This window comes from Candidatus Ichthyocystis sparus (genome assembly GCF_900078745.1).
GTDB classification, from domain to species: domain Bacteria; phylum Pseudomonadota; class Gammaproteobacteria; order Burkholderiales; family 2013Ark19i; genus Ichthyocystis; species Ichthyocystis sparus.
In genome coordinates this window covers 57,672-115,342 of sequence record NZ_FKII01000043.1, presented here as the reverse complement: position 1 = coordinate 115,342, position 57,671 = coordinate 57,672, and the positions used below count along the sequence as shown (strand labels likewise).

The 57,671-nt window shown below is 33.9% G+C and carries 32 protein-coding genes and 1 pseudogene (1 of these 33 only partly in view); 5 read left to right on the top strand and 28 right to left on the bottom strand.

Annotated elements, in window-relative coordinates:
• The first annotated feature begins 430 nt into the window (after positions 1-430).
• Positions 431-1,357, top strand: a complete 927-nt coding sequence (locus A6733_RS01455) for a hypothetical protein (protein ID WP_092403514.1) — start codon at positions 431-433, stop codon at positions 1,355-1,357.
• A gap of 236 nt (positions 1,358-1,593) precedes the next feature.
• On the opposite strand, the gene A6733_RS01450 is transcribed toward A6733_RS01455, so the two are convergent.
• The 16 genes and pseudogenes from A6733_RS01450 to A6733_RS01385 all read right to left on the bottom strand — a co-directional run bounded on the left by A6733_RS01450 (position 1,594) and on the right by A6733_RS01385 (position 36,698).
• On the bottom strand, positions 1,594-2,379 hold the full coding sequence (locus A6733_RS01450) for a ZIP family metal transporter (RefSeq protein WP_242641583.1): 786 nt from the start codon (positions 2,377-2,379) through the stop codon (positions 1,594-1,596).
• 721 nt (positions 2,380-3,100) lie between these two features.
• Positions 3,101-6,676: a ShET2/EspL2 family type III secretion system effector toxin gene (locus A6733_RS01445; RefSeq protein ID WP_092460291.1), complete on the bottom strand. Its 3,576-nt coding sequence runs from the start codon at positions 6,674-6,676 to the stop codon at positions 3,101-3,103.
• Between the two features lie 1,360 nt (positions 6,677-8,036).
• Entirely contained in the window at positions 8,037-8,558 is a 522-nt protein-coding gene (locus A6733_RS01435) for a hypothetical protein (RefSeq protein ID WP_141663436.1), read from the bottom strand.
• A 248-nt stretch (positions 8,559-8,806) separates the two neighbouring features.
• Entirely contained in the window at positions 8,807-8,941 is a 135-nt protein-coding gene (locus tag A6733_RS09605) for a hypothetical protein (RefSeq protein ID WP_278183865.1), read from the bottom strand.
• Positions 8,942-9,079: 138 nt separating this feature from the next.
• Positions 9,080-12,157: a ShET2/EspL2 family type III secretion system effector toxin gene (locus A6733_RS01430; protein WP_092460285.1), complete on the bottom strand. Its 3,078-nt coding sequence runs from the start codon at positions 12,155-12,157 to the stop codon at positions 9,080-9,082.
• 727 nt (positions 12,158-12,884) lie between these two features.
• Positions 12,885-13,985: a hypothetical protein gene (locus tag A6733_RS01425; protein WP_092488033.1), complete on the bottom strand. Its 1,101-nt coding sequence runs from the start codon at positions 13,983-13,985 to the stop codon at positions 12,885-12,887.
• Positions 13,930-14,610 carry a hypothetical protein gene (locus tag A6733_RS01420; protein ID WP_092460281.1) on the bottom strand — a complete coding sequence of 227 codons (681 nt, stop codon included), beginning with the start codon at positions 14,608-14,610 and terminating at the stop codon, positions 13,930-13,932. The genes A6733_RS01425 and A6733_RS01420 overlap by 56 nt, the downstream gene beginning before the upstream one ends.
• Before the next feature lie 39 nt (positions 14,611-14,649).
• The gene (locus tag A6733_RS01415) at positions 14,650-16,203 is read right to left on the bottom strand and encodes a hypothetical protein (protein WP_092460279.1); all 1,554 of its coding nucleotides are present in this window, start codon (positions 16,201-16,203) and stop codon (positions 14,650-14,652) included.
• A gap of 24 nt (positions 16,204-16,227) precedes the next feature.
• Positions 16,228-16,959: pseudogene (locus A6733_RS01410) on the bottom strand (ShET2/EspL2 family type III secretion system effector toxin); the annotation flags it as partial.
• Positions 16,960-16,974: 15 nt separating this feature from the next.
• Positions 16,975-17,208: a hypothetical protein gene (locus A6733_RS01405; RefSeq protein WP_092411513.1), complete on the bottom strand. Its 234-nt coding sequence runs from the start codon at positions 17,206-17,208 to the stop codon at positions 16,975-16,977.
• A gap of 1,278 nt (positions 17,209-18,486) precedes the next feature.
• On the bottom strand, positions 18,487-22,566 hold the full coding sequence (locus A6733_RS01400; RefSeq protein ID WP_176696753.1) for a ShET2/EspL2 family type III secretion system effector toxin: 4,080 nt from the start codon (positions 22,564-22,566) through the stop codon (positions 18,487-18,489).
• 564 nt (positions 22,567-23,130) lie between these two features.
• Positions 23,131-23,280, bottom strand: a complete 150-nt coding sequence (locus A6733_RS08765; protein WP_175330715.1) for a hypothetical protein — start codon at positions 23,278-23,280, stop codon at positions 23,131-23,133.
• A 2,215-nt stretch (positions 23,281-25,495) separates the two neighbouring features.
• Complete coding sequence (locus A6733_RS01395) at positions 25,496-29,431, bottom strand: ShET2/EspL2 family type III secretion system effector toxin (RefSeq protein ID WP_092402888.1); 3,936 nt, start codon at positions 29,429-29,431, stop codon at positions 25,496-25,498.
• A 232-nt stretch (positions 29,432-29,663) separates the two neighbouring features.
• Complete coding sequence (locus A6733_RS09350) at positions 29,664-29,801, bottom strand: hypothetical protein (RefSeq protein WP_176696107.1); 138 nt, start codon at positions 29,799-29,801, stop codon at positions 29,664-29,666.
• A gap of 677 nt (positions 29,802-30,478) precedes the next feature.
• Entirely contained in the window at positions 30,479-33,703 is a 3,225-nt protein-coding gene (locus A6733_RS01390; RefSeq protein WP_092460275.1) for a ShET2/EspL2 family type III secretion system effector toxin, read from the bottom strand.
• A gap of 229 nt (positions 33,704-33,932) precedes the next feature.
• The gene (locus A6733_RS01385) at positions 33,933-36,698 is read right to left on the bottom strand and encodes a ShET2/EspL2 family type III secretion system effector toxin (RefSeq protein ID WP_092460273.1); all 2,766 of its coding nucleotides are present in this window, start codon (positions 36,696-36,698) and stop codon (positions 33,933-33,935) included.
• Between the two features lie 1,153 nt (positions 36,699-37,851).
• On the opposite strand from A6733_RS01385, the gene A6733_RS01380 reads away from it, so the two are divergent.
• Both A6733_RS01380 and A6733_RS01375 read left to right on the top strand, forming a co-directional pair.
• Positions 37,852-38,835, top strand: coding sequence for a site-specific integrase (locus tag A6733_RS01380; RefSeq protein WP_092403494.1), 984 nt, complete (start codon positions 37,852-37,854; stop codon positions 38,833-38,835).
• 208 nt (positions 38,836-39,043) lie between these two features.
• The gene (locus tag A6733_RS01375) at positions 39,044-41,548 is read left to right on the top strand and encodes a hypothetical protein (RefSeq protein WP_092411508.1); all 2,505 of its coding nucleotides are present in this window, start codon (positions 39,044-39,046) and stop codon (positions 41,546-41,548) included.
• A gap of 31 nt (positions 41,549-41,579) precedes the next feature.
• Here the strand turns inward: A6733_RS01375 and A6733_RS01370 are convergent, their stop codons facing one another.
• The 5 genes from A6733_RS01370 to A6733_RS01350 form a co-directional block, all read right to left on the bottom strand.
• Positions 41,580-44,810: a ShET2/EspL2 family type III secretion system effector toxin gene (locus A6733_RS01370; RefSeq protein WP_092460271.1), complete on the bottom strand. Its 3,231-nt coding sequence runs from the start codon at positions 44,808-44,810 to the stop codon at positions 41,580-41,582.
• A 480-nt stretch (positions 44,811-45,290) separates the two neighbouring features.
• Entirely contained in the window at positions 45,291-45,539 is a 249-nt protein-coding gene (locus A6733_RS01365) for a hypothetical protein (protein WP_092400913.1), read from the bottom strand.
• A gap of 748 nt (positions 45,540-46,287) precedes the next feature.
• Positions 46,288-46,629, bottom strand: coding sequence for a hypothetical protein (locus A6733_RS01360; RefSeq protein WP_141663434.1), 342 nt, complete (start codon positions 46,627-46,629; stop codon positions 46,288-46,290).
• A gap of 77 nt (positions 46,630-46,706) precedes the next feature.
• Positions 46,707-47,162: a hypothetical protein gene (locus A6733_RS01355; protein WP_092460268.1), complete on the bottom strand. Its 456-nt coding sequence runs from the start codon at positions 47,160-47,162 to the stop codon at positions 46,707-46,709.
• Between the two features lie 112 nt (positions 47,163-47,274).
• On the bottom strand, positions 47,275-47,880 hold the full coding sequence (locus tag A6733_RS01350) for a hypothetical protein (protein WP_141663388.1): 606 nt from the start codon (positions 47,878-47,880) through the stop codon (positions 47,275-47,277).
• Positions 47,881-48,793: 913 nt separating this feature from the next.
• Between A6733_RS01350 and A6733_RS01345 the strand changes: the two genes are divergently transcribed.
• A complete protein-coding gene (locus tag A6733_RS01345; protein ID WP_092460266.1) occupies positions 48,794-50,800 on the top strand; it encodes a hypothetical protein in 2,007 nt (668 codons plus the stop codon).
• Between the two features lie 278 nt (positions 50,801-51,078).
• Entirely contained in the window at positions 51,079-51,729 is a 651-nt protein-coding gene (locus tag A6733_RS01340) for a hypothetical protein (RefSeq protein WP_092400898.1), read from the top strand.
• A 3-nt stretch (positions 51,730-51,732) separates the two neighbouring features.
• Here A6733_RS01340 and A6733_RS01335 read toward each other — a convergent pair whose 3' ends face one another.
• From A6733_RS01335 to A6733_RS01305, 7 genes are all read right to left on the bottom strand, one after another.
• Complete coding sequence (locus A6733_RS01335; protein ID WP_092400894.1) at positions 51,733-52,374, bottom strand: BON domain-containing protein; 642 nt, start codon at positions 52,372-52,374, stop codon at positions 51,733-51,735.
• A 95-nt stretch (positions 52,375-52,469) separates the two neighbouring features.
• Positions 52,470-52,802: an HU family DNA-binding protein gene (locus A6733_RS01330; RefSeq protein ID WP_092400891.1), complete on the bottom strand. Its 333-nt coding sequence runs from the start codon at positions 52,800-52,802 to the stop codon at positions 52,470-52,472.
• Positions 52,795-54,516 carry a 30S ribosomal protein S1 gene (rpsA, locus tag A6733_RS01325; protein ID WP_092400888.1) on the bottom strand — a complete coding sequence of 574 codons (1,722 nt, stop codon included), beginning with the start codon at positions 54,514-54,516 and terminating at the stop codon, positions 52,795-52,797. The genes A6733_RS01330 and rpsA overlap by 8 nt, the downstream gene beginning before the upstream one ends.
• A gap of 68 nt (positions 54,517-54,584) precedes the next feature.
• The gene (gene cmk, locus A6733_RS01320; RefSeq protein WP_092411503.1) at positions 54,585-55,259 is read right to left on the bottom strand and encodes a (d)CMP kinase; all 675 of its coding nucleotides are present in this window, start codon (positions 55,257-55,259) and stop codon (positions 54,585-54,587) included.
• Positions 55,260-55,261: 2 nt separating this feature from the next.
• On the bottom strand, positions 55,262-56,401 hold the full coding sequence (locus tag A6733_RS01315; protein WP_092400881.1) for a hypothetical protein: 1,140 nt from the start codon (positions 56,399-56,401) through the stop codon (positions 55,262-55,264).
• Between the two features lie 30 nt (positions 56,402-56,431).
• Positions 56,432-57,319 carry a 4-hydroxy-tetrahydrodipicolinate synthase gene (gene dapA / locus A6733_RS01310; RefSeq protein WP_092400878.1) on the bottom strand — a complete coding sequence of 296 codons (888 nt, stop codon included), beginning with the start codon at positions 57,317-57,319 and terminating at the stop codon, positions 56,432-56,434.
• Between the two features lie 202 nt (positions 57,320-57,521).
• Positions 57,522-57,671, bottom strand: the end of a protein-coding gene (locus A6733_RS01305; RefSeq protein ID WP_092400875.1) for a M23 family metallopeptidase. 918 nt of this gene lie beyond the right edge of the window; only the last 150 of its 1,068 coding nucleotides appear in the window; its start codon lies beyond the right edge, outside the window; the stop codon is at positions 57,522-57,524.

Below are 57,671 nucleotides of genomic sequence, written 5' to 3'. Positions count from 1 at the left end.
CTTTCTCTTCCAGCAGATATAATACACAAACACAAATTAATAAGTAAGTTTAAAAATTACTCATGATAAATAACTATTTTATATGTATAGTAAACTTTGCAGTAGATTACATATAAATTTCCCACTATGAAAAATTCATGCAATTAAACAGACCATTACTGTAGTAATTTGTATGGATGTTAATCAACATATGAGCCAAAAGAGAGATATCTATATCTAACTAATATTTATTATATTGTATTTTAGTATATGACAAATACAAATAGTAAAATTAATAAAGTATAACCTTTGATAATTTAGGATATCGGAGGTCAATTCTTTAAAAATAAAAATTACAATTATGCTATACAACTATGCTAATTTATTCATAGAATTAGATAAGCAAGTACGTGTAAAAATAACTTCGATCGAATGATGAAAAAGAGATTATATGTTTAACAATAGAATACATGATGTTGTTAGCACCTCCTCTGATGAAGGTTCCGATAGTGAAGTAAATACTCAATCATCCATAAATTCTCAATCATCCATCCTCACTAGAGTATTCAGTCCATTTAGTTTTGCAAGTATTGGAGAAAGATCTTTATCTGAACCTTCAGTTAGTGCTGGTTCCTTAGTTTATCCCAAGATCTCCTCTTCACGTAATGCTGAAGATATAGAACAGCCATCAACATCATCAAAAAAAAGCAAAAAGGCCACGGTTAAGAATAAACACTCAGTGAAATTAGAAAAATCAAATGATCCATGGCATAATCCTATACGAAGAAGGGCAAAGGCTTTAAAAGGCATGGGTGGTTTAGGTAACAAGCATGATTCTAGCAAGGTGGAGGAACAGAATGTTGAAGTTTCTACTGTAGGAGTGTTACGTATTGAAGATTTACGTTGCTCTAAAGAGGGACCAAGACTCAAAACTGGAATAAATAGGCCTTTATGTAAAAAGAAAACAAAGAAGTCGAGCGATAATATTCGCGCACTGGAATCTCGGGAGCTAGTTACAAGAAAATCGGAACGTTGCCACCATCACACTGAATGCTGCCATCATATTAAAGATGTAAGTGATGGAGATGCTTATGCAAATTCTGTAAGGAGAGTTGGGTATTCTATCGCTTTTGCAATAGGCATTTATATGATAATAAAACCACTTTGGTACTATCTATTAGATGTTAATTATCGTTCTCAGTGCAGTAGATGTGCCACAAATGAAGAACAACAACGTTCGTGTGTTTCCCTGGGGCTATCTATCAGGTGGGTTGTAACTTCTGTGATATCTGCCCTACTTGTCGTTTTAATTATATTAAGAATTTTTAGCTTATCCAACAGAGCAGAAGAAAATAGAAGAAGACAGAGACGTGCCTAGACCATGCAGGAGAATGTATATCCATAATTACACGTCTTTGTATGTGAGTTAGAAATAAGCTACAAGGTACCCATCCCACATCAACAGGCATCACAGTACATGCTTCACAAAAATAACTAGCATGAAACTTCCAATACTTCTTTATTACATTAGATACCTTTTGTACATATACCATATATAATGTAACAATAGCTGCATGACAGTGTAGGCATTGAAAGTAGGCCCTCTATACCAAATCATGTCCATATAGCTACTATAGACATAATAAAGAATCCCAGTATTACAAAAGAAAAGTTTTTTAAATCACAACACTTCTTTACTAAGATGCCATGCTCCAGACCATGAAGAGTACCCATGTATAAAAAAGTTCCAGCAGCCAATGATGAGAATGTTGGGGCTAGTAGAGGATATGGAGTTGTAAAGTACTTTACCTCGCTACCAAACAATATTCCTATTGGAGCCATAATGGAAAAAATACCAAATAAAAACAATCTCGACTTTAATTCCAATGAAGTTTTGTTTATCTGCACAGATAATGCAAAGCTTGCTGCCCATTTGTGAGCTGTAATGGCCAAGAACACAAGAAGCATAACAGATGGAGATCTGCTTAATCCCAAAGCGGCACCTGCTAATAAGCTGTGAAATGAAAGCATAGCAACTGCAAGCACAGCTAAAGATCTACTAGTTACGCCCTCTTGTTCGTAAATTTCTCTACCAATATGCTCCAAAAAAAGCAGCAAAAGAAAAACCAATGATGCCATAAGAAATGGTATGGGATAGTCATAGTGTAGCTTGTAAAAGTTTCTGGATGCATCGGCTAGCATATGCATAAGAGCAGATCCCAAAAAAACACCAACGGCCAAAGACTCAGCTATAGAAAAATCAAAAGGACCTGAATGACCACATCCTTCACGTATTCTTACAAAAAAAGGGTAAGCTCCAGAAAAAATGGTGACAAAAAATATAACTAAAAGATAAATAAAGTGAAAAGAAGAACATCCAATCATACAAGCCAATCCCACAGCATGTAACAATGTTATGTTGCAACATTTTACATATATTTTATCATTAATTTACTAATAAACAGTATACAGATACCGTAGTTGATAGAACGGACTATGTTGCAGCAATCTGCATAGACTTCACTCAATAGCACCCTACAACATAATTTATACAATATAAATAAAGGAGCAACATTCCATGCAGACGCACATGATAGCACACACTTGCAGATAAGTATCGACCAGTACAGCACGCCAATTTAAGAGCCGGCATCCACGACGGAACTTATCAATATTATGAGGGTTTTGTATGCAAACCAAGAAACCTAAATATGTTATTTATTTTCACAAACAACGCTATTCTAAGTGAATATGAGGCCAAATGGTAACAAGTAATAATTTCCCTGTCAACTTTTACCTTACAATTTAAACTTAATAAACCTCTAACATTTTTTAGACGGTAAATTCTTTTGATCAGATGGTGCTAATCTTTGCAGAAGATCGTGCTATATCAAATCCCATACTGCTCCAGTTTACTTTATTATCAGTATTACCGCTATAGGATCTATATCTAGGATGATATAAAAAGATTGTATTATCAAACAATATACTGAGAGATACTACACATATTAATGTGACATCACCGGATTTTATACTGCCTGCCATTTGTATCATTTCATCTTTTGGTAGTAGTTTGCACTACCTAAGTAAAAATACCATTTCACAACCTTATTAACTCTTCTTATTGCAAACTATAATGGCTCTGTCTTGAGCTTCTGGCAAGCTCTTTGACCTTCTCCAATAAAAGTTTATATTTCCCATCAAGATTACTATCACCCACCAATATATGTTCAATTGACCTTCTTGTACTACTAAGTTGTGAATGTAAAGCATATATAGTCTTTGTAGTAAATTCAGATACCATCGCAAAATAGGCTTCCAAGGCATTACTACCAGCAAGCAATGCAGCAGGTCTACCAGAACTATCCGAAGCCACTAATACATTAACTAATTCATCTTTAGGTATTAATTTAAGTAGTGAAATATAAGATTTAACTACCTCAGGAAAATCATTCTCCAGTGCTACAAATAATCCAGATACACCATCTGATCGTCTAGATGCCACAAGATCTAACAACATATTATTAAAATATCCAGTAGAAATATCATCCTTAAACATCATCAATTTTTCCAATAATTTTCCAAAAGTATCTACAGCCACATGATGTCCATTTTTCATAGCTACAAATAATCCTGGAATACTATCATCACAACTTTTGCACATTAGCAAATCAAATACCATACCAACCAATGTGGTATCTTCTATGAATCCTTTTAGACTAAGAAGTCTATCTAACAATGAGATAAAAGAAAGTACAGCATTGCTATTTCCTTCTTGCAAAGCCATAAATAATCCATCAACGCCATTGCTAGCTCTAGCCTTTAACAATTTAAAAATCAATCTTGCAAATTTATCATCTGGTACAGTACCCTTTAGAGCTAATAAAACCTTGTCTAATAATTCTCCAAAAGTATCTACGGTTTTATGGTGTCCTTTATACATAGCCATAAACAAACCAGAAACATTATCACTATCCCTTTTACAGGTCAGTAAATCAAAAGTCATGTCGACCAACGCATCACTTTCTATGTGGCCTTTCATACCAATAAGTTTATCTAACAATGAGCCAAAAGCATTTACCGTATCAGTATATCCTTTTTGAAAAGCCATAAACAATCCATCAATATCCTTACTAGTCCTAGCTTTCAATAAGTTAAAAATCATGTTTGAAAGTTTGTCGTTGGATATACAATCTTTCATTAACATTAATCTATCAATTAATAAACCAAAAGCAAAAACGGAATGAGAATATCCTCTACGTAGAGCTATTAACAAAGGGCTTTCATCATAAGAAGGTGTGCAATATGAAATTAAATTATTAATAAATTCAGATAATTTATCGTCTGATACAGTACCTCTTAGTAGTACTAAAACTTTATCCAATAATATTGAGTAAGCTCTTATAGCACTAGCTCTATTCCTATACATTCCCATAAATAAAGCAGATATCCCATCACTTCTTTTAGCCAATGCAATACCAAAAATCATACCAGCAAAATCATCATTGGGCACTCTTTCTTTAATTTTCATTAATTGTTTTTCCATCAAAGTACTATATGCACCAATGCAACTATCACGTTCTTCTTGCATAGCTAAAAACAGGGCTGGATCACCATCCTTATTTTTAGAAGTTAACAACTCTGGAAGTAGCTCCATTTGCTCATCACAAGAAAGTGATTGTAGGAAATGATCGTACGCTATAAAGGATTCTGGTTCATCACATTCCATGAACCTATAAATGGCAGGTGATCCATCTCTATCTTTAATACAAAAAATTCTTCTTCTAATTACTTTAGATGCATGAATTAACAATGAAGCATATGCTTCTACAACATCGACATTATTATTCAATAATGATGCAAATATGCCAGGCATATTATTACTGTTCATAGCTGACAATATACGTAACATCATAAAACTAAAGCCTCTTTCAGACACACAACCACTCAGCAACATAAATTTGCTACTTATCATCTCACCCAAAGCAAGTACTGTATCAGAATGACCATTTGCCAAAGCAAAAAACAGACCGTGATCTCCATTATAAGAAGGATTAATCAGTCTATAAATCATATCAGCCATATCTTCATCAGGTATACATCCTCTCATAACGAGTAATCTATCCACCAATTCAGAAAAAGCACGCACTGAATCAGAATGACCATTTGCCAAAGCAAAAAATAAACCATGCATTGGTAGTCTGGAAGATTCATATTCAGAATCATAACTTAAAAGACTAAAAATCATTCTCACCATATCAGTATTAGGTATATGTCCCTTCATAAAAATCAACCTATCTAATAATGACCCAAAAGCACGTACTGCATTAGAACAACCATTTTTAAGACCATACAGTAGAGCAGTATTTTTTTTCATATCTTTATAATTCAATAAATTAAAAATTATATCAGCCAATTCTCTACTACCTATATCACCTTTGAGCATAAAAATTCTATCCAAAATACTACCATAAGACATAACAGCTTCCGCATTATTTCGACATAAGGCCGTAGAAAGAGCGGAAAAATTACCAAACACCTCTTTACGAGCGGCTAGCAAAATTTCAGATAACACTCTACAAAAATCATCAATACTCATTTTAGATCTTAGATTCATTAACCTATCTATTAACAAACCAAAAGCATTAATACTTTGAAAACTATTTTCTTGCATGGCTATAAACAAAGATGGTACTCCTTCAGGTGATTCAGACCTAATTATTCTAGGCAACAAACTTAATTGCTCATCACTAGAAAGTTCTTCCAAAAAATCACTATAAGATTTTATAGAATTATAGTTGTTTTCTGAACTTGCAAAGAAAAGCCCTGGAACACCTCCAGAGCTCTTAGCAAAAAACACATCTCTTCTGGCACTAGCACTTAATGTAGAAAAAGATTTAGATTTTACTATTTCTCTAATATTCAATGAACAAATATTATTAGACATTATATGAAACATCATGCACCCAGAAATACCATCTTGAGATAGAGTATCTAAAGTTGAAAAACTAGAAATTGCTTCTCTTGTATCAGAGTACTCATATACTGCGCACTCGGTTTCTACCCATCCTGGGTTAACTTCAAAATATATTCTATAGAAATTTTGATATATAAACATTCTTAAAGAGAATTTACTTTGATCCAAAAATTCTTCGCATCTTAAAACTTCACTGCGTGCTAGAACAATGGTTTTGTTAGGATCAAAAAAGTGTACTACCCATCTGTCTGATGATACTCCTTCTATTTCCTTAGCTTTGCGTACAATCTTAAAAGACATTACGTGATTGCAACTGTGTAAGGTAAATAATCTTTGCTCTCCACTAGTCATAGTAGATGCTGTTCTATGTAAAAAATCGCCAAACTTATCGCAAATTATAACATGCCTGCCACATGAATTTTTTATTACTATATTTTCATTAACTTCTTCAAACTTGCTAAGAACCGCTTCTTTTACTGAATCTTTATCTGAAAACAGATCACTGATTTTCAATTTCGTTTTATTTCTGTGGAAGTCTATACTATTGAGAACAAATAATGAAGATAACTCAGAACAAGTAACTACTTTTCCATTAACCTCAGCTTTATTATTTAAATTTAGTGATTCTTTAGGGTATTTTTTAGATATATAGGGAACATCTTTTTCACAAGATGGTGCTTCTGTCATTGAATGTGATAACAAATGCACACCAAGGCTCATCGCAACTTACCCCCACCTGTATATCCTGAATGTCAACCTAAACATTGATATGCCAGCACACTAGCTTTCATGCATTATAATATAGAATATATTGTTTTAAAATAACATTTTCTAAAACTATTGACTTATCTAATAAATTTTCTCTATTACTAATAGTAAGACACAGATAATTTACTATCAATATTTAATATCGAATAACCCTCTATGGGGCCTATGTTATACAGCACAAATATGTTAAATATGATCAATGTTAAGATGTAAATTAGACTTAATTTATTTGTATTTAGAAAGAATTTCTAAAGTTAAAAAGTTAAAGTTTGCATTCTTTGTATATGGGTATTCATATATCGCACACTCATTTTATGTTGGCTCTAATCCATCATTTTCAAAATAATCTTTATAATTATTTTTATCAATAAACATTCTTAAAGAAAATCTACTTAGATCTAAAAATTACTCACAGCTTAAAACTTCGTTACATGACACAACATTGTCCATGTTGGAATCAAAAAAATGCACCTCCCAAATATCTACTAGTAATCCTTCCATTTCCTTAGTTTTACGCATGATCTTAAAAGATATTGCATGAATAAAACTATGTAAAATAAAAAATCTCCGCTCCCCATAAAGTATGTTGGATGCTACTTTATACAAAAAATTACCAAAACCATCACAGGCTATAGTATATACACCACATGAATTCTCTATTATATTTTTATGGATTTCTTTGAAACTAGCAGGAACTGCTTTTTTTATTGATTCTTCATCTAAGCACTAATCTTCATTTTTCAAAGTAACCAATTCAACCCTATCATATTTTTGGCATAAATTTGCATAATTATATAAAAATTTTCTTACAATACAAAACAATTTTTTTATATAAGATTGCAGTGTTATTGAGCACAATCACACACATACAATATAACATTATACATAGTAATAAGTTATAAAGTTGGTATGTGTTTAATTGAGATAATAACTCTATCAAGCCGTGAATATATAGCACATATAACACGTATGCAAGTTAAAACCCCAGGAGAATTATTTTCTAGTGCTACAAACAACACAGATATCCAATCTATCGTTCAGACATTGCAGCACCTAAAATCACATATCGGCGAAATATTAACTTAACATATTACCCTTAAATATTAATATTTTTTGAGTGTGAAAATATACGAATGTGGTCACTGTAATGCTTCTAAGGCAATTTATTATATCACCGTCATCGAGCACAATCACACGCACTACATGTTACGTGATTATAGTTCTATTTATTTTAATTTTAACACCTGCAAATTATAAAGCTCAAATACACTACTCTGTTCAGCAATAATCAATTTAACTAGCTGAACGTACTTTAATGGTCCTGCCTGGAGCTTCTAGCAAGTTCTTTAATTTTATCTAACAAAAATTTATACTTTCCTTCAAGACCGCTATCACCAGCAAACATATCCTCAATTGACCTTCTTGCGCTACTAAGTTGTGAATGTAAAGTATATATGGTCTTTGTAGGAAATTCAGATAACATTGCAAAATAGGCTTCTAAGGCACTACTACCAGCAAGTAATGCAGCAGGTCTGCCAGAACTATCCGAAGCCACTAATACATTAACTAATTCATCTTTAGGTATTAATTTAAGTAGTGAAATATAAGATCTAACTACCTCAGGAAAATTATTCTCCAGCGCTACAAATAATCCAGAACCAGCCAATATATGTCCAGTTGACCTTCTTGCACTACTAAGTTGTGAATGTAAAGCATATATAGTCTTTGTAGGAAATTCAGATACCATTGCAAAATAGGCTTCCAAGGCATTACTACCAGCAAGTAATGCAGCAGGTCTGCCAGGACTATCAGAAGCCACTAATGCATTAACCAACTCATCTCTAGGTATTAATTTAAGTAGTCTGGTGTAGACACAACTACCTCAGGAAAATCATTATCTAGATGCCACAAGATCTAACAATATATTATATAAAATATCCAGTAGATATATCATCCCTAAACATCTAAATTTTTCTAATAATTTTACAAAAGCATCTACAGCCCCACGATGTCCATTTTGATAACTAATAACTCAAAAACCATGTTTGAAAGTTTATCGTTGGACATACAATCTTTAATTAATCAACCAAAAGCAACAACAGAATCATAATATCTTCTAGATAGAGCTATTAACAAAGGGCTTTCATCATATGATTTAGATTCCAATATCCCAAAGACCACACTCGCCATACCACCAGCAGGCACATGACCTTTCACAATAAGAATTTCTCTTATAACCTAAAGTAATTTTTTATATATTTAGTATATATTGCATATACTGATATAATATTATTGGCACCAGCATCGGATTTAATTTTACGAACTAACACCATAAAATTTAAAGCCATTATTTATTTAGGTTATTACAACATTTCCTACGGAGCCTATAGCAAGACCTTTAACCTTCTCCAATAAAAGTTTATATCTTCCATCAAGATCACTATCATTTAAAGATGTATGTCTAATTGATATTCTTATTCTACTAAGTCTCAAATACAAAGTATATTTAATACCAGATGGTAGGTAAGATATTATTTTTAGATAACTATCTAAAGCTTCCTTACCAGCAAATAATGCAGCAGGTATGCCGGAGCTATTGGAAGCCACTAATACGTTAACTAATTCATATTTGGGTATTAAATTGAGCAATAGTCCATAAGACATAACTACCTCAGGAAAGTTATTTTTTAGTGCTATAAACAATCCGGATATACCATCTGGTCTTTTAGATATTACAGTTTCTAAAAGCATACTATTAAAATACTCACTTAATACATCATCCCTAAATATCATTATTTTTTCTAATAGCTCTCTAAAAGCATCTACAGTGCTGTAGTGTCCATTTTGCATAGCCATAAACAAACCAGGAATATTATTACTACTACTTTTACAGATTAGTAAATCAAATACCATATCAAGAAGTGAAGTATCTTTTATGTATTCTTTCATACTGATAAATTTACTTAACAAAAATCCAAAAGAAATTACTGAATCAGTATTACCTTCTTGCAAAGCCATAAATAATCCATCAACATTTTCGTTAGTTCTAGCTTTCAGCAATTTAAAGATCATATCTGAAAGTTTATCGTGAGATATATAATCTTTCATTAGCATTAGTTTATCAACCAATAAACCAAAAGCACCAATGGAAGCACCATGCCCTCTGTATAGAGCTATAAACATAGGGCTTTCGGCACAGGAAGGTGGGCAACATGAAGCTACATTATAAATAATATCAGCCAATTTATCATCTGATATAACGCTCTTTAGTAGCAGTAAAACTTTGCCTAATAATCCAGCATAAGATTCTATTGCGCTAACTTTATTGTTATACATCCCAACAAATAAAGCAGATGTTCCATCACTTATTTTAGCAAATACGATGTCTAAAACTAGACTAGCAAAATCATCATTAGACATTCTATTTTTGATTGCCATTAATTGATTTTCTATCAAGACAGAATATTCATCAATACAATCGCTATATCCTTCTTTCATGGCTGTAAATAGAGCAGGGTCTCCATTATAATTTTTAGAAATTAAAATCTCTGGCAATAGATCAATTTGCTCGTCACAAGAAAGTGCCTGCAAAAAACAACCATATGCTCTCAAAGAGAGTGGATTATTATGGCCCATAAATGCATGAAGAGCAGGTGATCTATTACGATTTCTAATACAAAATATTTCTCTTCTAACTTCCTTAGGTGCATATATTAACAATGAACTATATGCTCTAACAACATCAACATCATTTCTTGCTAATGATATGAATATGCCAGGTGTACTGTTGCTTCTAGCAGCCATTAATATGTCCAGCATCATAGAGTTAAATCTGGCTTTAGATATACTATGCCTCAGCAGTGAAAATTTGCTTATTAACTGGGCAAAAACAACTACTGTATCAGCATGTCCCCCTTGTAAAGCAAAAAATAATCCAGAAGTGCCAACGTAAGTTTTATCAACTAATAACTTAAAAATCATATCTGCTATATCAGTATCAGGAACATACCCTTTCATGAGAAGTAACCTGTCTATCAATTTAGAAAAAGCAGCAACTGCATCAGGATTACCCTTTTTAAAAGCATAGAACAGACCAGACATTCCCATGTCATCTTTATGACTCAACAATCCAAAAATTATGTTAGATAATGCTCTACTATCAACAATATCTTTAAGTATAAAAACCTTATCCAAAAGACTACCAAAAGCTAAAATAGCATCAGCATTATTTGATAGCAAAGCCATAGAAAGAGCAGATAAGCCATCTCCACGCTTTGCCAACAAAATATCAAAGAGCATCCCAGAAAAATTTTTTACATCAATTCTATGTCTTATATTTATTAATCTATCGAGCAGTAAACCAAAACTGTCAACACATTCACTATATCCACCTTGCATAGCCATAAATAAAGCTGATGCTCCTGTAGGTGATTTAGTATGTATAATATCAGGTAATAAACTTAATTGTTCATCATAAGAAAGTTCTTCCAAAAGATTATTATACGATCTCACAGAGTTAGGTTTATTTTGTTCCATGGCCAATTGAAGTGCGGAAATACCCATGGAGCTTCTAGCAAAAAATACCTCCCTTCTAATATCAGCATTCAACGTTGAAAACGACCTAGATTTTACTACTTCTCTAATATCCAATGAACTAATGTTATTAAAGATCATATGATATATCATGCACCCAGAAATTTTGTATTTAGACATAGTTTCTAAAGTTAAAAAGTTAAAACTTGCATTCTTTGTATCAGAGCATTCATATATTGCGCACTCATTTTCTGTTGGCTCTAATTCATCATTTTCAAAATACTCTTTATACTTATTTTTATCAATAAACATTCTTAAAGAAAATCTACTTAGATCTAAAAATTCCTCACAGCTTAAAACTTCGCTACGTGACACAACATTGGTCTTGTTGGGATCAAAAAAATGCACCACCCAACTATCTACTACTAATCCTTCCATTTCCTTGGTTTTACGTATGATCTTAAAAGACATTGCATGAATACAACTATGTAAAATAAAAAATCTCTGCTCCCCAGCAAGTATGTTAGATGCTATTTTATACAAAAAATTACCAAAACCATCGCAGGCTATAATATATCTGCCACATGAATTATCTATTATATTTTTATGGATTTCTTTGAAATTAGCAGGAAGTGCTTTTTTTATTGATTCTTCATCTGAGAACAACTCACTAACCTTCATTTTTCTGTTATTTCTGTAACAATCAATACTATTCAAAGTAAACAATGAAGACAAATGGGAACAACAAATAATTTCCTCATCAATCTCAACTTTACAATTTAAATCTAATAAGCTCCCAACATTTTTTTTAGATATATAAGGCAAATTCTTTTCGGCAGATGGTACTATTTCCATCGAGCGCGGAGATACATGGACATGGGGAATGTAATCAGACTTCATACGCTTTGCTTTGTTTTATTGTTAGCGTTACTATGTAAGTATAGTTATGCAATCAAGCTCCGCCTTATCATATTTGGCATGAACTCGCATAATTATACAAAAATTTTCTTACAAAACAATTTTTTTATATAGGACTGCAGTGTTACTGAGCACAATAACACACATACAATGCAACATTGTACATAGTAATAAATTATAAAGTGGGTAATAAACTACTTCTATCATTGTTCCACAAGAATCTTATAGCAAATACCCTAACCCTATTCAACGAACAGCTTGAATCTTCCTTCACTTCCATAAAGACCATTACTGCTTAATAGCATATGTGCTTAGACGACACACTAATCCTATCAAGCCGCTAACATACAGCACACACAACACGTATGCAAGCCAAGACCTCAGGAGAATTACTTTCTAGTGCTACAAACAACACAGACATGCAATCTACCTTCCAGATACTACAGCATCTAAAATCACATATCGGTGAAATATTAACTTAACAAACTTAACATATTATCCTTAAATATCATTATTTTTTGAGTGTGAAAACACACGAATATGGTCACTGTAACGCTTCTAAGTCAATTCATCATATAATCGAGCACAATCACACATACTACATGTTATGTTATTATCATTTTATTTATTTTACTTTTAACACCTGCAAATTATGAAGCTCAAACCCTACCCTGTTCAGCAATAATCAATTTAACTAGCTGAACGTACTTTAATGGTCCTGCCTGGAGCTTCTAGCAAGCTCTTTAATTTTATCCAACAAAAGTTTATACTTTCCTTCAAGATCTCTATCACCTACCAATATATGTTCAATCGGCCTTCTTGCACTACTAAGTTGTGAATGTAAGGCATATATAGTCCTTGTAGATAAGTCAGATATTATTGCAAAATAAGCTTCCAAAGCCTCCCTGCCAGCAGATAATGCAGCAGGTATCCCAGAAGCATTCAGGGCCACCAATACATTAGCCAATTCATCCTTAGGTATTAACTTAAGTAGTTGGATATAAGACGTAACTACCTCAGGAAAATTATTTTCTAGTGCTACAGATAATCCAGATACACCATCTGATCGTCTAGATACTACAATATCTAACAACATATTATTAAAATATCCAGTGGATACATCGTCACTAAACATCATCAATTTTTCTAATAATTTTACAAAAGCTTCTACAGCTCCATGATGTCCATTTTGCATAGCCACAAACAGGCCTGGAGTGCTATCATCACCACTCTTACACATCAGTAAATCAAATACCATACCAGCCAATATGCTATCCTCTATGCATCCTTTCATACTAACAAGTTTATCTAACAATGAATAAAAAGCAGCTACCGAATGAACATTATCTCTTTTTAGGGACGTAAATAATCCATCAGTATCTTCTCTAGTCCTAGCTTTCAATAACTCAAAAATCGCTCTTGCAAGTTTATCATCCGGAATATTACCCTTTAATAGCGGTAAAACTTTGTCCAATAATCCTGAATAAGCTCTTATAGTAGCGGATCTATTCTTGTACATTCCAATATGTAAAGCAGATACCCCATCACTTCTTTTAGCCAATGCAATACCTAAAACTAGATTAGAAAAATCATCATGAGACATTCTATCTCTAATTTTCATTAATTGTTCTTCAACAAAAGTAACATATGCCTCAATACAATTATCACGTCCTTCCTGCATAGCTACAAATAAAGCAGGGTCACCTCCATCATTTTTAGAAATTAACAACTCCGGAAGTAACTCAATTTGCTCATCATAAGAAAGTGATTGCAAGAAACTTGCCATATGCCTTAAAAGAATCTGGTTCATCAAGCGCCATTAATACATAAATGACAGGTGATCCGCCATCATCTTTAATACAAAAAATTCTTCTTCTAACTTCTTTAGGTGCATACACTAACAATGAATTATACGCACCTATAACATCAATATTATTTTTTAATAATGCCTTAAATACGCCAGATACACCAAATCTGTCCGCAGCCATCAATATGTTTAACATCATAGAACTAAAACTATCTTCAGATAGACAATCACTTAGTAACTTAGAAAATTTACCTATTAACTCTCTAAGAGCAAGCACTACATCAGAATGACCATCTTGCAAAGCATAAAATAAAGCAGGAGATATATCTTCATTATAAGAACAAAAAGAGCACATCAGCACTCTACGAACTATACCAGCCATATGCAGATCACCTATACTTTCTTTCATAAGAAATAATTTATCCATAAACTCAGAAAAAGCACACACCGTATCAGCATGACCATCTTGTATAGCAAAAAATAAACCAGAACCTACATCGCTGCGATACATCAACAGCTTACAAATCATATTAGCTATGTCTATGTCAGGTATACATCCCCTCATAACAAACAATTTATCCACCAGCTTAGAAAAAGCACGCACTGTACCAGAATGACCTTTTGACAAAGCACAAAATAAACCAGAAACCGCATCATCAGATTCAGCTCACAACAAATCAAAAATCATACCAACCATATCAGTATCAGGTATACGTCCCTTCATGAGAAGAAACTTATCCATCAATATTCCAAAAGCACATACTGCATCAGAATAACCTTTTGCAAGAGCATAAAACAGAGCAGAATTTCCTCTTCTATCTCTACCACTCAATAACTTAAAAATTAACCTTGCAAGCTCAACATCCGATATAGTACTACTCAGTAGTGATAGCACTTTTTCTAATAAACATGCGTAAGGCTCTATATTATTAACTTTGTTATTAATCATTGTTGAAGCCAGAGCAGATAACCCATCATCTCTTTTAGCAGATACAATATCCAAAACTAGATTAGAAAAATCATCAGAATACATTCTTTTTTTAATTGTCATTAATTGCTTTTCTATCAAGGCGCCATATTCATAAATACAATCGACATATCCTTCCTGCATGGCTATAAATAGGGCGGAATTACCCGCATTATTTTTAGAAATTAATATTTCTGGCAGTAGATCAGTTTGCTCCTCATAAGAAAGCGCATCCAAAAAATAGCCAAGTGATATCAAAGATTGTGGTTCATTATGAAGAATAATTTGATGAATGATGGGTGATCCTCTATCTTTAATACAAAATATTTCTCTTCTAACTTTTCCAGATACACCCATTAGCAATGAATTATATGCGGCTATAGTAGATACATAATTTGAGAATAATAACATAAGTATGCCAGGTGTACCATTATCTTTTCTCCTAGCCGTTAATATATCTGACATCATAGAATCGAATGTATATTTAGGAATACTATTTTTTAACAATGAAAATTTCTCTATCAAGCTACCAAAACTAATTACTGTGCGAGTATAGCCCGCTTGAAAAGCAAAAAATAAACCATAAAGTCCAGCAGCAGTTTCACAATTTAACAATTCAACAATCACACTAGCTACTCTAAAATCAGGGACACTTCCTCTCATAAGAAGTAATCTATCCATCAATTCAGAAAAGGAAAGTACTGCAGAAAAACAACCCCTACTCAAAGCAAAAAATAAAGCAGGGACACCGTCCCTAGATTTAGACAGCAATAACTTATGAATCATATCAAACATATCAATATCAGGTATACGTCCTTTCATAACAAGCAACTTATCTAACAATCTTCCAAAAGCACTTACTGCACTAGAACAATCTTTTGAAATAGCGCAAAGTAGAGCAGGATTTCCTTTGCTATCTTTGGTACTCAATAATTTAAAAATCAACTTTGCAAGTTCAGTATCTGGTATAAAACCACCCAGTAGTGATAACACTTTGTCTAGTAATAATGAGTAAGCGTCCACAACATGTGCCATACCTTTGATCATGGCCGTAGCCAAACCGAATCTTCCGTCACTAGTTCTAGCCAATGCAACATCTAAAACTAGATCGGCAAAACTATCAGGAGACATTCTGTCTCTAATTTTTATCAATTGCTCTTCCAACAAATTGCTATATTCCCTAATAGAATCACAACTTCCTTCTTTCATAGCCATAAATAAAGCCGTTATTCCTCCAGGCTCCTTAGCTCTCATAATTTCAGGTAACAGACTCACTTGCTAGTCATAAGAAAGTTCTTCCAAAAGATTATTATAAGACATTATAGATTTATAGTTATTTTCCTCCATTGATAAGTAAAGTGCAGGAACACCACCAGAGCTTCTGGCAAAAAATATCTCTTGCCTAACATCAGCACTTAGTGTGGAAAAAGACCTAGATCTTGCTATTCCTCTAATATCTAATAGGTCGGCGCTATTAGACATGACATGATACATCATGCATCCAGAAATTCTGTCCTGGGACAAGGTTTCTAAAGTTGAAAAATTAGGACTAGCATTCCGTACATCAGAATATTCATACACTGCGCATTCATTCTCTTTTGGATGCGGTACTGAATCACCTCCACTACTATCAAAGTAAAGATTATAGTTAGATTGAGTCATAAACATTCTTAAAGAAAATCTACTTAAATCTGAAAAATCCTCAAAACTTAAAACTTCACTACGTACTACAACATTAGTATTATTAGGATCAAAAAAACGCACCACCCACTTATCTATTAATTTACCTTCTATTTCCTTAGTTTTATGGGAAACATTAAGAGACATTACATGATTGCAACTATGTAAAATGAAAAACCTACTTTCTCCAGAAGCCGTGGTAGATGCTATTTTATGCAAAAAATCGCCAAATCTATCACAAACTATAATGTGCCTATCACACGAGTTTTTTTCTACTATTTTCTCATTGATTTCTTTAAGACTGTTGGCAACAGCTCTTTTTACTGACTCTTCATCCGAAAATAATTAACTAATTTTAAGCTTCTTGCCACTTCTATAACAATTAATACCATTAAGAACAAATAGCGATGAGAACTCAGAACATCGAATGGATTTTCCGTCAAACTCAAACTTGTTATTTAAATGCAGTAAACCACCAACATCTTTCTTAGATATATAAGGAGAATTTTTTTGATCAGATGGTACCACTTCCATGGAATATGGAGATATATGTACACGCGCACTGTAACTGTATTCCACGTTATTCACCTATTATGTTGTTAGTATAATTAGCACACATTCAAAACACGGGAATCCATTGTAGCATCCCATCGCGGGAGACTATGCGGGTAATTTACTTCCTCATTTGCAAAAACGATCATCCGAAGGAAGCGACATTTTGTCTAGTTAGTGCATTTTATACCGTGTATATAGGGTGAGTATTATTGCATACAGATTATATAAAATAATTTTGCAGGTTAATTACCTGATATCCTTTAAGAGGTACTGACTGGACCTCATGGAAAACCCTTTCTAATAAAAATTCATATTTTTTCTGCCAATTTAATTGAACATATACAACTCAACTTCTCACGCTATCAAGTTTCGAATGTAAATCATAATAGCCACAGCGGGTAAAATAGATACCGCTGTGAAATAACCACACTCAAACACTCAATATCAGAAGCCACTTAATGATCAAGCAATTCATCTCCAGCATTAAATCGAGCAATAGACTATAATGATTGGCTACTTGACTTTTTTTAGTAGTAATTGTCCTAAACAATCTACAAACCTAAAATGTTAATTTTTCCATGACCACAAACAAGCTCGCAACGTCACCACCAACGCTTTTACACGTTATTTATAGCAGTCAATATGGTACATTGTATACATACCTTTTATTAATAATATCTAATAGTACAAAACGTTAAATTTAAGAGCTAGCAAACACAGATGGGGCTTATCAAAACTATGATGGCCTTCAATGTAAACCCCAAAATCTATGATCTGTTGTCTATAAATGATGGAATCCAACCCACCTTAACAACTAATAATCCCTCCTTCAATTTCATTACAATCCCTAATGGTTCCGCCTTGAGCTTCTAGCAAGTCCTTTAATCTTCTTCAATAAAAGTTTATACGCACGATCGAGACTGCTGTCAGATGCTAATACACGTTAAATACACTAAACCGACCTTCTTACACTACTAAATTGTAAATGTATGTAGTTTTTCTTATATAAGTCAAATACCATCGCTAGATAAGATTCCAAAGCATCTTTACCAGCAAACAATGCAACAAAAGGCACTCCAAAACTACTAGTGGACCTAGTACATCAACTAACATAAGATTTGACTACTTCAGGTAAATCATTTTCCAGTGATATAAATTATAAACAATACAGACACACTATAAGATTATCTAGATACTAATTAGTAAACTGAATACCAGAACCAACCGGATAAATATCTTTTATGTACACTTTTTCATATTATTTAGTAATAACTAACACCATCTGCTGAGACAATATGTGCCTTAATGGTCCTGCCTGGAACTTATGGCAAGTTCTTTAGTCTTATCCAGCAAAAGCCTATACTTACCATCAAGATCTCTATCAACTGTCAATATATGTTCAACCGATCTTCTTACACTACTAAGTCGTGAATGTAAGGCATATATATCCCTGGCAGACAATAAGTCAGATATCATTTCCAAATAAACGACAAAAGTCTCTTCACCAGCCAATAATACAGCAGGTATGCCAGAACTATTAATGGCAGGTAACACATCAACTAATTTATTTTTAGGTATTAATTTGAGCAATGAAACATAAGACCTAACCACTTCAGGAAAATCACTTTCTAGCGCTGCAGATAATCCAGACACACCATCTGATCTCCTAGATCTTACAATATCTAAGACCATACTATCGAAATATTCAGTGGATAGATCGTCCTTAAATACCATTAACCTTCTTAATAATTCTAGGAAAGCATCTACAGCTCCATGATGTCCATTCTGCATAGCCACAAACAAACCAGGAACATTATTATCACCACTTTTACACATTAACAAATCAAATACCATACCAAACAAAGTGATATCTTCCACACTTCCTTTCATAATAAGAAGTTTATCCAACAACGAACAAAAAGAAGATATAACGTTGCTACTCCCTTCTTGTAAAGCCAGAAATAACCCATCAATGCCTTCGGCAGTTCTAGCTTTCAACAATTCAAAAATAATTCTCACAAGTCTATCATCTGGTATAGTATCCTTTAACAACGATAAAACTTCGTCTAACAGTGCTGAATAAGCTTCCATGGCATTAACTCTACTATTACGCATTCCAGCAAACAAAGCAGACACCCCATCACTTCCTTTAGCAGACGCAATATTTAGAACTATGCTAACCAAGTTATCAGAGGACACTCCGCCTCTAATTTTTATCAACTGTCTTCTCACCAATGAAACATATGCAACAATGGAATCATCGTGCCCTTCCTGCATGGCTACAAATAAAGCAGGACATCCATTACTATCATTTTTGGAAACCAACAAATCCAATAACAAATTAGCCACCATATCCGGTGGTAGCTCAGAAGCACTAAAAAAAGCTCTCAAAAAATAACCATATGATCCCAAAAGTTCTGAATTGTTATGAGACATAAGATCATAAATGATAGGAACTCCTTCTCTACTCTTAGCCATCAATATGTCTAGCAGCATAGAGCATAACGTAACATCGGGAATACTACCCCTTAGAAGCATAAATTTATTTATCAAATTGCCAAAAACCATTTGGGTACCGCCAGAATTACTTTGCAAAGCAATAAATAAACCTGGAACTCCTACATCAGACCTGGACTCCAAAAGTGTAAAAAGCATATCTGCCAAATCACTACCAGATACATGCTCTTTCATGCTAAGTAACACTCCCACTAATTCAGAAAAAGTACGCACTGCATCAATATGTCTATTCTGCAAAGCAACAAACAGTCCTGGAACTCCCGCGCTAGATTTAGCTTCCAACAGTCTAAAAACCATATTTGCCATACTACCATAAGGCACAGAACCACTCATAGCAAGCAAGCAATCCATCAATACTCCGAAAGCACCTACTGCATCGGCATTACCCGCTTCAAGAGAATAATATAGCCCAGCACCATGCTCATCAGATTTAGCTTCCAACAATCTAAAAATCATTTCTGACATATCACTATCAGATACATGTCCCCTCATAAGAAGCGATTTACTCAACAATTCATAAAAAGCAACTAATGCAATAGCATTGCCTCTTTTCAAAGCACAAAACAGACCAGTATCCCCTGCATCAGATTTAGCTTCCAACAACCTAAAGATCATACCTGCCATTTCATTGTCAGGAATATGACCTTTCATAACAAGTAATCTATCTATAAGTTCTCCAAAAATACCTACCGAAATACCATCATCACTTCTTCGTAAAGCAACAGATAATCCAGTATCACCCGAACTAGATTTAGACCCCAACAACATAAAAATCATTCTTGCCATATCACTATCAGGCACACAACCTTTCATAACAAGCAATTTATCTAACAATTCCCTAAAAATACTTAATGCACGAACACTATCTTCCTTTAAAGCAACATACAATCCAGTATCTCCTAAATCAGACCTAGACTCCAACAACTTAAAAATCATCCTTGCCAAATAATCATCAGACACACAACCTTTCATGAGAAGCAATCTATCTACCAATGCCATAAAAGCACTTACCGCAAGAAAATTATCTTTTTGCAAAGCAACAAATAAACCAGTATTTCCTGCATCAGATCTAGACTCCAACAACTTAAAAATCATTTCTACGATATCGCTAGCGGGAACACTGCCTTTCATAACAAGTAGTTTATCTAGCAACGTTCCAAAATGACCCACAGCATTAGCAGCACCTCTTTCAAGAGCACAAAACAGACCAGTATTCCCTATATCAGATCTAGATTCCAATAGTCTAAAAATCATTCCTAAAATATCATTATCAGGCACATGACCTTTCATAACAAGTAATCTGTCCATCAAACCAGAGAAAGCAACCACCGCATCAGCATGATTTTCTCGTAGAGCAACACACAGAGCGGTATTATCTGAATCAGATTTAGATTCCAATAATCTAAAAAGCATACTTGTCATATAATCTGCAGACACATGAGCTTTCACAACAAGCAACCTATCTACTAATTCCCCAAAAGCACGTACCTCAGCAGCATAACCTTTTTGAAGAACATGAAACAAAGCAGAACACCCCTCGCCATCTCTATGATCTAATAGCCTAAAAATAATCTCAAATAATCCTGCACTATCAGTCACATCCTCTTTAAGTATAAAAATTTTATCCAAAAAACCACCAAAAGCCGAAACAGCAGCAACCTTGTTTTTTAATAATGATATGGAGAGAGCAGACAAACCACCCACACGTTTGGCCAACAAAATATTAAATATCACTTCAGGAAAGTTTTCTATTCTACTTCTTACAGCAATTAACCTATCTAACAATAAACCAAAACCAGCCATACATTCAACATATCCACCTTGCATAGCCATAAACAAAGCTGGTACACCTTCAGATGATTCGGCTTTTATAATATCAGGTAACAAATTCACTTTCTCATCACAAGAAAGTCTTCCCAAAAAATTATTATAAGACACCACAGAACCAGGTTTATTTTTTTCCATAGCCATATGGAGCGCGGAGATACCCAAGGAGCCTTTAGCAAGAAATATCTCTCTTCTAACATCAACACTTAACGTTGAAAAAGAACTGGAGTCTGCTAATCTTACAATATCTTCTGGACCAGCTCCACCAAACATCATATGGTATATCATGCACCCAGAAATCCCATCTTGGGATAGGGTTTCCAAAGTTGTAAAACTAGAGCTCGACTCCTCTTCATCAGAATACTCGTATACTACACATTCATCCTCTGTTGATCCTGACTCAGCATCCCTAAAATAACCTTTATAGTGACGACCAATCATGAACTTCTCTAAAGAAAACCTGCCTGAATCTAGAAGTTCATCAAGATTTGAGACTTCACTACGAGATACAACATTAGTAACCTTAGGATCAAAAAAATGCACCACCCACCTGGTTACTACTGACCCTTCTTCTATTTTCTTAGATTTACACACAACTCTAAAAGACATTACATGACAGCTACTACATAAAATAAAAAATCTTTGATCCCCTAAAATCATGTCAGACGCTATTCGATGTAAAAAATTTCCAAACCTAGCACAAGCAATGATATGCTTACCACACGATTCTTCTTCTATTTTAGTTTCAACCATCTCTCCAAAATCTTCAAGAGCTAGCCTTCTTACTGATTCCTCATCAGAAAACAATTCGCTAACCCTCAGTTTTCTTTCACTTCTGTAACTATCAACAGCATTAATAGCATACAATAAAGACAAATCCCAGCAAGAAATAGGTCTTCCATTAACCTCAACCTTGTTACTCAAATCTCTCAATGAAGAAACATGCTTCTTAGAAAAATAAGGCACATCCTTTTGGGTAGAAGGAACTATTTCCATCAAATTTGCAGATATATGAACATGATCGCCAACAGACTCCATAATGCACGCGCTCCTTATACCACGAATTATAAATTTTATTATCGGTATCACCATACCACTGGTATTAGTACTACTACTATAGGTACTAGCACCATGGAGCTATGGAGCTATGAAGCTATGAAGCTATGAAGCTATGAAGCTATGGAGAAGACAGAAACATAGAGCACCTAAGATTAATTTAGGGTAATAGCGCCTAAGAAACACTAAAATTACCCCCCAAAAACCTCCACCACCCACTTCACAGCAGCAATAGCAATATGCTACTACTAGCAACAAACATCATATGTGACATTATTATAGATCTACGTTGAAATTTTTTACAAACCTTCCTATTCATAATTGACATATCAATTTGAATTATATGAATCTAAGTTGCAAATTGTAAATACTATTTCCGACTAACTGTTCGAGCCATTTTAATAAATATTCGTATCCTACATAAAGAGATCTATATTGCTTAAAGGTGTATATGATTTGAGCTTCTTATACTATCAAGTTTCTAATATAAATAAATTATGCACAATTCTGGTTTATAAATAAGTTATAAATTATTTATGAATAGCTCTACCTAAAAACACATCTACCAGTAGATAATACAGCGTATATGCCATAATAGACATTAGAAGCTTCTGGTACATTTTTTAGGCGAGCTAATAAATAAGCTCCAACTAATTCAGGAGAACTATTTTTTAGTGCTACAGACAGACCAGACATAACATATTACATTTTATATACTACAGCAACTACAGAATACAAAATGCATACTATTAAAACTCTCATTAAATTCAATCAAAAAGCATGCGCATCTCCATGATGTTACTCTTGTAAATCAACCAACAATCATGAGATAACACCGTTATTATTTATTCTTCATCTGAGAACAACTAAGTAATCTTAATTTTTATGTTATTGTTTGTAACAATCAATACCATTCAAAATAAACAATGAAGACAAATGGGAACAACAAATAATTTCCTCATCAATTTCAACTTTGCAATTTAAATCCACTTAGATTATATAAGAGGCAAATTCTTTCCGATAGATAGTGTTATTTCTATCGAATGCGGAGACACATTAACATGGGCATGGGCATGGGCATGGGCATGGTGATCAAATTTTCGCTTTACTTTTTTAGTATTAGCGCCACCACTACGTGTGTATACTATTAGACATATCCACCTATAAAACGAGTAAACACACCACCATATTCAACATAATATGTTTGTATAAAAATCCTCTTCTAAAACAATTCCCAAGCCGTATAACAAAGCATAAACCATATGCATCGATGCATATGCAACATCGTAGAGTTATAGTAGCAGTTTACACACTACATAAGCGGATAACAAATCACGTCGTCCGCTATGCTATACATCTTAGATCATTACAATGTTCTGCACGTAGTTTATAGAAATTACTATATCCTTCTTCAACTAAATTTTCCATCAAGATTCAAATAACTATCTAAATCTCCTCTAACAGCAAACAATGCAGCAATTACTACGTAACTATCAGAAAATGCTAACACATTAACTATAATGGGCATCTATGTAGTTAAAACCACTCTGTTCTGCTCATTGGATGTTAATTGTCGTTCTCAGTACAGTAAATATGTTACAAATTAAGAACAGCAACGTGGTTGTAACTTCTATCATATAAGCTGTAATTATATCAGTAATTTTAGTTTATCCAATAGAATAAAACATAGAAGTAATTGAATTATGTATAAATATATATATATCACATGTCGTTGTATGTAAATTGTCAATAAGTTATAAGGTACCCACCCCAACAATCACCATGATACTTGTTTCAAAAAATAACCAGCATGGAACTTACAAGATTGCTTTAGTAAATATCTTTTGTTTATTCGAATAATAATATAATATTTGCTGCATGACTGTGTGTAAGCATTAGTGATGTATAGTTGTTGTTGCTAGATTATGTCCATATAGCTACTACAGACACAATAAAGAATCTCAGTATTACAAAAGAAAAGCTTTTCAAATCAAAGCACTTCTTTACCAATATACCACACCCACAGATCGTGAAGAGTACCTATGTATAAGAATGTTTCAGCAGCCAATTATGAGAATGTGGGAACTATTAGAGGATATGGAGTTGTGAAATACTTTACCTCGCTATCAAACAATATCAATGTTAGAGCCATTATAGAAAATAACATCGAATAAAAACAATCTCGACTTTAATTACAATGAAGTTTTTTTATCTGCACAGATAATACAGAGCCTACTATCCACTAGCAAGCTGTAATAGCTAAGAAAATACAAGAAGTATAACCAGATGGAGATCCTCTTAATCTCAAAGCTCCAACTGCCAATAAGCTGTGAAATGAAAGCATAGTAACTCCAGGTATTATAACCCAAGCCTACTAGGAGCAAATTTTTCCGCCAACATGCTCTCAGCAGCAAAAGAAAAACCAATTAGAACAGTTATAATGTATGAAATTCATGCAACAGAGCACCCTACTCCATCATTTATAGAAATAAGAGACATCACATGCAGGTGTAGGTAATAGCATATATTCGTAATAAGTATCAAGTATCTCAGTACGTTAATTTAAAATGCCCCGGCCAATATATCAATTTGCTCAACACAACAAAGCAATCTCAAAAAATAAACACTCCGCAATATTCCTGTTGGTTGTTACGAGAGACTAGCACACTAGCAAGAACTTGCAATCACCCATAATGTTCCAACATACTAAACACTTTTTTTATTAACTTAATCAATATTATACCTTTCATTAATGATATAAATACAGTACGGGTATCACTAACTCTCCTGGATTATTAATATGGCCATAATAATAAAGTTAATCAAATACATGGGCACACACGCAGCAAACTGATAGTAAAAAAACAGCTCATTAACTGACAAAATTGCACTACCTAATAAAACACTATTACTATAGATTCCTCCTGGAACTTCTAGCAAGTTCTTTAACTCTTTCCAATAAAAGCTTATACCTTATGCCAAGGCCTTCATCAACCGCCAATATGTGTTCAATTTTCCTTTTTGCACTACTAAGTTGTGAATGTAAAACATATATATCCCTGGTAGGTAGCAAGTCAGACACTACTGATAAATAAACTTCCAACGTTTCTCCCTCAGCAAACAATGCAGCAGGTCTTCCAGAACTATCAGAAGCCAATAGCACATCAACCAACTCATTTCTAGACATTAATTTAAGTAGTAAGCTATAAGATTTAACTACCTCAGGGAAACCATTTTCTAGTGCTGCAAATAATCCGGGCATACCATCCGAACGCCTAGATCTTATAATGCACGAGAGCATACTATCAAAATGTCCGGCGGCCACATCATCCCTAAACATCATCATTTTTTCTAATAATTTTACAAAAGCATCTACGGTTCCATGATGACCATTTTGCATAGCAATAAATAAGCCTGGAATACTATCGCTACCACTTTTACACATCAGTAAATCAAATACCATACCAACCAATGTGGTATTTTCTATGCATCCTCTTATACTAAGAAGTCTATATAACAGCGAGCAAAAAGAAAGTACAGCATTACTATTTCCTTCTTGCAAAGCCACAAATAATCCATCAATTCCTTCGCCTGTTCTAGCTTTCAACAATTCAAAAATTATTTTTGAAATTCTATCATTTGATACAATACCCCTTAATAGCAGTAAAACCTCGTCTAATAACTCTGAATAAGCTTCTATAGCACTAGCTCTATTGTTACGCATTCCCACAAACAAAGCAGATTCCCCATCACTTCCTTTAGCAGATACAATATTCAAAACTAGATTAATGAAATCATCAGATGATACTCTAAATTTCATTTCTGTTAACTGTTTTCTTACTAATGCAACATATGCAACAATAGAATCACTACATCCTTCTCGCATGGCTGCAAACAGAGCAGAATCCCCATTACTATAATTCTTGGAAATCAACAGCTCCGACATTAGATCAGTTAAGATGCTTGTTATTGACGGCAGACGAGATGGCCTGCAACGATAAAAAAATCCTCCTAAAAAACAATTATATGATTTCAAAAGTTCTGAGTTGTTATGAGACATGAGTTCATAAATGAGAGGCAATCCAGCTCTACTCCTAGGCATCAATATGCTCAGCAGCATAGAGCTAAACATGGCATCAGGAATACTACCCTTTAAAAGTACAAATTTACCTACTAAATCACCAAAAGCATTTACTGTACTATCGTTCTTACCCTGCAAAACAATAAGCAAACCAGTAACTCCTGCATCAGACCTAGACTCCAACAGCCTAAAAAGCATACTAACCATATCACTACCAGGTACATGATCTTTCATATCAAGCAACATATCAAGCAAGTTAGAGAAAGCAAGCACTGCCCCAGTATGACCATTTTGCAAAGCAACAAACAGGCCGGGAACTCCAGTACTAGATTTAGACTCCAACAATTTAAAAATCATATTCGCCATACTAACATAGGGCACACTCCCCCTCATAACAAGCAATCCATCATTGACCAATGCCCCAAAAATATTTACTAAATCAGCATCACCTCTTTCGAGAACATAATACAGACCAGCATCTCCTGAATTGGATCTGGACTCTAACAATCTAAAAACCACACTCGCCAGATCAATATCAGGCACACGACCTCTCATAACAAGCAATCTACTCAACAATTCAGAAAAGAAAAACACTGCAACGGTACGACAATTTTTCAAGGCAGAAAATAGACCAGTATCTCCTTCATAAGATTTAGATTCCAACAGCCTAAAGATCATTCTTACCATATCAACATCAGGAATATGACCTTTCATAAGAAGTAATTTATCTATTAATTCTGCAAAAAGACGTATTGAAACACCATCATCACTTTTTAGTAAAGCCACATATAATCCAGTATCTCCTGAATTGGATTTAGACTCTAACAATCTAAAAATCATTTCTGCCATATCACTACCTGATACATGACCTCTCATAGCAAGTAGTCTGTCTATCAATTCTCCAAAAGAACTTACTGCAACAACATTATCTCTTTGTAAAGCAACATACAGACCAGTATCTCCTGAATTAGATTTAGACTCCAACAATCTGAAAATCATTCTTGCCATATCACCATCAGGCACATTACCTTTCATAACAAGTAATCTATCTATCAATTTTCCAAAACCACGCACTACAACACTATTTTTTTGTAATGCAGCAGATAGTCCAGCATCTCCTGAACTAGATTTAGACTCCAACAATCTAAAAATCATCCTTACCATATCACTATCAGGTACATCACCTTTCATAACAAGCAATCTATCTACCAAATTAGAAAAAGCAGTTACTGCACCATCACTACCTTCTTGTAAAGCAACAAACAGGCCAGTATTCCCTGCATCAGACTTAGACTCTAACAGCCTAAAGATCATTCTTGCCATATCACAATCAGGCACATATCCTTTCATGACAAGTAATTTATCTATTAATTCTCCAAAAGCACTTACTGCATTAGCATAATTTTTTTTAAGAGCGTAAAATAGAGCAGAACATCCTTCGCCATCTCTATGATCTAATAACCTAAAAATAATATCAGACAATCCTATACTATCAACCACATCCTCTTTAAGTATGAAAGTTTTATCCAAAAGATTACCAAAAGCTGAAACAGAACCAACCCTATTTTTTAATAAAGACATAGAGAGAGCAGAGAAATTATCCCTAGGTTTGGCCAACAAAATATCAAAAATCACCTCAGAAAAATTTTCTACTTTATGTCTTACACTAATTAATCTATCCAACAACAAACCAAAGCCATCCATACATTCAACATGTCCACCTTGCATAGCCATAAACAAAGCTGGTACACCTTCAGATGATTCTGCTTTTATAATATCAGGCAACAAATTCACTTTCTCATCACAAGAAAGTTTTTCCAAAAAATTATTATAAGACACTATGGAACCAGCTTTATTTTGCTCCATAGCCATATGAAGAGCGGAAATACCCAAGGAGCTTTTAGCAAGAAATATCTCTCTTCTAACATCAACACTTAACGCTGAAAAAGAACTGGACTCTGCTAATCCTACAATATCCAATGGACCAACCCCACCAAACATCATATGGTATATCATGTTCCCAGAAATTCCATCTTGGGATAGGGTTTCCAAAGTTAAAAAACCAGAACTCGACTCCTCTTCATCAGAATACTCGTATACTGCACATTCACACTCTGTTGATCCTGATTCAACACCCCTAAAATATCCCGCATAGTGACCTTTAATCATGAACATTCTTAAAGAAAATCTGTCTTGGTCTAGAAATTCACCACGATTTAAGACTTCGCTACGCGATACAACATTGGTAACCCTAGGATCAAAAAAATACACCACCCACCTATTTACAAATTCTCCTTCTATTCTCTTAACTTTACACGCGACTCTAAAAGACATTACATGACTGCCACTACGTAAAATGAAAAACCTCTGCTCCCCTAAAATCATGGTAGATGCTATTTTATGCAAAAAATCTCCGAACTTATCACAAGCTATGACATGCTTACCACATGAGTTTTCTTCTACTTTGGTTCCAATTATTTCTCTAAAATTATGAAGAGCTGCCCTTCTTACTGAGTCTTTATCTGAAAAGAGTGCGCTTACTCTCAGTTTTCTGTCACTTCTATAGCAATCAACGCCATTAAGAGTATATAGTAGAGATAAATCCGAGCAAGAAATAATTCTTTCGTTAACCTCAACCTTGTTGCTCAAATCCCTCAATGAAGACGAAGCATGTTTTTTAGAAAAATAAGGCACACTCTTCTGGCTATAAGGTACAACTTCCATCGAATGTACAGATATATGAGTATGAGTGCCAACAAACTCCACAGCTTGCACTCCTTACGTTACGTATTATAAATAATTTATCATCGGTACTACCATATCATGGGGCACCAGCACTACTACAGGTAGTAGTAGCACGTAGATATAGAGAAAGTAGATATGAAAGATTAATCAATGAGTATATAGAAAGAAAAATACTCAATCTCTACAATCCCCAAAACAACCTCCATTCATTGTACAACATCAACGCTCTACACATAGCAATAGATATTATATATTACATGACAACATTATTTCCAACCAACTGTTTGTACTTTCCTTCAAGATATCTAATACCACATGACAATATATGCTCAACTGGCCTTCTTGCACTACTAAGTTGTGAATGTACGGCATATATAGTCTTTGCAGACATATAAGTCAGGTATCATTGCCAATAAACTTCCAAATCCTCTTCCAGCAGATAATGCAGTAAGGTATAACAGAACCACTCGGAGCCATCAACACGTTAGCTAATTCAGCTTCAGGTATTATTAATTTAAGTAATGGGATACAAGATTCAAGTACTTCAGGCAGGAAAATCACTTCCAGTGCTATAGAAATCCAGATACAACATCTGATCATCTAGATGTTACAGTGTCTAAAAGACATATTACTGAAATATTAACTATAATATGTTACATATCAAATATCACTATTTTTCTAATAATTTTATAAAATTATCGACAGTAATATAGTGCATATTTTACATATATAAACAAATATGGCTGTATTATAACAGCCACTCTTACATATTAATAAGTTTATCCAACCAAGCCAAAAGCAACCACCGAAACGACTGTTATCTTACTGCAAAGCCATAAACAATTCACAAACACTTCTATCGGTAATAGTCAAAGTTAAATACCATATCTGCAAATTTATTATCTGACTCATCATTTTGTTTGTCCTACTTTTCTTGTTTACTATACCTTTATGGAAGCTCCACACCTGCACATTATAAAGCTTAAATCTATCATTTACTCTATTTAGTGATAATTAACACCGCCTGATTAGACAGTAAAAAAACTTCATTAACTACCTGAATGTACTTTAATGATCCTGCCCGGAGATTCCGGCAAGTTCCTTAATCTTCTCTAACAAAAGTTTATACTTATCACCAAGATCTCTATCACCTGTCAATATATGTTCAACTGACCTTCTTGCACTACTAAGTTGTGAATATAACTCATACATACCTTCGGCAGATAAATCAGATATCATTCCTAAATAAGCACCCAAAGTCTCTTCACCAGCCAATAACACAGCAGGTACACCGGAGGCATTAAGGGCAAGCAACACATCAACCAATTTATCTTTAGGTATTAATCTAAGCAATGTAAAATAAGATCTAACTACTTCAGGAAAATCATTTTCTAGCGCTACAGATAATCCAGATACACCATCTGATCGTCTAGATCTAACAAGATCTAACAACGTATTATTAAAATACCCAGCAGATATATCATCCTTAAACAACATCAACTTTTCCAATAATTTCACAAAAGCACCTACAGTTTCATGATGTCCATTTTGCATAGCCTCAAACAATCCAGGAATACCACCATCACTCTTACACATTAATAAATCAAATGCCATACCAAACAACGTGATATCTTCTATATATACTTTCATACTAAGAAAATTATCCAACAACAAACCAAAAGCAAGTACTGAATCAGTATTGCCTTTTTTTAAAGACATAAATAATCCATCAATGCCTTCGCTAGTTCTAGCCTTCAACAATTCAAAAATCACTCCCACAAATCTATCATCTGATATACTACCCTTTAACAGTAATGAAACTTTGCCTAGTAATCCTGAATAAGCTTCTATGGCACCAAATCTATTTTGGTGCATTCCCATAAATAAAGCAGACATTCCATCGCTTCTTTTAGCCAATGCAATATCTAAAACTAGATTAGCAAAATCATCCTGAGACATTCTGTCTCTGATTTTCATTAATTGTTTTTCCATCAAAACACCATATGCACTAATACAATCAGCATATCCTTCCCGCATGGCTACAAGTAGAGCAGGGTCTCCACTATCATTTTTAGAAATTAATAACTCCGGCAACATATCAATTAGCTCATCACAAGAAAGTGCCTGCAAGAAATGATTATATGCTGTCAAAGATTGTGGATGATTATGAAAGATTAATGCATAAAGGGCAGGATATCCATCACCATTTTTAAAGCAAAAAATCATCCTTCTAGTTCTTTTAGATGCATGTAATAGCAACGAATTATAAGCAACTATTACATCAACATTATTCTTTAATAATGGCTCAAATATGCCAAAACCACCGTCCATATCCCTAGCCCATAATATGTTTAACGCCATAGAATCAAAATGATTACAACGATTTAGTAAGATAAAAAATTTACCTACTAACTCACCCCAAGCAAATATTGTATCAGTATGCCCTTCTCGCAAAGCAAAAAACAGACCACCAACTCCTTTACAAGAAGGCCTCAGCAGATTATAGATAATATCATCCAAATTATGTACATCTGTACCATAATCTCCTCTCAGGATAAGTAATTTATCTACCAATTCAGAAAAAGCACGCACTGTATCGGCAAAACCTCTTTGCAAAGCAAAAAACACACCAGAAGCTCCATCAGCATCAGAACACGACAACAGTTTATAAATCATATTAGCTATACTTGTATAAGACACACTTCCTCTAGCAATAAGCAATCTATCCATCAACTTAGAAAAAGCACGCACTGCACCAGAACGGCCATTTTTCAAAGCATAAAATAAACCAGGAATACTATCAGATTCAGCTCTCAACAGATTAAAAATCATTTCGACCATATCATCATCAGGTATATGTCCCTTCATAAGAAGTAACCTATCCATCAAGTTCCCAAAAGACAGTACTGCACCAGAAAAACCTAGTAGAAGAGGATAAAACAGAGCAGAATCTTTTTTTCTATTTTTATAATTCAATAATTCAAAAATCATAGTAGCTAATTTTCTACTACTGATATCATCTTTAAGTATAAACAATCTATCCAAAATACCACCATAAGCCAAAATAGCTTGAATACTATTTGTGGATAAAGCCACAGAAATAGCGGACGAAGAATTAAAAAATACACTTTTAGCTAGCAAAATGTCAAATAACATTTGACAAAAAGTACCTATACCTATTCTAGATCTTATATTCATAAATCTATCTACTAATGAACCAAAAGCATCAATGCTTTGGAAACTATTTTCTCGCATAGCTATATATAAAGCTGTCATGTTTTCAATTGATTCAGATTTCATGATTTCAGGTAACAAATCTAATTGCTCACTCTTAGAAAGTTCACCCAAAAGATCATTATAAGATTTTATGGAATTAGATTTGTTTAATTCCATTGCCATGTAAAGCGCAAAAACACCACCAGAGCTTCTAGCAAAAAATATCTCTCTTCTAGCATTACCACTTAATGTAGAAAAAGATTTAGATCTTACTATTTCTCTAATACATAATGAATCAATATCACTAAGCATAATATGATATATCATGCATCCAGAAATTCCATCTTGGGACAGTGTTTCTAAAGTTGAAAAACCAAAACCTGCTTCTCTTGTGTCAGAGTACTCATATATTGCACATTCTCTTTCCGCTAATCTTGGTTTAGATTCAAAATAATCTTTATAAGACCATTTAGGCATAAACATTCTTAAAGAAAACTTACTTAAATCTAAAAACTCTTCAGGTATCAAAACTTCACTTCGCGCCACAATATTAGTCTTATTAGGATCAAAAAAATGTATTACCCACTTATCTATTGGTGATCCTCCTATTTCCCTAGTATTACGCATAACCTTAAAAGACATTGCGTGATTGCAACTATGTAACATAAAAAACCTCTGCTCTCCAGAAATCATGTTAGATGCTACTCTATGCAAAAAATCACCAAACTTATCGCAGGCTATAATATTCCTATCACATGAGTTTTTTACCGCTATGTTCTCATCAATTTCTTCAAGCTTACCAAGAGCTGCTATTTTTATCGAATCTTTATCTGAAAACAGTTCGCTAACTTTCAGTTTAGTGTTATTTCTATAACACTCGACACTATTAAGAACAAATAATAAAGACAAAGGACCGCAAGAAATATCTTTCCCCTCAACTTCAACCGCTCTATTAAAATTCGATGAATCAGAGACATATTTTTTAGATACGTAAGGTACATCTCTTATGTTAGATGGCATAACTTCCATAGAATACGAAGATAAATGGACGTGCGAACCCGGATTCACAGTACTCACTAAATTACCCCCCACCCAGATTTATTGTTAGCATTATAGTCTATTACTACTTAAGCCAAACCTCCAAGAATAGCATGTACTACTGAACCGTGCACCACCCATCCCCACGTAGCCACACATATGGACCGAGAACGAGGTTTAGTGGAGGGACTAGCATATTTAACATGAATTGGCATATAAAAAAATTGTTTTAAACAATTTAGCATAATATGCACATATTAATGTGCTATTATTCACTGACCTCAGAAAAATTATTTTCCAGTGCTATAAACAATCCAGATACACCATCTGATCGGCTAGATAGTACAATCTCTAACAACATATTATTAAAATACCCAGCGGATATATCATTCTTAAACAATATCAATTTTTCTAATAATTTTACAAAAGAATCTATAACCTGATGATGTCCATTTTTCATAGCCACGAATAAGCCTGGAATACTATCGCCACCACTTTTACACATTAGTAAATCAAATACCATACCAGCCAATAGGATATCTTCTACGCATCCTTTCAGACTAAGAAATTTATCTAACAGAAAATAAAAAGCAGTTACTGAACAGGTATTCCCTCTTTCTAAGGCCGTAAATAATCCATCAATGCCTCCGCTAGTTCTAGCTTTCAACAATTCAAAAATCACTCTTACAAGTTTATCATCTGATATAGTACCCTTTAATAGTAATGAAACTCTCTCCAATAATACTGAATAAGCTCCTATAGTACTAGCTCTATTTTTATACATTCCCATATGCAAAGCAGAAATTCCATCACTTCTTTTAGCCAATGCAAGATCTAAAACTAGATTAGTAAAATCATCATGGGGCATTCTTTCTCTGATTTTCATTAACTGTGCCTCCACCAGAGTAATGTATGCACTAATACAATTATCACGTCCTTCTTGCATGGCTAAAAACAGAGCCGGATCACCAGCATTATTTTTAGAAATTAACAACTCTGGAAGTAGCTCAATTTGCTCATCATAAGAAAGTGATTTCAAGAAACAACCAAATGCCATAAAAGTTTCTGGTTCACCCAATAGCATGAGTACACAAATTAGAGGTAATCCACTATCAGATTTAATACAAAAAATTTTTCTTCTAACTTCTTTAGATGCATATACTAACAATGAACTATATGCAACCATAACATCAATATTATTCTTTAATAGTGGTTTAAATATGCCAAGATCACCGTCCACACCCCTAGCTTCTAATATATTTAACATCATGTAATCGAAACTATCTTTAGGCAAACAACTACTCAGCAATGTAAAAAATTTACCTATTAACTCACCCCAAGCAAGTATTGCATCAGCATAACCTTTTTGCAAAGCAAAAAATAGACCAGTAACTCCATCAGAAGAAGGCATCAACAGTCTGCAAACAATATTAGCTATATCTATATCAGGTATATGTCCTCTCAAAATAAATAATTTTTCCATCAACTCAGAAAAAGCACTAATTGTATCAGCATGACCTCTTTTCAAAGCAAAAAATAAACCAAGAACTCCATCATGAGAAGACATCAACAATTTAGTTATCATATCAGTTATATCTATATCAGGTATATGTCCTCTCAGAATAAATAATTTGTCCATTAATCCAGAAAAAGCACGCACTGCATTAGAATGACCATTTGCCAAAGCAAAAAACAGAGCAGATTTTTTTCCTCTATCTTCATGACTCAATAAACTAAAAATTATATCAGCTAATCTTCTACTATTAACATCATCTTTAAGTATAAAAATTCTATCCAAAAGACTACCAAAAGCACGAATAGCTCCGGCATTATTTTTGTGTAAAGCCGCATGAATAGCAGAAGATCCATCTTTACGCTCAGCCAGCAAAATATCAAATAACATGTTGCAAAAATCATCTATACGCATTCTTAATCTTAGATTAATCAACCTATCTATCAATGAACCAAAAGCATTAATGCTTTGAATACTATTTTCTTGCATAGCTATAAGTAAAGCTGGTACTCCTTCAGGTGATTCAGACTTTATGATTATAGGCAACAAACTTAATTGCTCATCACTAGAAAGTCCCTCCAAAAAATCATTATAAGATTTTATAGAGTTATATTTATTTTGTGACATTGCCAAATAAAGCGCAAAAACACCACTAGAGCTTCTAGCAAAAAATATCTCTTTTCTAGCATCACTACTTAACGTAGAAAAAGACTTAGATCTTACTATTTCTCTAATATCCAATGAATCAATATTATTATTCATTAGATGAAATATCATGCATCCAGAAATGCCATCTTGAGACAGGGTTTCTAAAGTTGAAAAACCAAAACTTGCTTCTCTTTTATCAGAGTACTCGAGTACTGCACATTCAGTTTCTTCTACAAATTCTGGATTAACTTTAAAATATTTTCTATAAAGATCTTTATCTATAAACATTCTTAAGGAGAATTTACTTTGATCTAAAAATTCTTCACATCTTAAAACTTCACTGCGTGCTACAAACACAGTTTTATTAGGATCAAAAAAGTGTACTACCCACTTGTTTGATAATACTCCTTCTATTTCCTTAGTTTTGCGCATAATCTTAAAAGACATTATGTGATTGCAACTATGTACAGTGAATAATCTCTGCTCTCCACAAGTCATAATAGATGCTGTTCTATGCAAAAAATCGCCAAACTTATTGCAAATTATAATGTGCATTTCACATGAGTTTTTTACTACTATGTTTTTATTAATTTCTTCAAGTTTGCTAAGAACTGCCATTTTTATTGAATCTTTATCTGAAAACAGTTTGCTAACTCTCAGTTTAGCGTTACTTCTATAGCATTCAACACTATTGATAACAAACAATGAAGACAAAGGACCGCAAGAAACATATTTCCCGTCAACTTCAACTGCGCCATTTAAATTCAATGAATCAGAAACGTATTTTTTAGATATGTAAGGCGTATCCCTAATGTCAGATGGTATAACTTCCATCGAATGACAAGACAAATGGACATGCGAACTAGGATTCACAGTACTCACCAGATTTACATCCAAGCTTTATTGTTAATATTGTCGCTTACACTACTACTTAAGTTTTAAGATAAACCCTCAAGATAAGAACATGCCATCCTGATTCCTACGCAACTACACATATGTGAAATAAGTTGTTTGGACAGTTTGGCATATTCAACATGAATGGGGCATATATAAAAAAATTGTTTTAAAAATTGAGCATAAGCGCGCACATTAATGTGGTATTAGTCACTACAAATATTGTATTTTCGCTCAATGCAGTGCGAACTATCGATCTTATCTTTTATATTAACTTCTACGACAGCCCATCCGTTCTACACTACAGCACAAAGGCATTAAATATGACTCAACATAACCCCAAGGTATAACATATAATATAAATTATAAACAATTAATTTATTTTAGTGTTTAGTATATTTAATTTAAAAAATTTAAGCTTGAGACTTAAAAGGAACGTAGAAGAAAGTTATTTTTATTACTTACGAGTTTTTTTTCAACAGTTACTATATTAACAAATATGTTTCTACATAATTATAAATAGATCGTGAGCTTTTTTAATAAACATGCTTGAAGCATATTATTATGTTGTTAAATGTTTCACCATAAATATGGCTTCATCTTTGATAAAGATCAAATAGATTAAAGTGAGTAATATCAAAAATAAATCAAATTTAATATAGCATTTTATTGGTAATAGTAAACTAGGTATTTCAGAAATGGCAATAGATAATAAAAAAACCTGTGTTTAAAATCAATCTCTACAATTGTATATTGACGATTTTATTTTAATACAATGAGAAGAATCAAAGTAAGTATTTTTAACTAAAGAACTAAGAAGTTTATTAAAGGAGATTAATATAGTTAGAGATTAATATTAGTTCAATTAGTGAGCAGAAACGATGTATTAACAAATTAATCATATATTATCCATTTTATAATAACTGACCAAAATGAACTTGGTAATATAAAAAAATATTTTTTATATGTACTGACGTATTATGTTGTAAGTAACTTAAACTAAAGTATGAAATTTATAGTTAGTATAGGTATGGTTATTCATAAAGAGAAAATAACAGTTTATGTTTCTTGAAATCTATATATAATTAACTATGGTCCATTATTATATAACTATTTTGGGATAGAAGTTTATATGGATAAGATGCAAAGACAATCACCCACTACTGTTGCTGAAGAAAAATTACCTATTATAGGTCATGCTAGACGAATTAGAGAGTATATTTCCGCTTCCACAGCTGAAAACACAAGAAAGACCTATCGCTCTGCAGTGGTGCAATTTGAACGCTGGGGTGGACGCCTACCCGCCACACGAGATATGTTAGTACGTTACTTGTTGGATAAAGCTGAGCTCTTAAATACCTCCACTATTAGTTTACACCTAACAGCTATTTCACAATGGCACGCTTATCAAAATTTACCTGATCCCAGTAATGACCCAATGGTTAAGAAAATTATGATTGGTATTAGAAGAAAACATGGTCGTCCACCTGATAAGGCAAAGCCACTGACTATGGACAATGTTATAAGTTTTGTAAAATATATATCATCTCAAGATAAAAACCTTAGAACTATACGGGACATGGCCATGCTTCAAATGGCTTTTTTCGGTGCCTTTCGTAGGTCTGAATTAGTTAGCATAAAAACAGAAAACATTTCATTGTCTAATGAAGGAATAACAGTACATCTGCTACGTTCTAAAACTGACCAGATTGGTAGTGGCATGATAAGAGCTATTCCTATGGGAAAATTACCGATATGCCCAGTTAGTGCGCTTAAGGAATGGTTAACAGTAAGTCAGATATCCTCAGGCCCAGTATTTCGTTCTATTAATCGATGGAATCAGCTTCAAGATGGACCTCTTCATCCTTCTTCTGTCAATATCTTTCTTAAAGACATTGCTGCTAAATGTGGTATTGACCCCGCAAAAATTAGTAGTCACAGCTTTAGAAGAGGATTTTCTACCTCTGCTGCTAGTGAGAGCATTAGATTTGATCTTATAAAAAAACAGGGTGGATGGAAGAACGATTCCAGTGTTTACGGGTATATAGATGAGGGACGTTGTTTTTCAGAAAATGCAGCTGGTGAGTTAATAAATAAAATAAATTCACTTTATTAGCATCATTAGTACTAATGCGGTATCGTATTTACATAGGTATTATGCATTATTGATTAGTATTTTCACGACGATTAAGTGAGCATATTTTATCCATTACACATAGTATGATTATGCATAGATACTACACGCATCCCTAATGTGAAACATATTGCTTTAAGTATACAATTACATTCATTTTTGTATACTAACAGCAAAAGGCTATCTACTCATGGACGGTTTTCCCCACTTAAGTTCTACTGCTAGCGGTGGTAGAGACGTGAGGGAACCTACTAATAAAAAAGTAAAAGATATACCTAATACAAAGACTGATATTGCTACTAATATAACTAGTGTGCGTATGGCTGTTAGTTCTAAATTTACATCAGAAAAATTAAGCACAAAATTAAGACGAAGCGGCAGCTATAATAACCTTTCACTGCCAATTGGATCTATCCCATTGGCCAGTGGTAGATCTTTGGATGATGATTTACCATATCTAACTTGTGAAGATGAGCATAGATTTTCAATCGCTAAAAGCTCTGAATATCTTAATTCATTTGTTATAGATGAACCTCAATCTGCACCAGATATAATAACAAAACATAATAAACATAAAAGAAAGGGAAATTTAGGTCACTCCTCTAGTGTTAGAGATTTTATAAAAATTGCTTCGGCAGAAGCAGAACATTTTAGTAATGTAGCATCCATAAAGGCAAAAAATAAAACAAAAACTACTTTTGGTGAAGAAGAAGCTAAGTCTTCTCCCAAACCAGCTAGAAGAGATCTTCTGGAAGACGAAGTTGGCCTGCCTAAAGCAATAAAAGATGAAACAAAGCCTGATCAATTTAAAAGAGAAGATGAAGAATATTCGCATCAGGAAGATGAAGATGAGGAAGAAATAGATTTATGTTTTACCAAAACACATTTAGGATCTTACTATAAAGTAGATGTAGGTAATTGGAAAAAAGAACACAAGCCCACAGATAGGAGCGATAGGCATTTAAGAAAAGAACTTTTAGAGAAATCATTAAATAGAAGAACTCGTAAGTCTTCTGGATGTGATACCGTTTCTCCTTTAGCTAAGAATAAATCTCATAGTTCTATAGGTAAAACTACTTTCTTTCACATGAATAGTAAGGGTTCGTTGTCTGTTTCTGGAGATTTAGTAAATATAAGATTATTTGACGAGGAAGAAGGCAAGCTACAAAAACTATTGACTGCTGAAATATACGGATTAATTACTCTTATATTCAATGATCTTAAGATGTTAGAGGAAGGAATAGTATCTGATCTTGAAACCATAGTACTAGATTTATCAGAAGAACTAGAAGAATCTATGCAAGATTCACTTGTTAGGGGAAAATGTGTTTTTCTTTTAGATAGTTTCTATCTTAAATCTAGAAATGTATTAAAAATGTTCTGTAGGTTAATATCTGATTTCCCAGAAGTTGCATTTTCTCACGTAGGATTAGGAAAACCAATAAAAGAATACATTTCAGTACTTAGCAAAGAAATGGATACTCTGTTTAGTGAAAAAGCACTGTCGTACAAAGATCTTCCTGAGTACAAAAGTATATTAAAGTGTATGTCTATTACTGAAGAAGGAAGTGCACATCAGTTTCTTTTATCAGGAAGTGAAGAAATAGTATCAGAAGTGTTAGAGGAATCTTTATTATTTATGGAAAGGGAATCTTCAAATAAAGATTTAACCTTTAAAGGGTCTATGTATAGTTTAAATAATTATCTTCATAATTTTTTGTTTAGAGATTTAGTTGATGAAATTCAATCAATTTTGGAAAGAAAAATTGAAAGCTTAAAGGAAAAAAATAAATTAGTATTTAGTGGCATTCCCTCTTTGTTCGAATATGATGTTTCTAAAGAACCTTGCTATTTGGGGGGATTTTATATAACTGAAGATATTAGGTTAGATCTTGTGGCAAGTGCAAATGAATTTATAAAAGAAAAAATTATAAGAGAATTAATATCCACAAATGGTAGCTTAATAGATAAATTTGAGGCCAATTTAATCAAAGGGATAAATATTGGAAAAATAGAAAATGAAGATATTAATAATAGTGTAGATAACTTTTTCAAAAAGCACTTCCATAATCATGCGGCTTATGTAGAAGCAGTGCAAACGGTTTCTGAAAGAATAGCTAATATTAAGGTAATGGATATGGAAGGAAATTTATCATTTGCTACATTAAAAGAAAAAGAATCAATTGTTAATTTCTTTAAAAAATTAATTTTTGATAAACTTACCCCAGAATATTGTTTTCCTGAAATGTTAGCAAGATTAAAATCTGAACATCCTATTATATTTACAGCTTCACCTATACTTTTAGAAAAGGTAAATTACAAAATTGATAAAATATGTAGTATGGTTTCAGAAAAATTTGATAGACCCTTGGAAGTACTTTACGAAGTTGTTACTGAAAAATATGCCAAATCTAATCATTATTTATCCTATGTTGATATTCTTATAGAAAGAGGTAATAAGTTCTCATTTGATGAATTTTTAAAAATTTCACAAAAGGTATCACAAGAGGAATTTGATGATGACATTAGGGAAATTATTGAATGCATATCAGAAGAAATAGGATTTTTTGAAGAGGACGTTAGTTTATGCTACGGAAATGTGGTAGAGTGTAGACTTTCTAAGATATATCATAAAAAAACATCAGACATTAATTCTAGAATCAAAGATTGCTCGTTCTTATATTACAATAGGTAGTGATTATGGTAATGTCATTATAACAGAAACTTTATACGTTATGCCTAGAACTTCTAGCAAGTTCTTTAATTTTATCCAATAAAAGTCTATACCTTCCATCAAGATCTCTATCACCTACCAATATGTGTTCAATTGTCCTTCTTGCACTGCCAAGTTGTGAATGTAAAGCATATATATCCCTGGTAGATAAGTCAGATATTATTTCTAAATAAACTTCCAGAGCCTCCCCCTCAGCAAATAATGCAGCAGGCCTGCCAGAACCATCAGAAGCCAATAGTACATCAACTAACTCATCTCTAGGCATTAATTTAAGCAGCGAGCTATAAGATTTAATTACCTCAGGAAAACTATTTTCTAGCGCCGCAAATAACCCAGGCATACCATTCGAACTCCTAGACCTTATAATATCTGAAATCATATTACCCAAATGTTTAGTGGATACACCGTCCTTAAACATCATCAATTTTTTTAATAATTTTACAAAAGCCCCCACAGCTCCATGATGTCCATTTTGCATAGCAACAAATAAACCTGGATTATTATCAGCACCACTTTTACACATTAATAAATCAAATACCATACCAACCAACGTAGCATCGTCTATGCATCCTCTTACACTAAGAAGTCTATCTAACAACAAATCAAAAGTAGTTACTGAATAGGTATTCCCTCTTTCTAAGGCCATAAATAATCCATCAATGCCTCCGCTAGTTCTAGCTTTCAACAATTCAAAAATTAATCTTGCAAACTTATCATCTGATATAGTCCCCTTTAACAGTGATGAAATTTTATCTAATAACGCTGAGTAAGCTTCTATAGTACTAGCTCTATTTTTATACATTGCGATAAATAAAGCAGGCATCCCATCACTTCTTTTAGCCAATGCAATATCTGAAATCAGATTCGAAAAATTATCATGGGACATTCTGTCTTTAATTTTAACTAATTGTTCTTCCAGAAAAATACCATATGCACTGATACAACTATCATGTCCTTCCTGCATAGCCAAAAACAAAGCTGGATCACCGGCATCATTTTTAGAAATTAACAACCCTGGAAGTAACTCAGTTTGCTCATCATAAGAAAGTGATTGCAAAAAACGACCACATGCCATAAAAAATTCCGACTCACCCAATGACATTAATGTACAAATGGCAGGAAATCCATCATCAGATTTAATACAGAAAATCTTTCTTCTAACTTCTCTAGATGCATATGCTAACAATGAACTATATGCACCCATAACATCAATATTGTTTTTTAGCAGTGGTATAAATATGCCGGGTAAATTTTCTGGGTCTCTAGCTTCTAATATATTTAACATTATAGAATCAAAACTATCTTTAGGCAAACAATTACTCAGTAACGTAAAAAATTTACCTATTAACTCACCCCAAGCGAGTATTGTATCAGTATAACCTTCTTGCAAAGCGAAAAATAGACCAGTAACTCCACTAAAAGAAGCAGACATCAAGAGTTTGCAAACGATATCAGCTATATCTATATCAGGTATATGTCCTCTCATGATAAATAATTTATCCATCAACTCAGAAAAAGCACGAATTGTATCGGAATGCCCTTCTTGTAAAGCAAAAAATAGACCAGTAACTCCATTGTAGGAAGACATCAACAGCCTACCAATCATATTGGCTATATCTGTATAAGGTATATGTCCTCTCATGATAAATAATTTGTCCATTAGCACAGAAAAAGCACGCACGGTATCAGTATGACCATGTACCAAAGCATAATACAAACCATAAATTCCTTGAGCAGATTGGGATTCCAATAGCTCAAAAATCATACTAACCACATCATGGTCAGGTATATATCCTTTCATAACAATCAACCTATCTACCAATCTTCCAAAAGCATGCACTGCATCAGAATGACCATTTGCCAAAGCAAAAAACAGAGCAGAATTTTTTCCTCTATCTTTGTGACTCAATAAATTAAAAATCATATCAGCCAATCTTCTACTATTAACATCATCTCTAAGTATAAAAATTCTATCCAAAAGACCACCAAAAGCATGAATAGCTCCAGCATTATTTTTGCATAAAGCTGCATGAATAGCGGACGATCCATCTTCACGCTCAGCTAGCAAAATATCAAATAACTCGTTGCAAAAATTATCTATATGCATTCTGGATCTTATATTCATCAACCTATCTATCAGTGAACCAAAAGCATTAATGCTTTGAATACTATTTTCTTGCATAGCTACAAATAAAGCTGCTGCTCCTTCAGGTGATTCAGCCCTTATGATTATGGGCAACAAACTTAATTGCTCATCACTAGAAAGTTCTTCCAAAAAATCATTATAAGATCTTATAGAGTTATATTTATTTTGTGACATTGCCAAATAAAGCGCAAAAACACCACTAGAGCTTCTAGCAAAAAATATCTCTTTTCTAGCAACAGCACTTAATGTAGAAAAAGATTTAGATTTTACTATTTCTCTAATATCCAATGAATAAATATTATTATTTATTAAATGAAATATCATGCACCCAGAAATTCCATCTTGAGACAGAGTTTCTAAAGTTGAAAAACCCAGACTTGCTTCTCTTGTATCAGAGTACTCGAGTACTGCGCATTCAGTTTCTTCTATAAATTCTGGATTAAATTTAAAATATGCTCTATAAGAATTTTTATCTATAAACATTCTTAAGGAAAACTTACTTTGATCTAAAAATTCTTTACAGCTTAAAACTTCACTGCGTGCTATAAGCATGGTTTTATTAGGATCAAAAAAGTGTACTACCCACTTGTTTGCTAATACTCCTTCTATTTCCTTAGTTTTGCGCATAATCTTAAAAGACATTACGTGATTGCAACTATGTAGAGTAAATAATCTCTGCTCTCCACAAGTCATAGCAGATGCTGTTTTATGCAAAAAATCACCAAGCTTATCGCAAATTATAATATGCCTGTCACATGAATTTTTTACTACTATGTTTTCATTAATTTCTTCAAGCTTGCTAAGAGCTGACCTTTTTATTGAACCTTCATCTGAAAACAGCTCGCTAACTCTCAGTTTAGCGTTACTTCTATAGCATTCGATACTATTAATAACAAATAATAAAGACAAAGGACCGCAAGAAATATATTTACCGTCAATTTCAACTGCACAATTTAAATTCGGTGAATCAGAAACATATTTTTTAGATATGTAAGGCGTATCCCTAATGTCGGATGGTATAATTTCCATCGAATGAGAAGAAAAATGGACATGGTAACCAGTATTCACAGTACTCACTAAATTACACCCCAGCTTTGTTATTAATATTATCGCCTACCACTACTTTAAAATACAAAATACCTAAATTTTAAGCTAAACCCTTAAGCTAAAACCTTGACCACCTCCCTAAGAAGCTACACATTACGCAAGCTACACATATGTGAAATTAGGTATCAAACGTAACAGTGTGGCATATTTAATATGAATGAGAATATAAAAAATTGTTTTAAAAATTGAGTATAAGCGCACATATTAATGTGGTATTAATCATTGAAAATATTGCATTTTTGCTTAACACGCGTGCCTTATCGAAATTAACTTAGATAGCAAATACACGATTATAGGTCTTGTCTTTTATATTAAATAAGAATAAAACTCTACAGCCCATCTATTCTACAGCACCACAGCACAAACACATCAAATATGACTCAACATAAATGATGACTCAACACAATCTTCATATTTGATAAAAATTTGTCTAATAATCCGAACAAGTCTTTACGGTACTAAATCTATCTTTACACATTCCCATAAATAGAGATAGAGCATATATCCATTACTTATTTTACCAAATGCAATATCTGAAACTAGATTGTTAGCAAAATCATCGGGAGACATCCTGTCTCTAATTTTCATTAATTGCCCTTCCAGAAAGGTACTATATGCATTAATACAATTATCACGTCCTTTTTGCATAGCTAAAAACAGAGACGGATCCCCATCATCCTCATTTTTAGAACTTAACAACTATGGAAGTTATCTCAATTAATACTCTATAAAAGATTTTGGTTTATCACTTGCGATCAACATATAAATGGCTGATGAACCATCACCATCTTTAACACAAAAAATTTTTCTTTTCTTTAGATGCAAACACTAATAAATTATATGCGTAAATAACACCAATATTATTTTTTAACAATAACATACATACTGGGCACAAAACTAATGTCTCTAGCCGACAATATACCTAACATAACAAAATCAAAAGTACTTTTAGATAAACAGTCACTTAATAAAATAAATTTACTGCCTATTAGCTCGGTACAAGCAAGCACTGTATCATGATTATCATTTTACAAAGCAAAAACAAAACACGCCCTCTATCACAAAAAAACTCTAACAGCCCACACAATTCATATTAGCTATATTTATGTCAGGTAGTTGTTACTAAGATAAAAGACACACTAAGTTGTGATGCACACATTACATACGTGTCCAACTGTTACCCTATTACTTACATAACCAAGATCGACACTACATCACTACAGCACACTGCTTACTATACTTTATATGCCCCTCGATGTGTCTAAGGATAAATCGAACGCACAAATGCACCCAAAACCTTTAAATATTACCCTCAACAGCAAATATAACCATAGACACAGCACCAATCGTTTTTAACAATAAATCATAATGCATCACCTTGCTTCTCTACATTTTCTTGAGCACCAACCATAACAAGCCCGGAGCTTATAGCAAGTTCTTTGACCTTTTATAATAAAAATTCATACCTTCCATCAAGATCAGCATTGCTTAAAGATGTATATCCAACTGAATTTTTTATACAATTAAGTCGGGAGTACAAATTATGCACAACCCTAGCAGGTAAATCAGATATTATTTTTAAATAACTATCTAAGGCCTCTCCACCAGCAAATAATGCAGCAGGTACGCTAGAACAACTACCAGAATCTACTAATACGTCAACTAATTCATCTTCAGGTATTAAACTAAGCAATGACCCATAAGATAGAACTACTTCAGGAAAATTATTAGCTAGTGCTACATACAACCCAGATACTCCACCTGATCCTCTAGATATTACAGTGTCCAAAAGCATACTATTAAAATACTCACTAAATATATTACTCTCAAATACCATTACTTTTTCTAGCAATTTTCTAAAAGAATCTATAGCAACACAATGCCCCCCCGCATGGCTGTAAATAAACCAGGATCATTTCGGATATCATCACTTTTACACATTAACAAATTAAATATCATATCCATTAATGGAACGTCTTCTACGAAGTTTCTCATACTAAGAAGTTTATCAACAAACAAACCAAAAGCGACAACACAATCAGAATATCCGTTAGATAGAGCTGTAAACAAAGGACTTTCTTTATAGTAAGGTGAGTAATATGAAATTAACTTATAAATAAGTTCAGCCAATTCATAATTTGATATAGTTCCTTCTAGCATGGACAAAACTTTGTCTAATAATACTGCATAAGATTTTATAGCACTAACTCTATTTTTACACATTGCCATGGATAGAGCAGATATTCCATCACGTATTATTAAATTATCTCTTTTAGCAAATAAAAAATTCAAAACCAGATCGGCAAAATCACCAGGAGACATTCTGTCTTTAATTCTCATAAACTAATTTTTTACTAAAGTACCATATTCATCAATAAAAACGTCATATCACTCTTGCATAGCTATAAATAAAACAGGATCACCTCTGTCATTTTTAGAAATTAATATGTATGTCCGGCAGCAGATCAATCTGCTCATCATAAGAAAGTGCTTTCAAAAAATGGCTACACGATTTTAGAGATTTTGATTTATCATGATGAGCTGCTATAGCAATCGCGTTAATTATAGGTAATCCATTACAGTCCTTAATAGAAAATATTTTTCTTCTAACACTTTTAGATGCGTATGCTAATAATGAACAATAACAATCTATAGCATCATTATTATTTATTATTATTAATACGAATATACCTGGAACATTGCCATCTGTCATAGCAACCAATATGTCTAACATCATGGAGTCAAATAGATCTTCAGGTACACTATGCTTTAACAGTGCGAATTTGCCTACTAAATTACCAAAAGCAGTCACTGTACGACAGTAACCTCCTTCCAAAGCAATAAACAACCCAGAAGTTCCAATATTATTTTTACAACTTAATAATCTAAAAATAATATTTGCCATATCAATATTAGGAATATGTTCTCTTATACTCATTAATCTATCTAACAATAAGCCAAAATCATTAATACAGTTAAAATATCCTCTCTCCATAGCTGGAAATAAAACTGATTCTCCTTCAATTGATATATCAACCAAAATTTTAGGTAACAAATTTATTTATTCATCAAGAGAAAGCTCTTCCAAAAGATCATTATAAGATTTCAGAGCATTATATTTATTTTGCTCCATGATTGACTGAAGTGCAGAAATACCTGAGGAGCTTATAGTGTTTATAAATATACAAGTGAAGAACATTATTTTTCAGATAATGCAGCTGGTGAGTTAATGAATAAAATAAATTTACTTTACTAATATGATTATTACTAACGTCGTATTTGAATAGATATTATGTATTATTAATTAATGTTTTCTAGATGTTTGAATGGTCATATTTTTACATTGCACATATCATATCTATACATAGATACTACACTCTCCACAACGGGAGAGTTATTTCTTTAAGTTAATTATATTTAATACCAACAGCAAAAATACGTATGGCTATTCGTTCTAAATTCACCTCATAAAAATTAAATCAGAGATTAATCTTATAATCAAATACTATTCATTCTTATATTCGAATATATAGAAACTATAGTAATGTATATTATATACTCAATTAACTTAGTAATATAAATAATAGTCTTTCTTTATAGTAAGTGCAAATTACTATATCCATTCTAACCATTTTTGTTTTTATGATATTACTGATGTAGTACTACTACTGTAACTTACTCACTAAATTAGAATGTTATCGTGTACTACTAGGTAGATAACACCTTATCACATCTTGTGTGATTTATTGATATCATGTTATAGATATGTATGTCTTTGTGTGTTGAGTGTATATTTTTTTGCATGTTTTAGTGTGGTGTTTCTATTGTTTAATGCTATTAATGCCATTAGATATTGCTATTATTAAGTTACGCCAACAACTAATAAAAATGAGTACCACACTAACGACTAACAAAAATAAATGATCAATAAAAAACAAATGTGAGAAGTTAGTATGGATTTACGATCTCCTATCGGAAAAGGTAAGGTTAGATTTTCCGATCCTATATCGAGCTGCAAAGAATTCTACAAAGATGCTATTTGTGGATGCACAGAACTACCTGCATCATCTGTTGATGTTAAACCTATACTAAAAAAAAGACCCTCTCATGATAGGCCATTAGTGCGCCATCCTAGTTCTAGCCCCAAGAAAAGTTCAAGTTTCAGCGAAGAAGATCTACGTAAGTTGCGTGCTAGAGTTTCAAAATTATTAGCCAGTCGCCAAGATTCATCTGAGCTTGGTGCATGTGGCGGTACAGATACAGAGTGTGAAGTCTGGGAAACAGAAAGTGGAAGAGAAGTTATGGTTCCTGTTTCCACAAAAACTAGATCCCGTGCTGTATGTATTCAATATTCTCCTCCCTCTTCTCCTTCCTCCCCTGAAATAGAAAGTGAAGAAGGAGCTGTAGCTCCTGCTTGTATTCAACATTCTCCTCCTACTTCCCCTAAAATGATTTCTGGATTAGTATCCGTTGACATTGTAAGCAAAAGTTACTACTCATCCCTATCAAGAGATAATAATTACGAATGTCCAGAGTTTATTCCTTTTACAAATTTGTCTAAACCTTTTGCGTTATTAAGTACTGCAAGTAAAGATACAGCTTCTCCTATTTCTGTAAATGATAGTGAAGATGAGGGTGAAGGTGAAGGTGAAGGTGAAGGTGAAGGTGAAGGTGAGATAACGGTTCCTGAAATTGTTAGCTATGTAGAAAAGCATGGTATTAATGAAGAAATAGAGGATTTAATTGCCTACTATACAGAAAGAAAAAATTTACTGCTAGGATCTGGTGTGTCAGATTTTATTCTTGGTGGTTGCTCTGTTAGTGAGATGAAAAAAGAATTATCGTTTACTAGACGCTCTGAAACGCATAGTGTACTTCTATATGAGGTAGGGTCGAGAGTTAAATCAGCTTTTGGAGAGTCAGCATGCACAAAAGATCTGTTAGATATTATTCTTTCTACTTGTAGGTATGTAATGAGATTAGGATTTGAAAGAGCACAACATCTTCTTGACCAGCATTCTGCCACCCATAAAGCGCGTGGTAAAAATCTTAAATGGAGCAAGTCAGATGTATCATCACTTGCTTCAAGTGTGAATGTAGTAGATTTCTTGTGTGAGCAGTATTCTTCTATTAATGGCATTGCATGTTTATTAGGTGATTTAGCAAAAAATATTGAGTGCTCTAGAAGTGATCTTGCAAATGCAATGTCTAGCAATTCAGATTTAGTTGCTTTTTTAGTTCAAAAAAGGAAATTTATTAATGAGGCTTCTAATGCATGCCGTGTAGGATCTGATAAAATTATTAAACTAAAAAGAGGAATTGATGGACTACCATTTGGCGAAGATATATTTAGTAGATTATCTTCTGGGTCTAGTTGTGATCTCTATGGTTATGCATCATCACTTGACAATCATTCGAAGCTTATTGAGTGTACCTCAGAGGATCTTTCTTCCTTATCGTCAAAAACTGAGTTCCTTGGTTTCTTGTCTTGTAAAGCTGAAGGAATTGTAAAAGCCTCCGGTATATTTTCAAAAATATCTGCAAAACTGTATTCCATAGCAGAAAAATATAGGAGTGAACGTGATTTATCAGTTCTTCTTCCAGAAAAAGAAATAGTTAAAATTTTATCTTCTAAAGTAGTAACAGAAGAAGAGAGAGAATTACTAGATGAAAATTCCATGCGTATAATAACTTCGTGCCGTGATCAATTTAAAGATAAATTACTAGAACTTATTTCTATGCTAGTTGTTGTAACTGGATCGAGCAAATTTACAGGTACCTCATATAGTTTTGCAGAGGTTGTTGCCGGAATAGAGGAAGAATTATTCCAGAGTATTGTTGAGGGGCTACATGTGCATGTGAAGGTGGATTTCACTCGCAGGAGGTCTACGCGTATGATGGGAGATTTGTCAAAATTATCGGTGAAAGATATAACACTGTCGCTGAGGTACGACGCTTGAAAAATTGTTGATATGCATCATCAATACAAACGTTAGATATTGCCTTTACAAGTCAGCATTACATTCAATATCATTCCTATGTCATAGTATGCCTTTGTGGTAATTTCTGTTTAAATGTTAAAGAAACCTGCGGGAATAAAATCTTAAATCTCCGATAGTGAGAGTATCTGCCGTAATATAATGCGAATACCAAAGATACATCCTGCTGTGATTCTTTTTTAAGCTAAGGCATCTTTGATGCGTGAACCCTATATTTGCAATGTACGGAAAATATTTTTATGCTAGCTCTAAAATCACTTCCGGGTGGAATGTTGGAATATGTGCTGCACGAAGAGATGCACGAAGAGTTATTACCAGAAAATAGTATAGAAGATAACTGCCTACTTGATTTGGAAGAGGGAGAATCTAGTACCAGGATGTATCATGGTATTCGCGTCGCTGGAAGAGAAATCGGACCTTCTACATACATTACTAGACAATTACAGGAGTTGGCATTTGATGATACTGATATTTGGGAGGCAGATCTATTAAACGAAGTAGATTCACGAGTGGGAACAATTTTCTCCGCTTCCGCATTGGTGGAACTGTTACAAGAAGATATTAGTTGTTCCTGTAATTTTGACAACCATGAAGTAAGACATGATGCTTTAGTTAAGTATGTCAGTGGGGTCCGTTATATATTAAGCCAGGCTGATATAAAAAACCCAGAATCAAGAAGTGTCGTTGATGAAATAGAAAGCTACCTCCAGCAGATAGTCACAGAGAGTGGAGAAGACTATAATAATACGGAGGTAGCACAAAGACTAGAGAGAAAAGAGCAACAAGAAACGAGTGAAATGCCAAAAATCATAGCCCAAATCACTATCACTATACTTGTAATGTTGATGATAGCTTTTGCAATATTTGTATCCACGCGACACAAACAATGATTTCTACTTGTCACTCTTTCTAGGATAGCGTCCATCAAGAAGATCAGAAGTTTCTTGGGATACTATCTCAAAAACCTCCACAACTTTCTTTACTCCTGGAACTACCCTAACACGTGAAGAAACAACTTTTGCCTCTTCCCTAGTAACTATTCCCATCAGATAAACAACTCCATTCTCCGTAACAACTCTGATTAATGAAGGTGATGGTCTCTTAAGTTGAGAAATACTAGCTTTAAGCCTGGCCGTAAGAGCAGAATCTTTAGCACGCTGTATGACAGTAGTTTCAGGAGCAACAGTTAACTCTGAAACCAATCTACGAACATTCTTAACTCTAGATACAGCACGTTCTACCCTTGCTTTATCTTCATAAGACGGTACCTGCCCAGTTATAAGAACAATCCCATTGTATACCGTAACCTCAATGTGGCCACGAAAATGAAGCGAACGATTAGCAATAGATCGAGAATTAAGCTGAGTAGATCTATCTAATAAAATAACCTCTGCCTGACGACGATCAGATACTACTAAAGCAGCAGCAATACCAGTAACAGCTATTACACCACAACCTTCCAATATTGGTATAATAGCCACGGAAATAGAGGCGGCCAAAACAAATGGTACCAAAGAAGAAAAACTTCTCTTCATATACCCTCCAACAAAAATTAATGAAAGCACAACCTGAATCAACAAAGCAGGCGGCGTACAAATTATGCACGCCGCTACTTTTTAAATCACGAATTCTATTCGTCTGATTGTGACCGCGAAAAAGTTTGGGAAGAACGATCAACAACGGTTCTTAGTTCCTTGCCAGGTTTAAAGCGTGGTACACAACGTGCCGGTACAGCAACAGATTCACCGTTTCTAGGATTACGGCCAATCCTTGGTGCACGATAATTCAAAGCAAAAGATCCAAAGCCTCGAATTTCAACACGACCTCCACTTGCAAGTGATTCAGAAAGTGCGTTTAATATTATACGCACAATAGAATCACAATCCTTCAAGGACAGAGAACCCCCACAACGTCCAGCAACACGAGAGACTATATCAGAACGATTTACACCATATTTACTCATAATCACCACTACTATTTTGGTTACTATCAAGCTTTGCTTTGAGCAAGGCACCTAAGTTTGTCGTACCAGAAGATGCATTGTTTTCAGCGAAGGACGAACTCTCAGCATCTGACGAAGGTTGCTTAGGAGCAGGCTTCATAGCCAACTGAATGAGACGATCCTTACGATCAATGTTTAAAATAATCAACTTAACTTCCTCGCCAACACTAAACAAGGTAGTAAGATCATCCGCAAGTGCATCAGAAGAACTCAACTGACCCTCAACTTCATCAGTCAAAGCTATAACAGCCAAGTGTTCATCAACGCTTTTAACTATACCAGAAACTGCTGAACCCTTATCATTAATGGAAGCATAAATACCAAATGGGCCATCATCAACTTGCTTAATGCCTAAAGAAATCCTCTCTCTTTCTACATCTATTGAAATAACAATGGCAGTAACTTCTTGTCCTTTTTTGTAGTTTCTTACTGCTTCTTCTGGAGGAAGCGTCCATGATAAATCTGATAAATGAACAAGAGCATCAATGCCACAGTCCAGACCAACAAAAACACCAAAATCGGTTATAGATTTTATATGACCGGTTACGCGATCACCTTTTTTATATTTTTTATCAAAATCTTCCCAAGGATTTGCATGACATTGCTTCATACCAAGGGAAATTCTACGGCGCTGCTCATCAATTTCCAGAATCATTACTTCAATTTCATCACCAAGATGAACAACTTTGCTGGGATGAATATTACGATTAGTCCAGTCCATTTCTGAAACATGAACCAATCCCTCTATGCCAGGCTCAATTTCCACAAAAGCACCGTAATCAGTAATATTTGCTACTTTACCTTTACAACGTGTCCTTTGTGGGTAGCGAGCAGACAATCCTATCCAAGGATCTTTACCCAGCTGTTTCACACCAAGTGAAACACGATTACGTTCTCGGTCGAATTTAAGAACCTTAGCTGTAATTTCATCACCAACTGACAAAATTTCGCTAGGATGCCTAATACGACGCCAAGCTAGATCAGTTATGTGAAGAAGACCATCTATGCCTCCCAAATCAACAAAGGCACCATAATCCGTGACATTTTTAACAATACCTTTTACTATCGCACCTTCTTGTAGAGAGGATATTAGAGCTTCTCTCTCTTCTCCAAGAGCATCTTCTAGAACAGCGCGACGAGACAGGACGACATTATTTCTTTTCCTATCAAGCTTGATGACCTTAAACTCAAAGGTTTTGTTTTCATAAGAATTTGTATCTTTGGTTGGCCTTATATCCAGCAATGATCCAGGCAAAAAGGCCCTAATGCCATTGACCATAACTGTAAGGCCACCTTTGACCCTACCAGACACACATCCGGTAACGACAGCACCTTCTGCCATTGCTTTTTCTAAATCATTCCATGAAGATATACGCCTAGCTTTATCACGGGATAAGCGAGTTTCCCCATATCCATCCTCAAGCGCCTCGATAGCAACGTGGACAAAATCACCAACGGATACCTCTAGTTCGCCTTGATCATTGCGGAATTCGTCTGCATTAATATACGATTCTGACTTTAATCCAGAACTAACAACAACCAGATTATTAGTAATTCGTATAACTTCAGCGCTAATAACCTCGCCTACGCGCATTTCTTGCTTGCTTAAGCTTTCTTCGAAAAGCGTTTTAAAACTTTCTTCTACATCATCAACTTCATGAGGAGACTTATTCATTAAACAACACCCTTAGCAAAAGGCTAGTTACAAAATAGGGAAAATGATACAAAAACAATTATCCCATTTTAAAGGTTATAGATACGCTGAGAAGCATGAAACAGCACCTCATCAACAACACAATCTAATGATTGATCAGTCGAGTCGATTATCACCGCATTCTCAGCAGCCACTAGAGAAGAATATTCTCGAGTTGAATCATATGAGTCACGAAGCAAAATTTCCCTCAAAACTTCGTTTATTCTTACACAGCTATTATGCTGTTTCAACTGAAGAAACCTCCTTTTTGCTCTAACCTCTGCCGTAGCAGTCAAAAAAACCTTAAGAATGGCATTAGGGAATACCACGGTACCCATATCTCTGCCGTCTGCAACTAAGCCTGGCTCACGGAGGCGATCCATTTGCAGTCTCATAAGAAATTTTCGTACAGATGGGATTCTAGACACACGGGAGGCCGCTAAAGAAACTTCTGGGTCGTAGAGTCTAGTACAGATATTTCCATTAACCAAGATCGATCCATCTTCACTCCAGGAAATCTTTTGTTTGGAAATAAATTCTGATACCAAATTACCCTCTAATGGTAGGTTATTATTTATGGCAACAAAAGCAGCTGCCCTATATAGCAAACCACTTTCCAAATAATGGAATCCCAGAGTATTGGATACCTTTTTTGAAACGGCCCCCTTGCCAGAAGCAGATGGGCCGTCAATGGCTATTACTGGAATACTGTCATGTATACCCATAATCAAGAGTAATTATTGGATATAACTTCCAAAATCCTAAGCGCTACTTGTGAAGTATCAATCTTATGTCCCGAGCTATCGTAAACCAGGACCTGAGTAACTTTTTTGCCAGAAAGAGATGACAACCTTATTAGATATGCTTTAGGTTTTACTAAATCGGCAGAGGAGGATGGAGTAGATCCTAAAAATCTAGAAATTTTGGAAACAATGCCCTCCTGATTTTGTGGAACAAAAGAAGGATCGAGATAACTAATAGTAAAACTCTTATTAGCAAAATCTTCTTTACTTAATTGTATACCACTCCTAACAATTGCCTTTTTAGTCATGAACCAAGATTCTCTTACTGGCTTGCTAATAATCATCAAAAACGGGTGAAATAGGATATCCCGAAAATATTTTTCCACTTTTGTTAAAGGAGCATATCTCAAAAGCATGAGACGGTTAATTCCAGACGGATTGGCCCCAAAGAGCGAAAGATAACGTGGAATCAAATAACTAAAAGAATACAACCCGCAACCTGAACAATTATGCCACGATGAGGATTGCCTAATTGTACGCTCTCTATTACGCAAGTCCATTAGGAACGATATATACGATGATTCTTCACGATGAGCAAAAGACACAAAAGTACCCGATTTATGGGCATGAAAAATTACGTGATATCTATCACGAAAGCCCCAATATGGAACACCAAAAAATTTATTATTTTCTTTGTTATAGTAGTAGTATTTCTTCCATTTTGTATGTAGTTCTAGCTTCTTTAGATCAGAAGAAACACTGAACCCATTGTAAGAAAAAAAATCGGATGTTTTTTTCATTACTTTTTTAAGCTGTTCTGGAACAAATACAGTAATTCCAGAAACATCCTCAGATAATCTAAGATTAGCAGTAACAACCATGTCAATGTCATTGTTTTTATTATAGTTGGCAGTTACAGCATCTTTATCTACCATCTCAGGTCTTTTAATAACCCCACTTAGATCGTATGTAGAATCGTACTGAGGGTGAGACATAGTAGGTGGAATAACCAATTTCGCGGTCTCATTACCATATGGTGATGCAGAGTACCTAGAAAACAAGGAGCTACAGGCAACCAAAAAAAATAGTAATGGCAGACAATAGAGGCTTTTAAATTGATACATAAATTTTCCCATCGTCAATAATATTATGAATTACAGACAAACTTTTTTAATTCCTGCCTGCTTCATAGCGAGCCTCAGGTTATCATGGTGCTCAGCACTAAGCCAGGTCAGAGGAAGCCTAATACCTGGTTCTATCAACCCCATCTCAGACAAAACCCATTTGACTGGAATTGGATTTGATTCTATGAACAAAAATCTGTGAAACCACCATATACTACTATTGATTTCTCTAGCTCTACTTATCTGACCAGAAAAAGCACAATCACACATATCATGCATAAGCCGCGGTACAACATTTCCAGTCACTGACACACACCCTTTAGCCCCCATAAGAATGCTGGGCAAGGATACTGAATCATCTCCTGCATAAAACATGAAATTTTTAGGAAAATTATGCATCCAGTGTATAGCTCTTTCTACATTATTTGTTCCTTCTTTCATTCCTACAATATTAGGTATCTCAGATAAATCCAATAAGGTTTGCAAAGAAATGTCCACTCCTACCCTACCAGGGATATTATAGATAACAATAGGGCAAGATACTTCCGAAGAAAGTGAAGCAAAATGCTCGTATATACCTTTTTGTGTTGGTTTTAAGTAGTAGGGAACCACACACAAACAAACATCGACGCCTATTTCTTCCATTTCCTTTATTTTTACTATGCTATCTCGGGTGGAATTGCTTCCTACACCTACCCACACGGGAATTTTTCCATCAACCCGCTTTAAAACTCTGGTCACAATTTCCCGTCTTTCTTCTTCAGTTAAAAGCGCAGGCTCCCCAGTGCTTCCCATAAGCAAAAGTCCGTCACTCTCTTCTGCTAAATGGTAGTCTACCACGCGATCCAAGCTTACTAAATCAACCTGACCATCATGTTTCATAGGCGTAACCAAAGCAGATATGCAGCCTGAAATCATCTAATTGTATCTCCGAACAGAAAATTAGGATTATAAATGAAAGGTGGGTCAAAAGGTAGGCATAAGAAAAAAATAATTAATTCAAGTATTTAGGTTTAGGCGATAAGACAGTGTATCAAACAGCTGTTAATAAATACTAGTTGGAACACATAAAGCTGGTAGTTTTTAATATAACTACATAAATTTTGTTTGTTATTAATTTTTAATGGGATGCAGATTTAACAACAGTATGTGACTTATGGTGCGTATGAGAGAAACGCGTAGCAGACCTATTCATCTTTTTCAATTCCAGTGCGTATGTTGTCCCCTTATCATATTTTTTATTAAGCACATTAGTATTATTCTTCTTAGT

What these genes read in the sequence shown, in the direction of transcription:
- A6733_RS01455 (WP_092403514.1), top strand. Translation starts at nt 431, where the DNA reads ATGTTTAACAATAGAATACATGATGTTGTTAGCACCTCCTCTGATGAA.
- A6733_RS01445 (WP_092460291.1), bottom strand. Translation starts at nt 6,676, where the DNA reads ATGAGCCTTGGTGTGCATTTGTTATCACATTCAATGACAGAAGCACCA.
- A6733_RS01430 (WP_092460285.1), bottom strand. Translation starts at nt 12,157, where the DNA reads ATGAAGTCTGATTACATTCCCCATGTCCATGTATCTCCGCGCTCGATG.
- A6733_RS01425 (WP_092488033.1), bottom strand. Translation starts at nt 13,985, where the DNA reads ATGAACCAGATTCTTTTAAGGCATATGGCAAGTTTCTTGCAATCACTT.
- A6733_RS01415 (WP_092460279.1), bottom strand. Translation starts at nt 16,203, where the DNA reads ATGAGAGCTAAGGAGCCTGGAGGAATAACGGCTTTATTTATGGCTATG.
- A6733_RS01400 (WP_176696753.1), bottom strand. Translation starts at nt 22,566, where the DNA reads ATGGAGTCTGTTGGCGATCATGTTCATATATCTGCAAATTTGATGGAA.
- A6733_RS08765 (WP_175330715.1), bottom strand. Translation starts at nt 23,280, where the DNA reads ATGTCTGGTCTGTCTGTAGCACTAAAAAATAGTTCTCCTGAATTAGTT.
- A6733_RS09350 (WP_176696107.1), bottom strand. Translation starts at nt 29,801, where the DNA reads ATGTCTGCAAAGACTATATATGCCGTACATTCACAACTTAGTAGTGCA.
- A6733_RS01380 (WP_092403494.1), top strand. Translation starts at nt 37,852, where the DNA reads ATGGATAAGATGCAAAGACAATCACCCACTACTGTTGCTGAAGAAAAA.
- A6733_RS01375 (WP_092411508.1), top strand. Translation starts at nt 39,044, where the DNA reads ATGGACGGTTTTCCCCACTTAAGTTCTACTGCTAGCGGTGGTAGAGAC.
- A6733_RS01355 (WP_092460268.1), bottom strand. Translation starts at nt 47,162, where the DNA reads ATGTCTCCTGGTGATTTTGCCGATCTGGTTTTGAATTTTTTATTTGCT.
- A6733_RS01345 (WP_092460266.1), top strand. Translation starts at nt 48,794, where the DNA reads ATGGATTTACGATCTCCTATCGGAAAAGGTAAGGTTAGATTTTCCGAT.
- A6733_RS01340 (WP_092400898.1), top strand. Translation starts at nt 51,079, where the DNA reads ATGCTAGCTCTAAAATCACTTCCGGGTGGAATGTTGGAATATGTGCTG.
- A6733_RS01335 (WP_092400894.1), bottom strand. Translation starts at nt 52,374, where the DNA reads ATGAAGAGAAGTTTTTCTTCTTTGGTACCATTTGTTTTGGCCGCCTCT.
- A6733_RS01330 (WP_092400891.1), bottom strand. Translation starts at nt 52,802, where the DNA reads ATGAGTAAATATGGTGTAAATCGTTCTGATATAGTCTCTCGTGTTGCT.
- rpsA (WP_092400888.1), bottom strand. Translation starts at nt 54,516, where the DNA reads ATGAATAAGTCTCCTCATGAAGTTGATGATGTAGAAGAAAGTTTTAAA.
- cmk (WP_092411503.1), bottom strand. Translation starts at nt 55,259, where the DNA reads ATGGGTATACATGACAGTATTCCAGTAATAGCCATTGACGGCCCATCT.
- A6733_RS01315 (WP_092400881.1), bottom strand. Translation starts at nt 56,401, where the DNA reads ATGTATCAATTTAAAAGCCTCTATTGTCTGCCATTACTATTTTTTTTG.
- dapA (WP_092400878.1), bottom strand. Translation starts at nt 57,319, where the DNA reads ATGATTTCAGGCTGCATATCTGCTTTGGTTACGCCTATGAAACATGAT.